General features: G+C 68.9%; 50 protein-coding genes and 4 tRNA genes (2 of these 54 only partly in view). 27 read left to right on the top strand and 27 right to left on the bottom strand.

Translation table 11 applies throughout. The features are described 5' to 3' along the window. Window positions 1–1,387, top strand: partial view of a bifunctional [glutamine synthetase] adenylyltransferase/[glutamine synthetase]-adenylyl-L-tyrosine phosphorylase gene (locus tag ACU6WY_RS07200; protein WP_483821760.1) — the final stretch only. Its footprint begins 1,604 nt before the window's first position; the window shows 1,387 of its 2,991 coding nt (coding positions 1,605–2,991); the start codon falls outside the window, past its left edge; the stop codon is at window positions 1,385–1,387. Between the two features lies 1 nt (window position 1,388). On the opposite strand, the gene ACU6WY_RS07195 is transcribed toward ACU6WY_RS07200, so the two are convergent. The 6 genes from ACU6WY_RS07195 to glnA form a co-directional block, all read right to left on the bottom strand. Next, window positions 1,389–3,083 carry a long-chain-fatty-acid--CoA ligase gene (locus ACU6WY_RS07195; protein WP_483821759.1) on the bottom strand — a complete coding sequence of 565 codons (1,695 nt, stop codon included), beginning with the start codon at window positions 3,081–3,083 and terminating at the stop codon, window positions 1,389–1,391. Between the two features lie 129 nt (window positions 3,084–3,212). Further along, window positions 3,213–3,500, bottom strand: a complete 288-nt coding sequence (locus ACU6WY_RS07190) for a hypothetical protein (protein ID WP_483821758.1) — start codon at window positions 3,498–3,500, stop codon at window positions 3,213–3,215. A 112-nt stretch (window positions 3,501–3,612) separates the two neighbouring features. After that, entirely contained in the window at window positions 3,613–4,275 is a 663-nt protein-coding gene (locus ACU6WY_RS07185) for a hypothetical protein (RefSeq protein WP_483821757.1), read from the bottom strand. Beyond that, window positions 4,272–6,236, bottom strand: a complete 1,965-nt coding sequence (locus tag ACU6WY_RS07180) for an alpha/beta hydrolase (RefSeq protein WP_483821756.1) — start codon at window positions 6,234–6,236, stop codon at window positions 4,272–4,274. Before ACU6WY_RS07180 ends, ACU6WY_RS07185 begins: the two co-directional genes overlap by 4 nt. Beyond that, window positions 6,236–6,598, bottom strand: coding sequence for a DUF6507 family protein (locus tag ACU6WY_RS07175; protein ID WP_483821755.1), 363 nt, complete (start codon window positions 6,596–6,598; stop codon window positions 6,236–6,238). Before ACU6WY_RS07175 ends, ACU6WY_RS07180 begins: the two co-directional genes overlap by 1 nt. Before the next feature lie 159 nt (window positions 6,599–6,757). Continuing rightward, window positions 6,758–8,182 carry a type I glutamate--ammonia ligase gene (glnA, locus tag ACU6WY_RS07170; protein WP_483821754.1) on the bottom strand — a complete coding sequence of 475 codons (1,425 nt, stop codon included), beginning with the start codon at window positions 8,180–8,182 and terminating at the stop codon, window positions 6,758–6,760. 101 nt (window positions 8,183–8,283) lie between these two features. Between glnA and ACU6WY_RS07165 the strand changes: the two genes are divergently transcribed. Then, window positions 8,284–8,742, top strand: a complete 459-nt coding sequence (locus tag ACU6WY_RS07165) for an RDD family protein (RefSeq protein WP_483821753.1) — start codon at window positions 8,284–8,286, stop codon at window positions 8,740–8,742. A 42-nt stretch (window positions 8,743–8,784) separates the two neighbouring features. Here the strand turns inward: ACU6WY_RS07165 and ACU6WY_RS07160 are convergent, their stop codons facing one another. After that, window positions 8,785–9,495 (bottom strand): DUF4191 domain-containing protein, encoded by a 711-nt coding sequence (locus ACU6WY_RS07160; RefSeq protein WP_483821752.1) that lies wholly within the window; start codon window positions 9,493–9,495, stop codon window positions 8,785–8,787. A 119-nt stretch (window positions 9,496–9,614) separates the two neighbouring features. On the opposite strand from ACU6WY_RS07160, the gene ACU6WY_RS07155 reads away from it, so the two are divergent. Beyond that, window positions 9,615–10,622 (top strand): hypothetical protein, encoded by a 1,008-nt coding sequence (locus tag ACU6WY_RS07155; protein WP_483821751.1) that lies wholly within the window; start codon window positions 9,615–9,617, stop codon window positions 10,620–10,622. 17 nt (window positions 10,623–10,639) lie between these two features. On the opposite strand, the gene sucB is transcribed toward ACU6WY_RS07155, so the two are convergent. The 3 genes from sucB to ACU6WY_RS07140 are packed head-to-tail and all read right to left on the bottom strand — an operon-like array spanning window position 10,640 to window position 15,258. Further along, on the bottom strand, window positions 10,640–12,367 hold the full coding sequence (gene sucB / locus ACU6WY_RS07150) for a 2-oxoglutarate dehydrogenase, E2 component, dihydrolipoamide succinyltransferase (protein ID WP_483821750.1): 1,728 nt from the start codon (window positions 12,365–12,367) through the stop codon (window positions 10,640–10,642). A gap of 54 nt (window positions 12,368–12,421) precedes the next feature. After that, entirely contained in the window at window positions 12,422–13,795 is a 1,374-nt protein-coding gene (gene lpdA / locus ACU6WY_RS07145) for a dihydrolipoyl dehydrogenase (protein ID WP_483821749.1), read from the bottom strand. Continuing rightward, window positions 13,792–15,258 carry a leucyl aminopeptidase gene (locus tag ACU6WY_RS07140; RefSeq protein ID WP_483821748.1) on the bottom strand — a complete coding sequence of 489 codons (1,467 nt, stop codon included), beginning with the start codon at window positions 15,256–15,258 and terminating at the stop codon, window positions 13,792–13,794. The genes lpdA and ACU6WY_RS07140 overlap by 4 nt, the downstream gene beginning before the upstream one ends. An 84-nt stretch (window positions 15,259–15,342) precedes the next feature. Here ACU6WY_RS07140 and ACU6WY_RS07135 point away from each other — a divergent pair, with 84 nt between their 5' ends. From ACU6WY_RS07135 to ACU6WY_RS07125, 3 genes are all read left to right on the top strand, one after another. Continuing rightward, window positions 15,343–16,269: a proteasome assembly chaperone family protein gene (locus ACU6WY_RS07135; protein WP_483821747.1), complete on the top strand. Its 927-nt coding sequence runs from the start codon at window positions 15,343–15,345 to the stop codon at window positions 16,267–16,269. Window positions 16,270–16,527: 258 nt separating this feature from the next. Further along, window positions 16,528–17,841 (top strand): RNA polymerase sigma factor, encoded by a 1,314-nt coding sequence (locus ACU6WY_RS07130; protein WP_483821746.1) that lies wholly within the window; start codon window positions 16,528–16,530, stop codon window positions 17,839–17,841. Continuing rightward, the gene (locus ACU6WY_RS07125; protein ID WP_483821745.1) at window positions 17,838–18,536 is read left to right on the top strand and encodes a coenzyme F420-0:L-glutamate ligase; all 699 of its coding nucleotides are present in this window, start codon (window positions 17,838–17,840) and stop codon (window positions 18,534–18,536) included. The genes ACU6WY_RS07130 and ACU6WY_RS07125 overlap by 4 nt, the downstream gene beginning before the upstream one ends. Window positions 18,537–18,596: 60 nt before the next feature. Here the strand turns inward: ACU6WY_RS07125 and ACU6WY_RS07120 are convergent, their stop codons facing one another. Then, window positions 18,597–19,619 (bottom strand): sugar-transfer associated ATP-grasp domain-containing protein, encoded by a 1,023-nt coding sequence (locus tag ACU6WY_RS07120; RefSeq protein ID WP_483821744.1) that lies wholly within the window; start codon window positions 19,617–19,619, stop codon window positions 18,597–18,599. A 46-nt stretch (window positions 19,620–19,665) separates the two neighbouring features. Here ACU6WY_RS07120 and ACU6WY_RS07115 point away from each other — a divergent pair, with 46 nt between their 5' ends. Continuing rightward, window positions 19,666–20,310: an alanine racemase C-terminal domain-containing protein gene (locus ACU6WY_RS07115; protein WP_483821743.1), complete on the top strand. Its 645-nt coding sequence runs from the start codon at window positions 19,666–19,668 to the stop codon at window positions 20,308–20,310. After that, on the top strand, window positions 20,307–21,365 hold the full coding sequence (locus ACU6WY_RS07110; protein ID WP_483821742.1) for an alanine racemase: 1,059 nt from the start codon (window positions 20,307–20,309) through the stop codon (window positions 21,363–21,365). The genes ACU6WY_RS07115 and ACU6WY_RS07110 overlap by 4 nt, the downstream gene beginning before the upstream one ends. 34 nt (window positions 21,366–21,399) lie before the next feature. On the opposite strand, the gene ACU6WY_RS07105 is transcribed toward ACU6WY_RS07110, so the two are convergent. Further along, entirely contained in the window at window positions 21,400–21,621 is a 222-nt protein-coding gene (locus ACU6WY_RS07105; RefSeq protein WP_483821741.1) for a DUF7455 domain-containing protein, read from the bottom strand. Between the two features lie 162 nt (window positions 21,622–21,783). Between ACU6WY_RS07105 and ACU6WY_RS07100 the strand changes: the two genes are divergently transcribed. Then, complete coding sequence (locus ACU6WY_RS07100) at window positions 21,784–23,856, top strand: DNA gyrase/topoisomerase IV subunit B (protein WP_483821869.1); 2,073 nt, start codon at window positions 21,784–21,786, stop codon at window positions 23,854–23,856. 42 nt (window positions 23,857–23,898) lie between these two features. Here ACU6WY_RS07100 and ACU6WY_RS07095 read toward each other — a convergent pair whose 3' ends face one another. After that, window positions 23,899–26,358, bottom strand: coding sequence for a DNA gyrase/topoisomerase IV subunit A (locus ACU6WY_RS07095; RefSeq protein WP_483821740.1), 2,460 nt, complete (start codon window positions 26,356–26,358; stop codon window positions 23,899–23,901). 70 nt (window positions 26,359–26,428) lie between these two features. Here ACU6WY_RS07095 and ACU6WY_RS07090 point away from each other — a divergent pair, with 70 nt between their 5' ends. Then, entirely contained in the window at window positions 26,429–27,556 is a 1,128-nt protein-coding gene (locus tag ACU6WY_RS07090) for an alkaline phosphatase family protein (protein WP_483821739.1), read from the top strand. A 21-nt stretch (window positions 27,557–27,577) separates the two neighbouring features. On the opposite strand, the gene sepH is transcribed toward ACU6WY_RS07090, so the two are convergent. Next, window positions 27,578–28,633 carry a septation protein SepH gene (sepH, locus tag ACU6WY_RS07085; protein ID WP_483821738.1) on the bottom strand — a complete coding sequence of 352 codons (1,056 nt, stop codon included), beginning with the start codon at window positions 28,631–28,633 and terminating at the stop codon, window positions 27,578–27,580. A 211-nt stretch (window positions 28,634–28,844) separates the two neighbouring features. On the opposite strand from sepH, the gene ACU6WY_RS07080 reads away from it, so the two are divergent. Then, a complete protein-coding gene (locus tag ACU6WY_RS07080) occupies window positions 28,845–29,138 on the top strand; it encodes a DUF4193 domain-containing protein (protein ID WP_483821737.1) in 294 nt (97 codons plus the stop codon). Here ACU6WY_RS07080 and ACU6WY_RS07075 read toward each other — a convergent pair. Continuing rightward, on the bottom strand, window positions 29,113–29,604 hold the full coding sequence (locus ACU6WY_RS07075; protein ID WP_483821736.1) for a DUF3093 domain-containing protein: 492 nt from the start codon (window positions 29,602–29,604) through the stop codon (window positions 29,113–29,115). The genes ACU6WY_RS07080 and ACU6WY_RS07075 overlap by 26 nt on opposite strands. A 12-nt stretch (window positions 29,605–29,616) precedes the next feature. Here ACU6WY_RS07075 and dut point away from each other — a divergent pair, with 12 nt between their 5' ends. From dut to dxs, 5 genes are all read left to right on the top strand, one after another. After that, window positions 29,617–30,072 (top strand): dUTP diphosphatase, encoded by a 456-nt coding sequence (dut, locus tag ACU6WY_RS07070; protein WP_483821735.1) that lies wholly within the window; start codon window positions 29,617–29,619, stop codon window positions 30,070–30,072. After that, a complete protein-coding gene (locus ACU6WY_RS07065; RefSeq protein ID WP_483821734.1) occupies window positions 30,069–30,677 on the top strand; it encodes a DUF3710 domain-containing protein in 609 nt (202 codons plus the stop codon). The genes dut and ACU6WY_RS07065 overlap by 4 nt, the downstream gene beginning before the upstream one ends. Further along, the gene (locus ACU6WY_RS07060) at window positions 30,674–31,423 is read left to right on the top strand and encodes a DUF3159 domain-containing protein (RefSeq protein ID WP_483821733.1); all 750 of its coding nucleotides are present in this window, start codon (window positions 30,674–30,676) and stop codon (window positions 31,421–31,423) included. The genes ACU6WY_RS07065 and ACU6WY_RS07060 overlap by 4 nt, the downstream gene beginning before the upstream one ends. A gap of 136 nt (window positions 31,424–31,559) precedes the next feature. Next, a complete protein-coding gene (locus ACU6WY_RS07055; RefSeq protein WP_483821732.1) occupies window positions 31,560–34,400 on the top strand; it encodes an aconitate hydratase in 2,841 nt (946 codons plus the stop codon). 216 nt (window positions 34,401–34,616) lie between these two features. After that, window positions 34,617–36,566, top strand: a complete 1,950-nt coding sequence (dxs, locus tag ACU6WY_RS07050; RefSeq protein ID WP_483821731.1) for a 1-deoxy-D-xylulose-5-phosphate synthase — start codon at window positions 34,617–34,619, stop codon at window positions 36,564–36,566. A 62-nt stretch (window positions 36,567–36,628) separates the two neighbouring features. Here the strand turns inward: dxs and ACU6WY_RS07045 are convergent, their stop codons facing one another. The 4 genes from ACU6WY_RS07045 to ACU6WY_RS07030 form a co-directional block, all read right to left on the bottom strand. Then, complete coding sequence (locus ACU6WY_RS07045) at window positions 36,629–38,767, bottom strand: 3-hydroxyacyl-CoA dehydrogenase NAD-binding domain-containing protein (RefSeq protein ID WP_483821730.1); 2,139 nt, start codon at window positions 38,765–38,767, stop codon at window positions 36,629–36,631. After that, entirely contained in the window at window positions 38,764–39,972 is a 1,209-nt protein-coding gene (locus ACU6WY_RS07040; protein WP_483821729.1) for a thiolase family protein, read from the bottom strand. The genes ACU6WY_RS07045 and ACU6WY_RS07040 overlap by 4 nt, the downstream gene beginning before the upstream one ends. Window positions 39,973–40,043: 71 nt before the next feature. Continuing rightward, window positions 40,044–41,240, bottom strand: coding sequence for a ribonuclease D (locus tag ACU6WY_RS07035; protein ID WP_483821728.1), 1,197 nt, complete (start codon window positions 41,238–41,240; stop codon window positions 40,044–40,046). Beyond that, window positions 41,233–41,823 (bottom strand): DUF3000 domain-containing protein, encoded by a 591-nt coding sequence (locus ACU6WY_RS07030; protein ID WP_483821727.1) that lies wholly within the window; start codon window positions 41,821–41,823, stop codon window positions 41,233–41,235. Before ACU6WY_RS07030 ends, ACU6WY_RS07035 begins: the two co-directional genes overlap by 8 nt. Window positions 41,824–41,848: 25 nt before the next feature. Between ACU6WY_RS07030 and ACU6WY_RS07025 the strand changes: the two genes are divergently transcribed. Next, window positions 41,849–43,054 carry an alpha/beta hydrolase family protein gene (locus ACU6WY_RS07025; RefSeq protein ID WP_483821726.1) on the top strand — a complete coding sequence of 402 codons (1,206 nt, stop codon included), beginning with the start codon at window positions 41,849–41,851 and terminating at the stop codon, window positions 43,052–43,054. A gap of 16 nt (window positions 43,055–43,070) precedes the next feature. On the opposite strand, the gene ACU6WY_RS07020 is transcribed toward ACU6WY_RS07025, so the two are convergent. Both ACU6WY_RS07020 and ACU6WY_RS07015 read right to left on the bottom strand, forming a co-directional pair. Then, window positions 43,071–43,511, bottom strand: a complete 441-nt coding sequence (locus ACU6WY_RS07020) for a SufE family protein (protein WP_483821725.1) — start codon at window positions 43,509–43,511, stop codon at window positions 43,071–43,073. A gap of 34 nt (window positions 43,512–43,545) precedes the next feature. Next, window positions 43,546–44,448: a sulfurtransferase gene (locus ACU6WY_RS07015; protein ID WP_483821724.1), complete on the bottom strand. Its 903-nt coding sequence runs from the start codon at window positions 44,446–44,448 to the stop codon at window positions 43,546–43,548. Between the two features lie 120 nt (window positions 44,449–44,568). On the opposite strand from ACU6WY_RS07015, the gene zapE reads away from it, so the two are divergent. The 3 genes from zapE to ACU6WY_RS07000 all read left to right on the top strand — a co-directional run bounded on the left by zapE (window position 44,569) and on the right by ACU6WY_RS07000 (window position 47,674). Beyond that, the gene (zapE, locus tag ACU6WY_RS07010) at window positions 44,569–45,606 is read left to right on the top strand and encodes a cell division protein ZapE (RefSeq protein ID WP_483821723.1); all 1,038 of its coding nucleotides are present in this window, start codon (window positions 44,569–44,571) and stop codon (window positions 45,604–45,606) included. A 168-nt stretch (window positions 45,607–45,774) separates the two neighbouring features. Next, window positions 45,775–47,049, top strand: a complete 1,275-nt coding sequence (locus ACU6WY_RS07005; RefSeq protein ID WP_483821722.1) for an ammonium transporter — start codon at window positions 45,775–45,777, stop codon at window positions 47,047–47,049. A gap of 97 nt (window positions 47,050–47,146) precedes the next feature. Next, window positions 47,147–47,674: a type II toxin-antitoxin system PemK/MazF family toxin gene (locus tag ACU6WY_RS07000; protein WP_483821721.1), complete on the top strand. Its 528-nt coding sequence runs from the start codon at window positions 47,147–47,149 to the stop codon at window positions 47,672–47,674. 45 nt (window positions 47,675–47,719) lie between these two features. Here ACU6WY_RS07000 and ACU6WY_RS06995 read toward each other — a convergent pair. After that, a tRNA-Val gene (locus ACU6WY_RS06995) sits at window positions 47,720–47,795 on the bottom strand. 152 nt (window positions 47,796–47,947) lie between these two features. Here ACU6WY_RS06995 and ACU6WY_RS06990 point away from each other — a divergent pair. From ACU6WY_RS06990 to ACU6WY_RS06980, 3 genes are all read left to right on the top strand, one after another. Beyond that, window positions 47,948–48,020 (top strand) — tRNA-Gly (locus tag ACU6WY_RS06990). A gap of 64 nt (window positions 48,021–48,084) precedes the next feature. Continuing rightward, window positions 48,085–48,155: transfer RNA gene (locus ACU6WY_RS06985), tRNA-Cys, on the top strand. 26 nt (window positions 48,156–48,181) lie between these two features. Next, window positions 48,182–48,256, top strand: a tRNA-Val gene (locus ACU6WY_RS06980). Between the two features lie 91 nt (window positions 48,257–48,347). On the opposite strand, the gene ACU6WY_RS06975 is transcribed toward ACU6WY_RS06980, so the two are convergent. Both ACU6WY_RS06975 and ACU6WY_RS06970 read right to left on the bottom strand, forming a co-directional pair. After that, complete coding sequence (locus ACU6WY_RS06975; RefSeq protein ID WP_483821868.1) at window positions 48,348–49,397, bottom strand: IS1249 family transposase; 1,050 nt, start codon at window positions 49,395–49,397, stop codon at window positions 48,348–48,350. Window positions 49,398–49,852: 455 nt separating this feature from the next. After that, window positions 49,853–50,083, bottom strand: a complete 231-nt coding sequence (locus ACU6WY_RS06970) for an alternative tryptophan synthase beta-subunit (protein WP_483821720.1) — start codon at window positions 50,081–50,083, stop codon at window positions 49,853–49,855. A 180-nt stretch (window positions 50,084–50,263) separates the two neighbouring features. Between ACU6WY_RS06970 and ACU6WY_RS06965 the strand changes: the two genes are divergently transcribed. Then, complete coding sequence (locus tag ACU6WY_RS06965; protein ID WP_483821719.1) at window positions 50,264–50,677, top strand: PPOX class F420-dependent oxidoreductase; 414 nt, start codon at window positions 50,264–50,266, stop codon at window positions 50,675–50,677. A 187-nt stretch (window positions 50,678–50,864) separates the two neighbouring features. Next, window positions 50,865–51,248: a DUF7882 family protein gene (locus ACU6WY_RS06960; RefSeq protein ID WP_483821718.1), complete on the top strand. Its 384-nt coding sequence runs from the start codon at window positions 50,865–50,867 to the stop codon at window positions 51,246–51,248. A 7-nt stretch (window positions 51,249–51,255) separates the two neighbouring features. On the opposite strand, the gene ACU6WY_RS06955 is transcribed toward ACU6WY_RS06960, so the two are convergent. Next, window positions 51,256–52,407: an SLC13 family permease gene (locus ACU6WY_RS06955; protein ID WP_483821717.1), complete on the bottom strand. Its 1,152-nt coding sequence runs from the start codon at window positions 52,405–52,407 to the stop codon at window positions 51,256–51,258. 81 nt (window positions 52,408–52,488) lie between these two features. Here ACU6WY_RS06955 and thrS point away from each other — a divergent pair, with 81 nt between their 5' ends. Together thrS and ACU6WY_RS06945 are read left to right on the top strand one after the other, a co-directional pair. Then, on the top strand, window positions 52,489–54,498 hold the full coding sequence (gene thrS, locus ACU6WY_RS06950) for a threonine--tRNA ligase (RefSeq protein ID WP_483821716.1): 2,010 nt from the start codon (window positions 52,489–52,491) through the stop codon (window positions 54,496–54,498). Then, window positions 54,495–55,058, top strand: a complete 564-nt coding sequence (locus ACU6WY_RS06945) for an HIT family protein (protein WP_483821715.1) — start codon at window positions 54,495–54,497, stop codon at window positions 55,056–55,058. The genes thrS and ACU6WY_RS06945 overlap by 4 nt, the downstream gene beginning before the upstream one ends. Before the next feature lie 61 nt (window positions 55,059–55,119). On the opposite strand, the gene pdxY is transcribed toward ACU6WY_RS06945, so the two are convergent. Continuing rightward, window positions 55,120–55,971, bottom strand: coding sequence for a pyridoxal kinase PdxY (pdxY, locus tag ACU6WY_RS06940; protein ID WP_483821714.1), 852 nt, complete (start codon window positions 55,969–55,971; stop codon window positions 55,120–55,122). Further along, window positions 55,968–56,960: the 3' portion of an aminotransferase class I/II-fold pyridoxal phosphate-dependent enzyme gene (locus ACU6WY_RS06935; protein ID WP_483821713.1), read on the bottom strand. 348 nt of this gene lie beyond the right edge of the window; the window shows 993 of its 1,341 coding nt (coding positions 349–1,341); its start codon lies beyond the right edge, outside the window; the stop codon is at window positions 55,968–55,970. The genes pdxY and ACU6WY_RS06935 overlap by 4 nt, the downstream gene beginning before the upstream one ends.

The following is a 56,960-nucleotide window of genomic DNA, read 5'->3' as shown; positions in this document are numbered from 1 at the left end:
CATCGCGGCGCTCACCAGCGGCCTCAGCCGCAAGGCGAGCATTCAGCGGCATCTGATGCCGGTCATGATCCGGTGGTTCGCCGACGGCGTCGACCCCGACTACGGCCTGCTCGTCTTCCGCCGCATCAGCGAGCGGCTCGGCAACACCCCGTGGTTCCTGCGCATGCTCCGCGACTCCGCCGGAGCCGCCGAGAGCCTCACCCGCGTGCTCTCGGGCTCCCGATACATCGGCGAGCTCATGGAGTGGATCCCCGAGTCGGTGGCCTGGCTCGACGATGACGCGCTGCTGCGCCCCCGCTCGGGTGCCGCCCTGCAAGAAGAGGCGCGCGCGATCCAGACCCGGTGGGACAACATCGACGATGCCATGCGCTCGGTGCGGTCGCTCCGTCGGCGCGAAATGCTACGCGTGGCGATGGCGGCCGTGCTCGAGGTGGTCTCTATCGAGGAGCTCTCCGACGCGCTCACCACGATCACCGAGGTCACGATCCAGGCCACGCTCCGGGCGGTTCGGCGCGAAGTCGTCCCCCCGGAAGACAACGCGCTCGACTTCTCGGTCATCGCGATGGGACGCTTCGGCGGCCGCGAAATCGGCTTCGGGTCGGATGCCGACGTCATGTACGTCTACCGCGCGAACGGCATCGACCCGCAGCGGGCGAGCAGCCTCGCGCTGAAGCTCGTCGCGGGGCTCCGGGAACACTCCGAGGACCACCGGCTTCCTCTCGACCTCGACGCGGAACTCCGACCCGAAGGGCGCAGCGGACCGCTCGCGCGGTCGCTCGACGCCTACGCCGAGTACTACCGCCGCTGGTCCCTGTCGTGGGAGGCTCAGGCACTGCTCCGCGCGCGCGGGGTCGCGGGCAGCGTGAAACTCATCAACGATTTCATGGCCCTCGCCGATGACGTCCGCTACCCCGAGAAGGCCGACCCGAACGGGCTCCGCGAGATCCGCCGGATCAAGGCGCGCGTCGAGAACGAGCGCCTGCCCCAGGGCGCCGACCCCGCCCGTCACCTCAAGCTCGGACCGGGCTCCCTCAGCGACGTCGAGTGGCTGGTACAGATCCTCCAGCTCCAGCACGCGCGCGCCGTGCCCGCGATGCGAACGACCTCCACCCTCGGCGCACTGGCCGCCGCGGTGGATGCCGGACTCGTTTCGCCGGACGCGGGCGACAAGCTCGCGGCCGCCTGGCACCTCTCCAGTCGCCTGCGATCGGCCAACACGCTGCTCTCGGGGCAGACGAGCAACGTGCTTCCCACCGACAGAACCCGCTTGGACGGAATCGGCCGGATCTTGGAGTACCCGCCGCGGTCCGCCACTCTGGTCGAAGAGGACTACTTCGCCGCGACCCGCCGCGCCCGGCGGGTGTTCGACAAGCTCTTCTACGGCTGAGTCACGACTTCATCAGGCGCTCGCGCACCTCACGACGCAGCACCTTTCCGATGAGAGATCGCGGCAGGTCGTCGACCACGACGACGCGCCGTGGCACCTTGTAGGCCGCGAGCCGCGTCTTGCAGAAGTCACGGACGGACTCCGGCTCCAGCTCGACACCTTCGCGCACCACGATCGCCGCGACGACGTCTTCGCCCCCGCGCGGCTTCGTCATCGCGACGACGGCCGCCCCCTCGATGTCGGGATGCGACACCAGGACGTCTTCCACCTCGCTCGGCGAGACGTTGAACCCCCCGGTGATGATGATCTCTTTCAGCCGATCCACGATCGTCACGAACCCGTCGGACGACACCGAGGCGATGTCCCCGGTGCGCAACCAGCCGCCGTCGATCAGCGTGGCGGCGCTGTCGGCGGGGCGATTCCAATACCCCTCGAACACCTGCGGGCCGCGCAGCAGCAACTCGCCGGTCTCGCCGAGCGGCAGGTCGGTCTCGGGATCTTCGGGGTCGACGACGCGGATGTCGGTGCTCGGGAACGGCACGCCGACCGTGCCCGGGCGCCGCGAGGGCCCGATCGGGTTTCCGACGGCGACGGGGGAGGACTCCGTCATGCCGTACCCCTCGACGAGCAAACCGCCGGTCGCGGCCTCCCACCGGTCGACGGTCGAGACCGGCAGGCTCATCGCTCCCGAGATCGCGAAGCGCACGGTCGACAGATCGAGCGTGCCGCGCGAGGCCGCCCGCGCGAGCTGGTCGTAGATCGGCGGCACGGCGGGGAGGAAGGTCGGCGGACTCTTCTTCACCGCGGATGCCACCAGGTCGAGGTCGTACTTGGGGAACAGCACGAGCTTCGCCCCGATGCTCATCGCGAACGTCAGGCAGAGGGTGAGACCGTACGCGTGGAAGAGCGGCAGAACGCCGTAGAACGTTTCTTCACCGTCACGGAGTCCGGGAACCCACGCGCGGCCCTGCATCGCATTCGCACGGAGATTGGAGTGGGTGAGGATGGCACCCTTGGGGTTCCCCGTGGTTCCGCTGGTGTACTGCAGCAGAGCGATGTCGTCGAGCTCAGGGCCATCGTGCTTGCGCGAGAGCACGCCGTGAGTCAGGAGCTTCTCCCACACGAGGGGCCGCTTCGAGCGGGGAGCGGCGGTCAACTGGGCGCGCGCCGTGCGTGCCTTCGCCACCGGCAGACGCAGGGCCAAACGCGTCTTCCACGGCATCGCCCGCGTGATGTCGACGCTGACGATGTGCTCGAGGGCCAGGTCGGAGGGGAAGTCGGCCACGAGATCCGCGATCTTGTCCCACACGATGGCGAAGCGGGCGCCGTGGTCCTCGAACTGGTGGCGCAGCTCGCGGGCCGTGTAGAGCGGATTGTGTTCGATGACGATCGCGCCCAAGCGCAGGGCTGCGTAGAAGGCGATGACGTGCTGCGGGCAGTTCGGCAGCACGAGTGCCACGCGGTCGCCCGCGGTCACTCCGAGACGGCGGAGCCCCTCGGCCGCCCGCGTGATCTGGTCGCCGAGCTCGCGGTACGTCGTCTGCGCTCCGAAGAACTCCAGGGCCGTGTTCTTGCCATACCGGCGGACGGATTCGGCGATCATCTCGGAAAGCGTCTGCGACGGCTCGTCGATCTCGTGCGGCACGCCTTCGGCGTACGAGCTCAACCACGGACGCGACGCGTAGGGGGAGGTCATAGCATCCATCATTCCGTGCCCCGGCGACCTGCCGGGGACGCGCCGCCTGTGCGGATGCCGGGAGAGTGCGGATGCCGGGCCTCGCACGCACCGGGGGAGTCGCGCGCGAGTCCGCCAGCGGCTCCGCGTTCAGTCGGTGTAACCGATGTCGAGAACGTCGGAGGTGTACGGAGCTGCACTGTCACCGTCATCGCGGGCGTCGAATTCGACGGTTCCGAGAGTGATCGTCATCTGCGTGTGGTTCGTGAAGAACACGGTGACGAGGCGATTGCCCACGACGGTGAGGTCGACGAACCCGCCGCCCGCACGAACCACCTCGACGATCCTCCGCTTCAGCTCGCTGACGCTCTCTCCCTGCGCGAGAGCGAGGACGTCGCCATTGATGGCGAGCGCGGGGCGTTCCATGGTGGGGGGCATGTCGGTGACGGTACGTCCGGTCGTCCTCGATCCGGCTGGGGGTTGCGGAGACGCCGAAGGCGGGATCGGCACGACACGCGCGACGCGGTAGGCCAAGCCGCGCCACTCAGGCTCAGCCTTCCACGAAGGGCTCGAACAGGGGAGTGGCATCCGGACTCTCCAGATCCGGGATGCCGTCGTCGTTCGGCACCGCGCTAAGCGGGCCGCGCAGCTGGTCGAGGAGCGCGCGCGCATCTCCGGGTTCGCACGTGGAGGTCGCCCGGAGTTCCAGCACATCGACAGTGCCCTCCGCCGGATCCGCCGGGATCATGTCCACATCCAGACGCGACACCTTCGCCTCCGGCTTGCCGGCCATGATCACGATGTTGTCGATGCCTCCGCCGTACGTCGGCGTCGGGGCGAGCTGCCACCCGTTCTCTGACATCCAGGTACGAAGCTGTTCCATCCTCTGCGGGCCCTGACCGTCGAACGAGAAGCCTTCGGGGAGCTTGCGTCGCAGGAAGAACTGGTAGCCGCCCTCGCACTGATCGGGAACATCGCCATACTCTCCGACACGCCAGTCCCCGTCGAAGATCTGCCTTTGTACGTCTGCGACCGCCGCCTTGAATTCGAGGTTCGCTGCTTTGGCATCGTCGAAGCCCACGGTGCTGCTGGGCGTCGCGCTCGGCGTCTCGTTCGGGGACATCTGCGGACCTCCACATCCGGTCAGAACGGTCGCGGTGACGACAGCGCTCGCGACGAGTACGGGGAGGGTTCCCCACCTGCGTTGGGTCATCGGCTCGCTCCTGTCGTGTCGAGTGCCTCGCGCAAGCCAACCACGAAGTGCTTGAACGACTCGGCGGACGGGTCGAGATACCCCGTCTGTTCGGTGGGCTCGTAGAGCGGGATGGGCGACCCATCCCAGCCCTCGTCCCATCCGACGAACTCGTCCTTCGTGCTGTTGTGGGCGTCGTGGCTGTCGGTAGATTCGCCGTACTCGCCCCGAGGCGATCCGTAGTCGGCGACGACACCGCCGTTCGACCCGAACAACTGAACCCCCGGCACGTCCCGCGGGTCTTCCGCGTGGAGGCTGCCGAGCCAGTCCTTGCGTCCCCACGCGGCGATGCTGTCGTCATCGGCGTGGGTGGCCGACACCGTCGTCTCGCCGGAGCGGATCTGCTCCGCGAGTTCGTCGCCCGTCTGCGCGGTGATACCCGCCGAACCGAAGAACCAGACATGCGAGACCAGTCCGGGATTGTCGGCGACGGCCTGACCGGTCATCGTCGTGCCGAGCGAGTGCGCGCCCGTGTTGAGCTGCGCGCCCGGGTTCACCGCGTGCAGGCCTCGGAGCGTCTCGGACAGACGCGCGGCTCCTGCATCGGGCCGATCGATCCCGCCGACGCTGGGGGCGCCGCCGGAATCCCAGTCCATGACCAGCACGACAGCCGTGGTGCTGCGCTGACCGGTTCGCTCCATCTCACTCGACAGCGCCGACTGCAGGTCCGCACTGCCGCGCGCCCACTCCGGCAGCGAACCGAGATCCGTCCGGATGCCATGCGTCAGGGTCGTCACCTGATCGGCGGTGTCGACGTCCCCGAACGCGATATTGGCGCGCGGAGACCCCTCGGTGTCGATGAAGAAGTTCAACAACGTCGGCAGGGGACCGTCATCCGAACGCTTCTCCACCACCGACCGCAGTTGCTCGAGCTTGCTCCGGGTCTCGTCGTCGAGGTCGTCCCGCGCCAGAGCGTCTGCGAGACCCGCGCGGTTGAAGATGCCGCGTTGATCGGCGGGGATGCCGTTGAGGTTCCCGACGACGAGCGGAGCCAAGGCGAGCAGCTGCCCCAGCGAACCGCTGTTCCATTCGCCGTTCGGCGACGCGGCGGAGGCGGCCGCGAGATCGGTGAACAGGTCGCCGGCGCGCTCCGGTTCGACGAAGGCGACGGACTGCACGAAGTCCGGGTGGGCGTCGAGCCACCGCCGCGCGTCGCCCGTATCGGCCGTCGAGAGCCAGTCGATGCGACGTTCGGCCGCTCGCCCGAGGTCGTACGTCAACTGCTCGGAAAGCGACCGACTGACCGCGGCAGCCGACGGTGCGCCCGGGTACGCGGACTCCGAGAACCCCCAGAACAGCTGCGCCACCCGCACGGGCTCTCCACCGGCGCCGATCACCTCCGTTCCGCCCGAGACGTTCCGTAGGCGCGATGCGAGGCGGTCCTCGGCATCCTCCACGTCACGTCGGAAGCGGTCGATATCCGAGCGAAGGGTGTCCCGTGCGCTCTCGGCGGAGTTCAGCATCGTGGAAGCGTTCAGACGTGCGAGCGACGCGTCCGCCGCGACCGAGGGCTCCACGTCCGAGCCTCGGGTCGAGCGGTACGTCGCGTTCGCCAGAACCGACGCGTCCGCAGCGGAGTCGTAGGCAGCGACGACGGAGGGGATTCGGGATGCCAGCTCCTCGCGGCGCTGGGTCAGGTCAGGGAACTCCGACGACCCGGCATCCCACAGCGCGTTACGCGCCTCGATCAGCGCCTGAGAGAAACTCTGCGCATCCGAAGCGGGGCGGTCGAGCATGCGCGGCACCGCTTCCGCCCCCGTGACATGGAAGACCTCGGTGTCGCCCAGGACACCCCAGCGGTTCTGCACGTCGGCCATCGACGTCTGCGTCGCATTCGCGACGGAGACGAGACGCTCGCCGAGACCCGTCAGCACAGCGCAGTCGACCACTCGGGGAAGATCGTCGACGCTCGGGGCGCTCATCAGTACCCCTGCGCGTAGGACACCGACGAATCGATGCCCCACTCGTCGAGGGCCCGCGACTCGGCCTCCGCCGTCGACACGGACATATCGACGTCTCCAGCGACGACGGCGTTCGTCGCCTCGCTCACGGCCGACGCGGCAGCGGCCACGACGTGGGCAAGCGTCCCGGGCACGTATCGGCGCTCATCGAGGAGGTCGCTCCAAGCGCTCGCGAGGGTGCGTCGGCCATCGGTCACGAGGCTCTGCCCCTCCAGAGCCAGATTCTCCATGTCAATGATCGCCTGCGCGATGCCCGCGCCGGCGTCATCCACCCCGGCCAGAACACCGATCACACGGTCGGGATCGACACGATAATCGCTCACGATGGCCCCTTTCATCGTCGACGACCATCGTGTCAGAGCCTCCGACCGTTGTCCGGGTACTCCACAACGAGCGTCACATCGTCTATGTTGCGCCGCGAAACGACGAAGCCCGCCCCCGCGAAACGGCGGGGACGGGCTTCGTCGTGAATGATCGGGCGATCAGACCCCGAAGTACAGCTCGTACTCGAAGGGGTGCGGGCGCTGAGCGATCGGCTGGATCTCGTTCTCGATCTTGTACTCGATCCAGGTGTCGATGAGCTCCTGCGTGAAGACGCCACCGGCGAGCAGGAACTCGTGGTCGGCGCGCAGAGCCTCGAGCGAGTCGAGCAGCGAGTTCGGAACCTGCGGGATGTTTTTGGCCTCTTCGGCGGGGAGCTCGTAGAGGTCCTTGTCGACGGGCTCGTGCGGCTCGATGCGGTTCTTGATGCCGTCGATGCCGGCCATCAGCTGCGCCGCGAACGCGAGGTACGGGTTGCCCGAGGCGTCGGGCGCGCGGAACTCGATGCGCTTGGCCTTGGGGTTCGTGCCCGTGATCGGGATACGAATGGCCGCGGAGCGGTTACCGGCCGAGTACACCAGGTTGACCGGCGCCTCGAAGCCCTTCACCAGACGGTGGTAGCTGTTGAGGGTCGGGTTCGTGAAGGCGAGGACGGCGGGGGCGTGAGCCAGGATGCCACCGATGTACCAGCGCGCGATGTCGGAGAGCCCGCCGTAGCCGGCCTCGTCGTAGAACAGCGGCTTGCCGTCGTTCCACAGCGACTGGTGCGTGTGCATGCCCGAACCGTTGTCGCCGAAGAGGGGCTTCGGCATGAAGGTCGCGACCTTGCCCCACTCGTTCGCCGTGTTCTTGACGATGTACTTGAACTTCAGGATGTCGTCGGCCGCGTGCACCATCGTGTCGAAGCGGTAGTTGATCTCGGCCTGACCGCCAGTGCCTACCTCGTGGTGCGCGCGCTCCAGGATGAGACCGGCGTCGATCAGCTTGAGGCTGATGTCGTCGCGCAAGTCGGCCTGCTTGTCGACGGGCGAGACGGGGAAGTAGCCACCCTTGTAGGGCGTCTTGTTGGCGAGGTTTCCACCCTCTTCTTCGCGGCCCGTGTTCCAGGCGCCTTCCTCGGAGTCGACCGAGTAGAAGCTCGAGTTCTGCTTCACCTCGTAGCGGACGTCGTCGAAGATGTAGAACTCCGCCTCGGGGGCGAAGAACGCGGTGTCGGCGATGCCGGTCGAGGCGAGGTACTTCTCGGCCTTCTTCGCGACCTGACGCGGGTCCTTCGAGTAGATCTCACCGTTGCGCGGGTTGTAGATGTCGAAGACCATGATGAGCGTCTTCGCCTCGCGGAACGGGTCGAGGTACGCGGTGGTCACGTCGGGGATGAGCTGCATGTCCGACTCGTGGATGTTCGCGAACCCGCGGATCGACGAGCCATCGAACAGCTGTCCGACGGTGAAGAACTCCTCGTCGACAGTCGAGGCGGGGATGTTGAAGTGCTGCTGCACACCAGGAAGGTCCGTGAAACGGATGTCGAGGAACTTGACGTCCTCGTCCTGGATGAACTTGAGCACCTCGGACGAATCTTTGAACATGAAGACTCCAGAGGTAGAACATTCGGGATCGGCCAGTCTCGGCCAGCCTCCTCGACCCTACCCAGAACCGGTGTCTCTGCGATATCTCGCATGTTTCGGGCATGTTACGCCGCCCCGATTACGCTGGAGGGGTGACCGCCCCCGTCGACAACGAATATCCGGGCCAACGGCTCGGCCTTCCCCGCGAGGGACGCGGCTCCATCGCCCGGCCGGGTCGCCGCATCGCCGCGCTCCTCATCGACGTCGCGAGCGCGGGACTCATCGGCTACGCCTTCTTCTCGACCCCGGATCCGGTCACCGGCGTGCCGTTCGCGAACCCGATCGCGACCAACCTCATCTTCTTCTTCGCCCAGATCGTCTTCATCCCGCTCATCGGCGGGAGCCCCGGGCACCGTCTCCTCGGAATGCGGCTGGAACTGGCATCCGGTGGGTGGGTCGGCCTCTGGCGACCGATCGTGCGCACGATCCTTCTGGTTCTGATCATTCCCGCCGTGGTGTGGGATGCCGATCAGCGCGGGCTCCACGACAAGGCGGTCGGCACGGTCCTCATCCGCCGCTGAAAGAAGAACGGCCCCGCGGAAGCGGGGCCGTTCTTCGTGGAATCAGCGGGGACGCGGCGCGCGCATCTTCGTGGGGTCGACTCCCTTGGGGATGGGCAGCGATGCCAGTCCCTGCGACACCGACGAGACGCGCTTGATGACCGCGGCCATGGTCGTGCGATCGACCTTCTTCGGCAGCGCCTTGATGGTGGAGGCGAGGTTCTTGATCTCGACCTCGCCCTCACCGTGTCCGACGTAGAGGACCGTCACCGGCACACCGGCGGCCACGCGCAGCACGCGAGCCTTCTCTTCGCCGATCAGACGCGACAGTCGCGTCTGCGACCCTTCACCGATGAGGACGACACCGCCGCGGCCGATGGCGCGGTACACCGCCTCCTGCGTGCGCGGGTTGACACCGATCGGCGCCTCGGACGCCTGCCAGTTACGACCGAGCGACGACGAGAGCACGTGGCCGGTAGCGCCCGGCATCCCGTCCATCTTCCGGTACATCGCACGCGTCGACAGGCGCGTCATCACGATCATCGCCACCAGGATGCCGGCGAGGAGTCCGGTGACGCCCCAGAGGATCACGCTCCAGACGGCGACGGGCGGAATGAGGAAGCCCACGAGAACACCGAGGCCGATACCCGCCAGCACGATGCCGGCCAGCGCGAAGGGAAGCCAGCGGTACTCCTTCTGGGTGAAGGTGTACAGGGTGCGAAGCTGGGAGAAGAATCCCGGACGCTTCTCGGGGGTGGAAGTGCGAGCGGCCATGGGATCGATTCTATCTTCGTGGCCGGCACCACTCCTCCCCACCCGGGCGGATCGGCGATCGGTCCCCGGAATGCGCGGCGCGGCGCTCGGGAGCGCCGGGAAAACGCCAGCATCGAGGCATGCTCACCGCTTCCCGCGACGCCGTTCTCGAGACTCTCGACGACTACCTCCACCGACGAGCGCGCAGCACTCTGCCGCTCACTCCGGGTGAGGCCGCGACCATCGCGATCGAGGTCGTGCGCGGTTGCGCCGAGACCGCCCATCGACGCATGCCGGGGGCGTGGCGGCTCACTCCGCACGGGCGCCCCGTCTTCGTGTCCGAGAGCGGTCGCGACGACGTGTTCACCGCGACGGCATCCGTCCTCGAGCGGCTGATCGTGCTCCTCGCCGACGACGAGCGCGCCCCGTTCGCGCGCGTCCGCGAGGGACTCCTCACCGAGCCGCCGCGGGCGTGGGACTCCCTGGAGCGAAGGCTCCGCTCCGCGGTCGAGCCCCGCCCGCTCATCCTCGGCCCGCTCGCTCCGTCGGTCGACGAGCAGCCGATCGCCGATCCCGCGCCACCCCCGTCCGGCACCTGGGGAGGAAGTCTCGTGGATGCCGATATCGCGTCGGCCGTAAAGCGGGCCGCGGCCGGCGTTCTCGGCGAGCATCGCCCCTCGCGGCTGCTGATCGTGGGCGCGGTGGTCGCGACCGTCGCACTCACGGCCGGGTTCTTGCTCGTCCCGACGCGAGAATCCCCCTCGCCCACCACGACGATCCCTGCCCCCGCGTCGACCCTGCTGCCGGAACCTCGGCCCACACCCTCCGCGGCGGGAGAGGTCAGCGGGAGCACCCTGGACTCCGACGCGGACGTCGACGTGGCGACCGCAGCCCCGGGCCTGTTGCGATCGCTCGCCGAATGCGCTGACGACACCTGCGTCACGTCGTTTCGCGAGGGTCCGCGAGAACTCGACGAGCCGCCCCTCCTCGACCCGGGGAGCGCCGAGCTGACCGTCGTCGAAGACTTCGGCGGTGTCGCCGTCATCCGACTTACCGAGGACGGGCAGGTGCAGCACGTCACCGTCGTCCGCGGAAACGACCGATGGCTGGTCCGCTCCGTCAGAGACGTTGCGAACCAGCCATCGTGAGCCGGTTAGGGCTGCGGTCAGATGCCGAGGTCACCCTCGAACTGGGCCGCTTCGAGGCGCGCCTTCACAGCGCCGAGGAAGCGGGCTGCGTCGGCTCCGTCGATGATGCGGTGGTCGTACGACAGGGCGAGGTACACGTACGAACGGACCGAGATCGCATCCTTGCCGTCGACCGAGACGACGCCCGGCTTCTTCACCACGGCACCGAGGCCGAGGATCGCCGACTGCGGCAGGAAGACGATCGGAGTGTCGAACAGGGCGCCACGCGAACCGGTGTTGGTCAGCGTGAAAGTGCCGCCGGCGAGCTCGTCGGGCTTCAGCTTGTTGTCACGCGTGCGGGTCGCGAGATCGGCGATCTCGCGCGCGAGCTGAGCGATGTTCTTGTCACCCGCGTCCTTGACGACCGGGGTCAGCAGTCCACGCTCGGTGTCGACCGCGATCGAGACGTTCTCGTGGGCCGGGTAGACGATCTCGTCGCCCTCGACCGTGGAGTTGATGATCGGGTAGGTCTTCAACGCCTCGACGGCCGCGAGGGCGAAGAACGGCAGGAACGAGAGCTTGTCGCCCGTCTTCTGCTGGAAGTCACCCTTCACGCGGTCGCGGAGTGCGGCGACCTTCGTGACATCGACCTCGACGACCGTGGTCAGCTGTGCCGTCGCCTGCATCGATGCCACGGCACGCTCGGCGATGACCTTACGCAGACGCGACATCTTCTGGGTGGTTCCGCGAAGCGGCGAGACCTCGGCGGGAGCGGCCGGGGCGGCAGCGGTCGCGGGTGCAGCCGCGGCGGGAGCCGCCTTGGCGGCCTCGGCGGCCTTCAGAACGTCTTCCTTGCGGATGCGCCCGCCGACGCCGCTTCCCTTGAGCGTCGACAGGTCAACGCCCTGCTGCTGCGCCAGGCGACGCACGAGCGGGGTCACGTAGGTGATCTCGTCACCGCTGGCCGCCGGAGCAGAGGCGGGGGCCTGTGCCGCGGGCTTCGGCTCCACGGCGGGAGCGGGCTGCGCAACCGGCTTCTCCTCGGCGGCAGGAGCCGCGGCCGGCTTCTCCTCCGCAGCGGGAGCCTCGGCCGGCTTCTCTTCGGCCGCGGGAGCGGCCGGCTCGTCCTGCGACGCGGCCGGGGCAGCGCCGCTGCCGATGCGCGCGAGAGCCGAACCGACGGCGACGGTCTCGTCTTCCTGGACCAGGATCTCCTGCAGCTTCCCGGCAACGGGGGAGGGGATCTCGGTGTCGACCTTGTCGGTCGAGATCTCGAGCAGCGGCTCGTCGACCTCGACGTCGTCGCCGACGGCCTTGAGCCAGCGGGTGACCGTTCCCTCGGTCACGCTCTCGCCCAGCTCGGGCAGAACGACCTCGGTCGAGTCGCCCGAAGCGGCGGGAGCGGAGGGCTGCTCGGCGGGAGCCGCGGGCTCCTCGGCGGCAGGGGCTTCCTGGGCCGGCTCGGCCGGAGCCTCGGGCTCCTCGGCGGGAGCCGCCTCGGGGGCGGCATCGGACGACGCGGCGCCCGATCCGTCACCGATCTTGGCCAGGATGGCGCCGACCTCGACGGTCTCGTCTTCCTGGACGAGGATCTCCTCGATCACGCCCGAGACGGGCGAGGGGATCTCGGTGTCGACCTTGTCGGTCGAGATCTCCAGCAGACCTTCGTCCTCCTGGACGGTGTCACCGACCTGCTTGAGCCAGCGGGTGACCGTTCCCTCGGTCACGCTCTCGCCGAGAGCGGGGAGGACGACGGAAGTGCTCATGGATATGTCTCCTTCGTACCGGATGCGGTGTCTAGCTTAGTAACGGCTGGGGGGTCAGAGTGCGTGCAGGGGCTTGCCGGCCAGGGCGAGGAACGCTTCACCCAGTGCTTCGCTCTGTGTGGGGTGGGCGTGGACGAACGGCGCGACGTCTTCGGGATGCGCCTCCCAGCCCACGACGAGTTGCGCTTCGGAGATGAGTTCACCGACGCGGTCGCCCACGAGATGCGCGCCCACGACGGGTCCGTCGACCCGGCGGACGATCTTCACGATGCCCGCGGTGCCGAGGATCTCGCTGCGTCCGTTCCCCGCGAGGTTGTACTCGTAGGCGCGAATGGACTCGGAACCGTAACGATCCTGGGCCTGCGCCTCGGTGAGCCCCACGGAGGCCACTTCCGGGTGCGAATACGCGACGCGCGGCACATCGACGTCGGGCACGAGGGCCGGCGACAGGCCCGCGATCTCCTCGGCGACGAAGATGCCCTGCTGGAAGCCGCGGTGCGCCAGTTGCAGACCGGGAACGATATCCCCGACAGCCCACACGTGCGGGGCCGCGGTCCGCAGACGCTCATCGGTGCTCACGAAACCGCGCTCCAACCGCACACCGACCTCTTCGAACCCGAGACCCGCGGTCGCGGGGCCGCGGCCGACGGCGACCAGCACGTAGTCGGCATCCAGTTCGGTGCCGTCGTCCAGGACGACGGTCACGCCGTCCTCCCGCGCGTTCACCGACGAGAACCGCCGGCCGAGGTGGAAGCCGATCCCGCGCTTGCGGAATGCCCGCTCGAGAGCCTTGCTGGAAGAGACATCCTCGGCGGGAAGAAGATGGGGGAGCGCCTCGACGATCGTCACCTCGACGCCGAACGAGCGCCAGACGCTCGCGAATTCGACACCGATGACACCGCCGCCGAGCACGACGACACGCTCCGGAACGACCTCGAGGTCGAGCGCCTGCTCGCTACCCAGAACCCGACCGCCGATCTCGAGACCGGGCAGAGTGCGACTGTACGAGCCGGTCGCGAGAATGACGTCGCCACCGCGGTACACGTCGTCGCCGACGCGTACCGACGGTCCCGCCTCGAGCACGCCGTCGCCGCGAACGACGCGGATGCCCCGGGCGGAGATGAGGCCTTCCAACCCCTTGAACTTCTTGGCGACGATTCCCTCGCGGTACGCACGGACGCGCGCCGGGTCGATGCCGTCGAACGACGCCTGCACCCCGATGTCGACCGCGCCGCGCGCGGCGTCGGCGACCTCGGCGGCGTGGAGGAGCGCCTTGGTGGGGATGCACCCGCGGTGCAGGCACGTTCCCCCGAGCTTGTCCTTCTCGACGAGCACGACGTCCTTCCCGAGCTCGGCGAGGCGCAGCGCAGCGGCATATCCGCCGCTGCCCCCGCCCAGCACGACCACGTCGGCGTCGTACTCGGTCATCGCACGGTCCCCGCGGAGATCATCTCGACGAGCGCACGCACAGTCGCGCCCGTCACACCCTTGTCGGTGTATCCGTACGGGGCGCCCTTGTTCATGCCGACACCGGCGATGTCGAGGTGCACCCAGGGAATGCGAGGGGCGTCGGCGGCGTCGGAGACGCGGCCGACGAAGTGGCGGAGGAACAACCCGGCGAACAGCGAGCCTCCGGCCGGGTCACCGATCTTGGCGTTTTGGAGGTCGGCGATGGGGGAGTCGAGGTCGTCGACCATGTGTGCCGGCAGCGGCAGCTGCCACGCGAGCTCAGAAACGCGCCCCGCGGCGGCGAGATACTCGGCGACAGCCTCGTCTTCTCCCATGACCCCCGTGTGGCGGTTGCCGAGGGCCACCGTGATCGCGCCGGTGAGTGTGGCGACATCGACGATGAGATCGGGGTTCTCGCGGCTCGCGGCGACCAGACCGTCGGCGAGGACGAGCCGACCCTCGGCGTCGGTGTTCAGCACCTCCACGGTGCTGCCGTCGAGCATGCGCAGCACGTCGCCCGGGCGGGTGGCTCGGCCCGAGGGCATGTTGTCGGCGATGCACAGCCAGGCGGACACCCGCACGGGGAGCGCCATCTCGGCGGCAGCCTTCACGACCGACAGGACCGTCGCGGCACCGCACATGTCGTACTTCATGCCGACCATGGATGCCGCGGGCTTGAGGGAGAGACCGCCGGTGTCGAACGTGATGCCCTTGCCCACGAGCGCGATGTGGCGCACGGCGTCGGCGGGCGAGTACTCCAGGCGAACCAGGCGCGGCGGGCGGTCGGAGCCCTGGCCGACGCCGAGGATCCCTCCGTAGCCCCCCTCACGGAGCGCGTTCTCATCGAGCACCTCTACCTGAACGGGGAGGTCGGCGACCGCCTCGACGGCGGCGTCAGCGAAGTCGGCGGGCCCGAGCCATTCGGCGGGAGTCGTCACCAGGTCCTTCACGAGCGCCACGGCACCCGCGACGGCGGGGACGGCGGCGAGATCGGCATCGCTGGGCGCCTCGGCCGTGTAGACCGACACACGAGAGGCTCGTGCCTTCGGCGCTTCTGTCTTGTATCCGGCGAAGCGGTAGCCGCCCAGCGCCGCCCCCTCGGCGAGCGGGCGCCAGTCGCCGGCGACCAGAGACTGAACGACGACGTGCTCGAAGCCCGTGAGCTGACGCAGGCCGGTTCCGGCCGCGTCGCGAAGGGCGGCGGCATCCGGAGTCGACCCGGCACCCGCGACGGCCACCGGCAGTTCGACGCCCGGCACATGCACGCGTTGGAACGACCCCACGGCGCCCGTGAACCCGACCGACTTCAGCGCGGCGCCGAGGCCCTCCCACCCCTGCGGGTCGGGTCCGGTCTCGTCGGACTTCGCCACGACCAGAAGAATCGCATCGGCGTCGGACTCGAGAGCGGGGACATCGGTGTGCGTCACGGAGGGAAACGGCATGACTCCATCCTAGGTTCGCGCCTGTTCGCTAGAAGCGGGACGCCCCGCCGCCGCCTCATCCGACCCGGCTCGTAGAGTGGAGGTATGCCGTATCCCGCACCGCTGTACGACCGCGCCCCCGCAGCGCCACCCGTGCCGTCGGGGCTCCCCTTGGTGATCACGCTGACCGGGTTCACCGATGCGGGCGGAGCGGTCACGCGCCTGGTCGAGTACTTCCGCGATGACCTCGAGCCGAACCCGGTGGTCGTGTTCGACAACGACACGCTGCTCGACTACCGCGCGCGTCGGCCGCTCATCACGTTCGTCGAAGATCACCTCACCGACTACCGCCCGCCGCGCCTCGAGCTGTCACTCGCGCACGACTCGGTCGGTAACCCCTTCCTCCTCCTCGCCGGCTACGAGCCGGACTTCCTGTGGGAGGCGTTCGTCGAGAGCGTGCTGGAACTCAGTGCGGGGCTGCAGGTGTCGTCGATCACGTGGGTGCACGCCATCCCGATGCCGGTCCCTCATACGCGCCCGATCGGAACCACCGTCAGCGGAACACGCAAAGACCTGGCCGAGGCCCACTCGGTTTGGCGCCCCCACACGCACGTCCCCTCCACCGTGGGCCACTTGCTCGAGTACCGCTTCGCGGAGGCGGGGGCGAAAGTCGTCGGATTCGCTCTGCTCGTCCCGCACTACCTCGGCGACACCGAGTATCCCGCCGCCGCGCTGGCCGGCCTCGACAGCCTGACGGTCGCGACGGGGCTGGTGTTCTCCGGCGAGGTGCTCCGCGAAGAGAACCGTGAATTCCTCGGAAAGGTCACGGAGCAGGTCGACGGCAGCGAAGAACTCACGCGAATGCTGCAGGGACTGGAGGAGCGCTACGACTCCTACATGGCCGGCTCGACTCAGGCGACACCGATCATCCACACCGGCGACCTGCCGAGCGCCGACGAGCTCGCCGCCGAACTGGAGCGCTTCCTGGCGACCCGCCCCGGCGACGATGACCGGCGGGGACGACTGGGCTGAGTTCCGCGCCCCACGCGGGGCCCACGGTCAGCTCACCCGCGGCCGCCACGGAATAGCGAACACCCGCTCGACGTTGTCTAGGCACAGATCCCCGGTTCGCGTCAAGTCCCGCGCTGAGGATGTGAGACAATAAAGAACCTGACCCATTGTCGGCCGATCCAGGAGCCCCGCTCCGACGATTGGACTTGACAAGGGTCTTACTAGTGTCCGAGAACGACCGGCGGCCGTGCAACGCGCGTTCCCGGTGAAAGGCGAAACGTGGCAGGCACGAACACCAAGACCCGCTCCCGCAGTGCGAAGGACACCGATCTCGACACCGCGGAGGAGACCACGACCGCGTCGACGAAGACGGCGGCGAAGAAGGCCCCGGCCAAGGCCAAGGCCTCGCCCGCCAAGGCGAAGACGAAGGCCAAGGCCGACGATGACCTCGATGAGGATGACGTCGAGGAAGACATCGACGAAGAGGTCGAAGTTGCGGATGACTCCGACGACGACAGCGACGACACGGCGAAGCCGGCGGCGAAGAAGACGGACGACGACAGCGACGACGACGACGAGACCCCGGCGACGCCCGTCGAGGCGCTCCCGACCGGCGCGATCGTCATCTCCTCGAGCGATGAAGACGACGTCCCCGTCTACTCGGCGCAGATCACCGGCGCCACCGCCGACCCGGTCAAGGACTACCTGAAGCAGATCGGCAAGGTCCCGCTCCTGAACGCGGCCGAAGAGGTCGAGCTCGCGATGCGGATCGAGGCGGGCCTGTTCGCCGAAGAGAAGCTGTCGAACATGTCGGCGGCCGAGAAGACCAGCCAGCTGGGTCTCGACCTGCAGTGGGTGGCCCGTGACGGGCAGCGCGCGAAGAGCCACCTGCTCGGCGCGAACCTCCGTCTGGTCGTCTCCCTCGCCAAGCGCTACACCGGTCGCGGGATGCAGTTCCTCGACCTCATCCAGGAAGGAAACCTGGGCCTCATCCGTGCGGTCGAGAAGTTCGACTACACCAAGGGCTTCAAGTTCTCGACCTACGCGACCTGGTGGATCCGCCAGGCGATCACGCGCGCCATGGCCGACCAGGCCCGCACCATCCGCATCCCGGTGCACATGGTCGAGGTCATCAACAAGCTCGCCCGCGTCCAGCGGCAGATGCTGCAAGACCTCGGGCGCGAACCCACCCCGGAAGAGCTCAGCCGCGAACTCGACATGACCCCCGAAAAGGTCATCGAGGTGCAGAAGTACGGTCGAGAGCCCATCTCGCTGCACACGCCCCTGGGTGAGGACGGCGACAGCGAGTTCGGCGACCTCATCGAAGACACCGAGGCAGTCGTCCCGGCAGACGCCGTGGGCTTCACGATGCTGCAGCGTCAGCTCGAGTCGCTCCTGGACTCGCTCAGCGAGCGCGAGGCCGGTGTCATCCGCATGCGCTTCGGTCTCGGCGACGGCCAGCCCAAGACGCTCGATCAGATCGGTGACACGTTCGGCGTGACGCGCGAGCGGATCCGCCAGATCGAGTCGAAGACAATGGCCAAGCTGCGCCATCCCAGCCGTTCGCAGTCCCTCCGGGACTACCTCGAATGAGCGGGCAGGCCAACGCCGGCAAGGCGCTCACCGTCACCGTCGAAGGCGCGTCGTACGCCCGCATTCCGATCCGTACGCGGGTCGTCATGCCGGGCGACGACCTCGATGCGTTCATTCTCGAGTACGCGAAGGATGCCGTGCAGCCGGGCGACCTGCTGTTCGTCACCGAGAAGATCGTCGCGATCACGCAGGGCCGCTCGTACAAGCTCGACTCGATCACGCCCCGCAAGCTCGCGCTGTTCCTGTCGAAGTACGTCACGCGCACGCCCTACGGCATCGGCCTCGGCATGCCCGAGACGATGGAGATGGCTCTGCGCGAGTGCGGGACGCCCCGCATCCTGTTCGCGGCTGCGGTCTCGGCCGTCACCAAGGCGTTCGGACGCAAGGGCGACTTCTACCGGATCGCGGGCGACAAGGCTCGCGCCATCGACGGCCCCACCAAGGGCACGATCCCGCCCTACAACCAGGCCGTGGTCCTCGGCCCGGAGCGGCCCCGCGAGGTCGCTGCGCGACTGAAGGCGCTGCTCGGCATCGACCTCCAGGTGGCTGTCGTCGACATCAACGACCTTGGCGGCAACATCCTCGGTTCCACGATGGACAAGGCTGGCGAGAAGCGCCTCGTCGCGATCCTCAAGGACAACCCGCTCGGTCAGGGCCACGAGTCGACGCCGCTCGGCATCGTGCGTCCCGCCTGACGCCGATCACACAGAAGGCCCTCTCCCGAACGGGGAGAGGGCCTTCTCGGCATCCAGACGTCAGAAACCGATGGCGGCGCGGTAGCGCGGCTTGTGACCGGTGCGGATGCCGGTGACGCTGGGCTTGTTCTCGTAGACGCCGGCGCCCCAGTTACCCTCGACGAGCACCGGGCCGTCGGGACCGACGACGATGTCCCACCCGACGTACTGCACCTGGGGGACGACCCGCGCGACGCGGTCGACGAACGCCTTCACCTCGTCGATCAGCGGAAGCTGGAAGTCGCCGATGCGGGCGCCGGAGTCGGGGTGCACCTCGTGCACGTGGCCGTGCGAGTCGTAGCCGGCGCCGAGAGCGTGGCCGTTCTCGTCGAGCATCGTGTAGAAGCCGCCGAAGGTCATCTGGTCGCTGACGGCGCCGCGGCCGAACTTCTGCGCCATCGCCAGGATGTGGGTCTTCTCGCCGTCGAAGAACGCCGTGACGCGGGTGGTGTTCACGGTGCCCGGGCAGACCGCCGCGAGGTCGTCGTGCTGGCGGATGACCTCTTCGACGAGGATCTCGCCGCGTTCGAGCAGACCGCGATGGAACTGTGCCCAGTCCTCGACCTCGGCAGCGTGGTACCGGTGCACACCGGTACCGGCCTGACCCACGGGTTCCTTCGTGACGATCGTGCCGAGACGCTCGGTGAACGCGCGCAACTCGTCGGCGTTGGTCTCGTCGACGATCATCCAGTCGCGGCGCAGGAACTCGCTGAAGCGACGGTCGAACTCGACCTTGTCCTGGAAGATGTAGCGGTAGTCGGGGTGGTCGTACTTCTGCGAGATCTGGTTCGACACCGGGTGCGTCATATAGGTGGCGCGCTCGGCGGGCGTGAGGATCGCGAAGTCGTAGTCGATGTAGTCCTGGAAGCCGACGTTCTTCACACCGGCCTGGTACAGCATGTCGGCGACCACGAGCGGCAACGCCTTCTTGTGCTGCGCCGACGCCTCTTTGGCTCGCTCGACCACCGAGCCCACGTCGATGCGGCGGGCACGTCCGGCGAGGTAGCGCAGACGGGTGACGGGGGAGAAACCCTGCTGAGGCATGCATACTCCGGGGTCGGGAACGGGGGACCCGGATAGTCTAGATGGCGTGACCTCCGCCCTTCCCGACCGCGCCGATACCGCCGGGGGAGTGGCTCCGGTGGCCGTTCTGTCGACGCAGAACCTGCGCGCCAACGCCGCTCTGGCCTCGACGGTCTCGCCCGACGACGTGCTCGCCGCCGACGGATGGGGTCATGGCGCCCAGTGGGTGGCATCCGTTCTGGCGGAGGACGGGATCGACCCGCACGGGCTCCACGCTGCCACGCTGTACGGCCTTCCCGATGGCGCGGACGGCTCGCGTCCCGTGCTGTCGCTGCGCGGCCGTGTGCTCGGCACGAAGCCGCTGCGCGCGGGCGAAGGCGTCTCGTACGGCTACACGCACCGCGCTCCCCGCGACACCGCCATCGCCCTCGTCACGGGCGGATACGCGCAGGGCGTGCTGCGCTCCCTCGGTAACCTCGCCACGGTCGGCATCGACGGACGCCGCCACCGCATCGTTGGGCGAGTGGCGATGGACGTCTGCGTCGTCGATGTGGGCGACGCCACCCCCGAGCGCGGCAGCGAGGTGGTCTTCTTCGGCGATCCTCACGCTGGACACCCCTCGCTGAGCGAGTGGACGGATGCCACCGGCTGGCGCGCGAGCGAGATCGTCGCCGCGATCGGTACGCGTGCCGTGCGGACGGTGGTCGCATGAGCGCCGAGTACCGGGTCGACCTCGACGCCTTCGCCCGCAACCTCGCCCGCGTGCGCGAGACCATCGCTCCCGCGCAGCACATGCTCGTCGTGAAAGACGACGCCTACGGGCACGGTCTCGAAGCCATCGTCCGCCGGGCGCGCGCCGAGGGCGTCGAGTGGTTCGGAGCGTTCGACGTCGCTACCGGGCGCGACGTGCGCGCGATCGCGGGGCCCGACGCCCGCATCTTCGTCTGGCTGCTCGGAGCACCCGATGACCTTGCCTCGGGGATCACCGCCGACCTCGACCTCGGGATCGGCGACGAGGCCCTCCTCGAGGATCTCGCGGCCCTCGCCCCGCAGCCGACGCCGGCGCGCGTGCACCTGAAGATCGACACGGGCCTGCACCGCAACGGCATCCGGCCCGAACGCTGGGACGCCGCACTGACGCGCACCGCCACCCTCGTGGCGACGGGCGCCGCCCGCTTCGAAGGTCTCTGGTCGCACATCGCGGAAGCCTCGGATGCCGACGACGACGAGGCCCGTGACCTGTTCCTCGCCGCGCGGGCGTCGGCCGTCGCCGCGGGGCTCACGCCGCGGTTCTCGCACCTCGCCGCCAGCGCCGCCGGTTTCGCCCGCGCGCCGTTCCGCGAAGACCTGGTGCGCGTCGGAGCGTTCTCGTACGGCATCCGACCCGCCGGAGGAGCGGGGGAGTCCACCCTGGGAATCGACCCGATCGCCGTGCTGTCGGCCACGGTGGTCGAGACCGACGGAGACGCGGTGCGTGTGGACGTCGGTCACCTGCACGGACTGCCGTCCGCGCTCGCGGGGCGCTTCGACGTGGCGACCCCCGGCGGGCCGCGCCGTGTGCGCACCATCGAGGAGACCTCGACCGTGATCGAAGGGTGGCCGGACGCGGCGCTCGGTGACGAGGTCGCGGTGTTCGGGGCGGGCGCGGTGTCGACGGCGACCGACCTGGCCGAGGCGATCGACACCATCGGCGAAGAGATCGCCCTCCGCGTGTCGCCGATCATTCCCCGCCACTACACGTCGAACGGGCCCCGTTCCGCTCGGTGAGGAGCGGCGCGGAGCCCGTTCGAACGAAGGCGCGTCAGTCGGCGGCGGTGAGACGAGCGGTCTCGTCGTGCCACGACGTCGCGATGCTGCGCAGCTTCTCTTCGTACTTGCGTCCGTGGTGCGCGCAGAACAGCAGTTCGCTGCCGTTGACCTCGGCGGCGATGTACGCCTGCGCTCCACAGGAGTCGCAGCGATCTGCCGCCGTCAGGCGGTGGTCGAGGACGACGGTCGCGTCGGGTGCGGTCGTGGTGTTCATGTCTGTTGCCCTCCTCGGTGGTCGTTGGGCGAGTCTGTCAATAGAACCACGGGGATGTTTCCCCTATGCCCCTGGGGCCTGACATTTCGCTGTGCGCGTACGTCGCCCCGCCGGCTCCGTGTGGCTGCAGAGCGATGTCGGAGGCCCCGATTACGCTGGGAGATTGTGACGTCCGAGTATTCCGCCCATCATCTCCAGGTTCTCGAGGGCCTCGAGGCGGTGCGCAAGCGCCCGGGCATGTACATCGGCTCCACCGACTCCCGCGGTCTCATGCACTGCCTGTGGGAGATCATCGACAACTCCGTCGATGAGGCCCTCGCCGGCCACGGCTCCCGTATCGAGATCGTGCTCCACCGCGACGGCAGCGTCGAGGTGCGCGACCGGGCACGCGGCATCCCCGTCGATGTCGAACCGCGCACGGGCCTCTCCGGAGTCGAGGTCGTCTTCACCAAGCTGCACGCCGGCGGCAAGTTCGGCGGTGGCTCGTACGCTGCGTCGGGCGGTCTGCACGGCGTGGGCGCCTCGGTGGTCAACGCCCTGTCCGAGCGCCTCGACGTCGAGGTCGACCGCGCGAGCAAGACCTACGCAATGTCGTTCCACCGCGGCGAGCCCGGCCTTTTCGCCGGCGACGGCCCCGATTCGACCTTCACCCCGTTCGAGCGCAGCAGCGAACTGCGGGTGGTCGGAAAGGCTCCCCGCGGGGTCACCGGTACGCGCATCCGCTACTGGGCCGATCGGCAGATCTTCACGAAAGATGCGGCGTTCGGCCTCGACGAGTTGGTGCAGCGCGCGCGTCAGACGGCGTTCCTCGTTCCCGGTCTCGAGATCGTCATCACCGACGAGCGCGGTGACGAGCCCGTCGAAACGAGCTACCGCTTCGACGGCGGCATCTCGGAGTTCGCCGAGTTCCTCGCCCCCGACGCGGCGATCACCGACACGTGGCGGCTCACGGGATCGGGCACGTTCACCGAGACGGTGCCCGTGCTCCAGCCCGGTGGATCGATGATCCCCACCGAGGTCGAGCGCGTGTGCGAGGTCGACATCGCGGTGCGATGGGGAACGGGGTACGACACCACCACCCGCTCGTTCGTCAACATCATCTCCACGCCCAAGGGCGGAACCCATCAGCAGGGCTTCGAGCAGGGCCTCATGAAGATTTTGCGGGCGCAGGTCGAGCAGAACTCCCGCAAGCTCAAGGTGGGCAACGACAAGATCGAGAAAGACGACATCCTCGCCGGCCTCACGGCGGTGCTCACCGTCCGCCTGCCCGAGCCGCAGTTCGAGGGGCAGACCAAAGAGGTGCTCGGCACCCCGGCGGTCCGCCAGATCGTCGCTCAGGTCGTCGGCACAGAGCTCGCGGCGCGGTTCGCCTCGCCCAAGCGCGACGACAAGGCGCAGACCGCGCAGCTTCTCGAGAAGATCGTCTCCGAGATGAAGGCGCGCATCTCTGCGCGCACCCACAAAGAGACGCAGCGCCGAAAGAACGCCCTCGAGTCCTCGTCGCTGCCATCCAAGCTCGTGGACTGCCGAACCAACGACGTCGCCGACTCCGAGCTGTTCATCGTCGAGGGAAACTCCGCCCTCGGCACTGCTCGCGACGCGCGCAACAGCGCGTACCAGGCACTGCTGCCGATTCGCGGCAAGATCCTCAACACGCAGAAGGCGTCGATCAGCGACATGCTGTCCAACGCCGAGTGCGCCTCGATCATCCAGGTGATCGGTGCCGGCTCCGGGCGCTCCTTCGATCTCGACGCGGCCCGCTACGGCAAGGTCATCCTGATGAGCGACGCCGACGTGGACGGGGCGCACATCCGCACCCTGCTGCTGACGCTCTTCTTCCGCTACATGCGCCCGCTCGTCGAGGCCGGCCGGGTGTTCGCCGCCGTCCCGCCGCTGCACCGGGTCATCGTGATCAACCACGGATCCAAGCCCAACGAGACCATCTACACCTACAGCGAGCAAGAGTTGCACGCCCTGCTCACGAAGCTGCGAAAGGCCAACAAGCGCTGGCAGGAGCCGATCCAGCGCTACAAGGGCCTCGGCGAAATGGATGCCGACCAGCTCGCGACCACCACGATGGACCGCGCCGGTCGCATGCTCCGGCGCGTCCAGGTGCGCGACATGGAAGCCGCGTCGCAGGTGTTCGATCTGCTGATGGGCAGCGAGGTCGCTCCCCGCCGCGAGTTCATCGTCGACTCCAGTGACCGGCTGGCCCGCGAGCGCATCGACGTCTGACCCCCGGCATCCCGGCCGGGGCCACGGGGGCTGAGCCCCGACTCAGCGGATGGTCGTGCCGATGGCGCCGACCGCCGCGTCGAGGGGGGTTCCCGAGGCGTCGCGTTTCGCTCCCGGCTCGGGGAGCGTACGCGTGGAGCCGTCGGTCCCCACCGCCCGCGGGTCGGATCCGACCCAGGCCAGCACGAGGGCGTCTTCGCCGCGCAGCAGGCGCTGCGCCCGCACACCCCCGGTGGCACGCCCCTTCGCGGGGAACTCGGTGAAGGCCGAGACCTTGGCGCTTCCGGCATCCGTTCCCGCCAAAGCCGAAGAGGAGCCGGCGACGGTGACGACGACCGCGTCGAACGCCGAGCCGCCGACGACCGCGAAAGCGATGACGTGCGCGCCGTCGGACAGACGGATGCCACTCATGCCACCGGCCGAGCGACCCTGCGGCCGCACCGACGAGGCGTCGAAGCGCAGGAGCTGGGCGTCGCTGGCCACGAAGACGAGCTCCGCCGCGTCGGACGCCGTCGCGGCCCCGACGACCCGGTCGCCGTCGCGGAGCGCGATGATCTCGATCTCGGGCTTGGTGCCGAGCTCGGACGCGGACACGCGCTTGACGACACCGTGGGCGGTGCCAAGGGCGATCGGAGGGGCGTCGGCGAGCGGCACGAGAGCCACGACCTCCTCGCCCTTGGCGAGGGTGAGGTACTGCTCCACCTTCGTTCCCGCCGCCAAATGCACGGAGTTGCCCGGCACGGAGGGAAGGTCGACGGGGGAGAAGCGCACGAGGCGCCCGGCCGAGGTGACCGCGCCGATGTCGCCGCGCGTCGTGGTGTCGACGGACGAGCGCACCGCGTCGTGCTTCGCGCGGCGTGAGGGCGGAACCACCCCTCCGCCGGGGGCGTCGGCGGTGAGCTCGGCGCGCACCATCCGCCCGGTGGCCGAGAGGAAGACGCGGCACGGGGCGTCGGCGATCTGGAGGTCGGCGATGACCGCCGCCTTCGCCGACCGCGGCTGCACGGGGCCGCCGTTGAGCAGCATCGTCCGGCGCGGCGTCCCGTAGGCCTCGGCTGCGGCGTCGAGTTCGCTGGAGACCTGGCCCCGCAGCAGGACGTCGCTGCTGAGGAGTTCGACCAGCTGATCGATCTCGGCCTGGAGCTGATCGCGCTCGGCCTCGAGCTCGATGCGCGAGAACTTCGTCAGGCGCCGCAAGCGCAGCTCGAGGATGTACTCGGCCTGGGGGTGGGAGAGGTCGAAGACCTCCTGCAGGCGCGTGCGGGCCTCCTCCCCGTCGTCGGAGGAACGGATGACCTGGATGACCTCGTCGATGTCGAGGATCGCGATGAGAAGGCCCTCGACGAGGTGCAGGCGTTCGCGCTTGCGAGCCAACCGGTATTCGCTCCGCCGGGTGACGACACGGATGCGGTGGTCGAGGTACACCCGCAGCATTTCGCGCAGCCCGAGGGTCTGGGGCTGCCCGTCGACGAGGGCGACGTTGTTGATGCCGAAGGAATCCTCCAGCGGCGTGAGCCGGTAGAGGTGCTCGAGCACCGCCTTCGGGTCGAAGCCCGTCTTGATGCCGATGACCAGCCGAAGCCCGTGCTGACGGTCGCTGAGGTCGGTGACGTCGGCGATACCGGTGAGCTTCTTGGCCTGCACGGCGTCTTTGATCTTCTCGATCACCCGCTCCGGCCCCACCAGGTAGGGGAGCTCGGTGATGACGATGCCCGTGCGACGCGGGCCCAGCGACTCGATCGATGACTTGGCGCGGGTGCGGAAGGAACCACGGCCGTTCGTGTAGGCGTCCTTGATCCCGTCGAGTCCGACGATGATCCCCCCCGAGGGGAGGTCGGGACCCGGGACGAACTCCATGAGCTCCTCGACCGTGGCATCCGGGTTCTGCAGCAGGTGCCGAGCGGCGCCGACGACCTCGATGAGGTTGTGCGGGGCCATGTTCGTCGCCATGCCGACCGCGATGCCGGTGGCGCCGTTGACGAGCAGGTTCGGGAAAGCCGCGGGCAGCACGTCGGGCTGCTGGAACTGGCCGTCGTAGTTGGGCACGAAATCCACGACGTCTTCGTCGAGGTTCTCTGTGAGCGCGAGCGCGGGGGGCGCGAGCCGCGCCTCGGTGTAACGCGGGGCCGCGGGGCCGTCGTCGAGGGACCCGAAGTTGCCGTGCCCGTCGATCAGCGGCACGCGCAGCGAGAAGTGCTGCGCCAGGCGCACGAGGGCGTCGTAGATCGGCGCGTCGCCGTGGGGGTGGAGCTTTCCCATCACCTCACCGACGACGCGGGCGCTCTTGACGTGTCCGCGGTCGGGACGCAGGCCCATCTCTGCCATCTGGTACAGGATGCGGCGCTGCACGGGCTTCAGACCGTCGCGCGCATCCGGCAGCGCGCGCGAGTAGATGACCGAGTAGGCGTACTCGAGGAACGACCCCTGCATCTCGGCGGAGACATCGACGTCTTCGATGCGCTCGGCGATGGGGGAAGCGGAGGAGGAACGGGAATCGGGCATAGGTGCGGCCTCGGGTCGGGCGGGCGTCGATCTCGACGGGGGCGGAGAGTCGTATGGAAGACTGGCCCCGATGTCCCTCAGCCTACCGGCGGCCCCGCCGCGCGCCCGGAGCCTCACCGGTGTGGTGACCGAGGCGATCGCCGCCCTGTCGCGGGAGTCGACGTGGCTCGCCCCGGCCCGCAGCGCCATCGTGTTCGTGGTCGACGGACTGGGCACGCACAATCTGGCCGCCCGTCGCGGACACGCTCGCTTCCTCGGGTCGGCCGGCTCTCGCCGCGATGTCGCGTGGACGGTCTTCCCCTCGACCACCGCCTCTGCCCTGACGAGCCTGCTCACCGGCACCGAGCCCGGCACCCACGGCATCGTCGGCTACCGCGCGCGCATCCCCGGCACACGGACGGCCCCGAACCAACTGCACGGCTGGGAGACCGACGGTCTCGACCCGCACACCTGGCAGCGCAGCCGACCGCTCTTCGAGGTCGAAGCCGAGCACGGTCGTCCGTGCTTCGTCGTATCGCGTCCCGACTACACCGGCACCGGCTTCACCGCCGCGACTCTGCGCGGCGCCCAGTTCGTCTCCGCTGCCGATGTGGGGGAGCGCGCCGCCATCGCCGCCGACCTGGCGGCGCGGCATCCCGGGGCTCTCGTGTACCTGTACGCGCCCGACCTCGATAGCGCGGGCCACCGCGACGGGTGGGAGTCCGATCGCTGGACCGACGCCCTCGAACGCGTCGACGCCGCCGCGCGCGACCTCGCCGCCGCGATCGATCCACGCACCGGGGTGATCGTCACCGCCGACCACGGCATGGTCGATGTACCCGCGCACAAGCACGTCCTTCTGCGCCAGGGCGCCGACCTGCTGGAGGGCGTGGAGCTCATCGGCGGCGAGCCCCGCATGCTGCACGTGTACGCCACCCCCGGACACGCGGATGCCGTGGCCGCGCGGTGGCGCGAGCGGGAGCACGCGCGGGCCTGGGTGCTCACCCGCGATGACGCGATCACCGCCGGGCTGTTCGGGCCCGTCGCCGACGAGGTGCGCGAACGGATCGGCGACGTGCTCGTCGCGGCGCGCGGCCGCTACGCGTACTACGACGACCGCGAGGCCGACAAGCGCCCGCAACGGATGATCGGACAGCACGGCTCACTCACCGAAGAGGAGCGCACCGTTCCGCTGCTGCGGCTCGGCGCGTTCGCCTGAGCGACTGGCGACGCCGGCCGTTCAGCTCTCGTCGGTCCGTGCGCCGAAGACGATCTCGTCCCACGAGGGCATGGACGGCCGCCCCTTCGTCCGACGGCCCGAATCGGCGGATGCCGAGGGAGAGGGCGCACGGTCGGGCTCGGGGGAGGGCGCCGGATCGGTCTCGTCGGAACGGTAGCCCGGCTCGAGGGCGTCGAAGAGAGCCACGGGTGCTCCCACCGGTCGCGGCTCGGGCTCGCGCACCTCGGCGGCCCCGGGAAGCGGTTCGCGCTGCCCCCGGCGGCGCCGGAGCGCCTCGAGCAGATCGGCGGTCTCGGAAGAGGCCACGGGGGCGTCCGGAGAGCGCTTGATCGCCGCCGTCTGAGCCGCAGAAGCCACGGGGCCCGTCGCCTCGACGCCGGGTTCGTCCTCGATGTCGAGCCGTCTCGGGCCGAACGCGCCGCTGTCGAAGCGCGTGTCGTCCTTGGGCAGCGGGGTGTCCAGCGCCCGCAGCCGCGGGATCAGCCCCTCGGGAAGCGAGCCCTGTCGCGACAGCTGGATCGCGTCGGAGTTCTGCGGCGAGAGGCTGCTGCGGCGCGGGTCGAACCCCCACCGAGCGTCGTGGTCGATGCCGTTGGCGGTGAATTCGAGCTTGATCATCCAGCCCGACGGGTCTTTCCAGCTCGTCCACCGCTCCGCGGAGGCGCCGGCATCGGCGAGCTTGGCGCGGACCGCCGCCCCGAAGGTGATGGCCGTGTCCTGCTCGAGGGCACCGCCGAGCAAGACGGGCACGGCAAGAGCCTGAGCCACGACGTGCTCGCGCTCGGCCAGCACCGGCCCCTCGAACCGCTCGACGTCCTCGACGCGGGCGTTCAGCAATGTCGCGACCTCGCGTGCGGAAAGGCCCGCGCGAATGTGCGCCTGCACTTCTCGTGGGCTCGGACGGGGCGCGCGGTCGTCGTCGTGCTCGCGCCCACGGCGCGCACGGCGCGCCTCCGCGCGCAGAACCTCGTCCAGCGGCAGGGCGAAACGTTCGCCCGATTCGGTCGCGACGACGAGGACGTCATCCTCGGTTCCGATGACTTTGAGCTGTTCCATGCGAAACACCCCTCCGATCTGCGGTCGACGCCCATGCTGGCACGGCCTCCGGGTCTCAGCCGGGAATATCGCGGGCGCGCCGCGAGTTTGACGCGTCGCAGCCCGCGCAACCCCCCGCGATCGCATTTGCTTATCGGGGGCGGGTCATGCAAACTATGGCCGCCCGTTCGGGCGACGCACCACAGGAAACCGGAAGTAGAGACCCGCACGCATGGCCACCGATTACGACGCACCGCGCAAGACCGAGGACGACAGCGAGTCGATCGAGGCCCTCAAGGAGCGCGTGCCCGACAAAACGTCGGGGTCGATCGACAGCGAGGATGCCGACAACCCCTCGGGCTTCGAGCTGCCCGGCGCCGACCTGTCGGACATCGAGCTCGACGTCGTGGTGCTCCCGCCCCAGGAAGACGAGTTCACCTGCATGAACTGCTTCCTGGTCAAGCACCGCTCCCAGATCGCCGAGGAAAGCGGACCCGGCTTCATTTGCCGGGAATGCGCAGCCTGACCTGAGCGCGCTGGATCGCCGCGACAAGGCGATCCGGCGTCCGGGTGGACACCACCCACATCGGAGTCGGATCGTCGGGATCGTTCACGGGAACCGTGACGATCCCGTCGATCCCGCCCCGGATCGCATGCCAGGCCCGCCGGTCGAGACCACTCCCGCGGGCCGTTCGCGCCTCATCCGCAACGCTTCCCCGGGGCTCTCCGAGGAGGTCGACGGGGATATGCGCGCGTCCAGCGCGGAGTTCGCCGTTGCGCACTTCTACGACGGGCGACAGGACGACCAGCAGCACGACGACCGCCACCGCCACGACGAGCCCCACGACCATCGCGAGGGTGGTGTCGATGGGGGAGAAGACCAGGGCAGCCATGGGCCCGCAGATCGCCGCCGCCCCAAGCGCCCACAGCGACGGGCTCAGGCGTTCGCGGTACTCGATTCCAGTGCGGATGCCGCACCCCCTCTTCTGCATTACCCTCGTGGGGTGACCGAAACGGTGGACGTCCTCATTGTCGCATCCGAGCCCCCGGTCTTCGCCCACCCCGGCGACGCCGGAGCCGACCTGACCTCCGCCGAGGCCCTGCGGCTGGAGCCCGGACGGCGCGCCCTCGTCTCGACGGGTGTGCGCATCGCTCTCCCCGAGGGATATGCCGCGTTCGTCGTGCCGCGCAGCGGCCTCGCCGCCAAGCACGGCATCACGATCGTGAACTCGCCCGGAACGATCGACGCCGGATACCGCGGCGAGATCAAAGTCGCCCTGCTCAACACCGATCTCGACCAGCCCTACGACATCGCCGTCGGCGACCGCATCGCACAGCTGATCGTCATGCCCGTTCCGACCGTGCGCTTCGTGCCCGTCGACGAACTCCCCGCCAGCGTGCGCGGCGAGGGCGGCTTCGGATCCAGCGGATACCAGACCCTCCAAGGGAGCACCCGATGACCGACGACTCCGAGCAGCAGATCGAGACCACCCCACCCGCCAAGAGCGGCCCGGCGGATCGCGAGACCGCGGGCCCCTTCGACGAGGCGGAGGCCAACGCCGTCCGTCCCTACATCGACCTCGGGGGAATCAAAATCCTCCCGCGCGAGGGCCTGAACCTCCGCCTCGAGGTCGAAGAGCAGACCAAGCGCATCGTCGCCGTCGGCCTCGACTACGCCGATTCCACCCTTCAGGTGCAGCCCTTCGCTGCCCCGCGCACGAGCGGCCTGTGGGAAGAGACCCGCGACCAGATCCGCCAGCAGGTCAAGCAGCAGGGCGGACGCGTCGAGGAGCGCGAGGGCCCTCTCGGTCCGGAACTGCTCGCCGAGGTGCCCGTCGTGGCCGGCGCCGACGGCGCCGCCAAGCGCCTTGCCCGGTTCATCGGCGTCGACGGCCCCCGCTGGTTCCTCCGCGGCGTCGTCGGCGGCGCCGCGACCTCCGACGTCGAGGCCGCAGCAGCGGTCGAAGACCTTTTCCGTTCGATCGTCGTCGTCCGCGGCGGATCCCCCATGCCGCCGCGCGATCTGATCCCGCTGCGGATGCCGGGCACCCCCGGCGCGGCATGAACGACGCCTCTCGCCCCGACGGCGACGACCGCGTTCCCCTCGAGCCGCCGTCGGCGGCCGACAGTGTCTCGGCGGCTCTCGGGAGCGCCGCGCGCCGCGCCGGCCTCGATCCCGCGGCACACGCCTCCACCGGCGCTGCCGTGTGGTCGGCGATGGGCGGGTGGCGCGGCATCCTGGAATCCGTCCTGCCGTCACTGGCGTTCGTCGTGCTGTTCACGATCACGACCGATCCCGAGACACGCCAGGGCAACCTCCTGCTGAGCCTCGGGGTCTCGGTGGGGCTGGCGGTCGTCTTCACGATTGCGCGACTGGTCGCCAAGTCGCCGCCGAGCGCCGCGATCGGCGGACTCGTTGCCACGGTGGCCGCCGCGCTGCTCGCCCTGTTCACCGGACGCGGGCAGGACAACTTCGTCTTCGGCTTCTTCACCAACGGCGCCTACGGCACCGCGTTCCTCGTCTCGGTGCTCGTGGGCTGGCCGCTCATCGGCCTCGCCGCCGGGTACCTCCTGGGTCAGGGCACCACCTGGCGCGCCGACAAGCGCCAGCGCCGGGTGTACTCGCTGCTCTCCCTGGCCTGGGCGGCGCTGTTCGCGGCACGGTTGATCGTGCAGCTCCCGCTGTACTTCGCCGGCGACGTCACCGCGCTCGGAACTCTCAAGATCATCATGGGCCTGCCGCTGTTCGCGCCCCTGCTCGCGGTCACGTGGCTCGCCGTGCGTGCGCTGTCCGCACGCCGCGAGGCCTGATATATTTATCTCGATATCAAGATAAATCTCCCCCCGCTCTCGGTTAGGTCGGCCTTCCTGGCATCGTCTGCACCGCGAGGGGAAAATGGGAGAGGGCGGGCCGACGCCTGCGCATTCGCCGACGAAGGAGACGATCGTGTCCACGGTTGACAGCTTCGGTGCCAAGAGCACCCTGACGGTCGGCAGCACCGACTACGAGATCTTCCGTATCGACACCGTCGCCGGGTACGAGAAGCTCCCGTTCAGCCTCAAGGTGCTGCTCGAGAACCTTCTCCGCACCGAAGACGGAGCCAACGTCACCGAGGAGCAGATTCGCGCCCTCGGCTCGTGGGATCCGACCGCCGAGCCCGACACCGAGATCCAGTTCACGCCCGCCCGCGTCGTGATGCAGGACTTCACCGGTGTCCCCTGCATCGTCGACCTCGCCACCATGCGCGAAGCGGTCACGGCCCTCGGCGGCGACCCGAACAAGATCAACCCGCTCTCGCCCGCCGAGATGGTCATCGACCACTCGGTCATCGCCGATCTCTTCGGCAGCGAGAACGCCCTCGAGCGCAACGTCGAGATCGAGTACGAGCGCAACGGGGAGCGCTACCAGTTCCTGCGCTGGGGCCAGACGGCCTTCGACGACTTCAAGGTCGTTCCCCCGGGCACCGGCATCGTGCACCAGGTCAACATCGAGCACCTGGCCAAGGTCGTCTACGACCGCACCGTCGACGGTGTTCTGCGTGCGTACCCCGACACCTGTGTCGGCACCGACTCGCACACCACCATGGTCAACGGCCTGGGCGTGCTGGGCTGGGGCGTCGGCGGCATCGAGGCCGAGGCCGCCATGCTCGGTCAGCCCGTGTCCATGCTGATCCCGCGCGTGGTGGGCTTCAAGCTCAACGGCGAGATCCCCGCGGGTGTCACCGCGACCGACGTCGTGCTCACCATCACCGACATGCTCCGCAAGCACGGCGTCGTGGGCAAGTTCGTCGAGTTCTACGGTGAGGGCGTGGCATCCGTGCCGCTGGCCAACCGCGCCACCATCGGCAACATGAGCCCCGAGTTCGGCTCCACCGCGGCGATGTTCCCGATCGACGACGTCACGCTCGAGTACCTGCGCCTCACCGGCCGCGACGAGCAGACCGTCGCCCTCGTCGAGGCGTACGCCAAGGAGCAGAAGCTCTGGCACGACCCGGCCCGCGAGCTCGTCTTCAGCGAGTTCATGGAGCTCGACCTCTCGACCGTCGTCCCCTCGATCGCCGGCCCGAAGCGTCCGCAGGACCGCATCCTTCTGTCCGAGGCGAAGTCGCAGTTCGAGAAGGACATCGTCAACTACGCCGCGGCCTCCTCGTCGGACTCGGTCGTCGACCTCGAGGTCGACGGCAGCTTCCCCGCCTCCGACCCGGGCTCGGTGCCCGGCGAGGAAGAGGACGACGTCATCGAGAACGAGGTCCTGATCTCGTCGGGTCACCCCGTGAACGCGTCCAAGCCGGTCAAGGTCACCACGCCCGAGGGCCAGTCCTACCTGCTCGACAACGGTGCGGTCACCCTCGCGGCGATCACGTCGTGCACGAACACGTCGAACCCCTCGGTCATGATCGCGGCCGGCCTGCTCGCCAAGAACGCCGTCGACAAGGGTCTGAAGCGCAAGCCGTGGGTCAAGACGACGCTCGGCCCGGGCTCGAAGGTCGTGACCGACTACTACGAGAAGTCGGGTCTCGACAAGGCGCTCGAGGGTCTGGACTTCTACACCGTCGGCTACGGCTGCACGATCTGCATCGGTAACTCCGGGCCGCTCATCGAAGAGGTCTCCGAGGCCATCAACGAGAACGACCTCGCCGTGACGGCGGTCCTCTCGGGCAACCGCAACTTCGAGGGCCGCATCAGCCCCGACGTGAAGATGAACTACCTCGCCTCGCCGCCCCTCGTCGTGGCCTACGCGCTGGCCGGCTCGATGAACTTCGACTTCGAGACCGACGCGCTCGGCAAGGACCAGAACGGCGACGACGTCTTCCTGAAAGACATCTGGCCCGCCCCCGACCAGGTGCAGTCGATCATCGACGCGTCGATCTCGCGCGAGCAGTTCATCCAGCAGTACGCCACCGTCTTCGAGGGTGACGAGCGCTGGAAGAACCTGCCGACCCCGACCGGTCCGGTCTTCGAGTGGGATGCCGACTCCACCTACGTGCGCAAGGCTCCCTACTTCGACGGCATGACCATGGAGCCCGACGCGGTCCGCGACATCACCGGTGCCCGCGTCATGGCGACGCTCGGCGACTCGGTGACCACCGACCACATCAGCCCGGCCGGCAACATCAAGGCCGGCACGCCGGCCGCTCAGTACCTGACCGAGCACGGCGTCTCGCAGAAGGACTTCAACTCCTACGGCTCGCGCCGTGGCAACCACGAGGTCATGATCCGCGGCACGTTCGCCAACATCCGCCTGAAGAACGAGATGGTCGCGGCCGTCAACGACGGCAAGGTCGTCGAGGGTGGCTACACCCGCGACTTCACGCAGCCGGGCGGACCGCAGTCGTTCATCTACGACGCGAGCCAGAACTACCAGGCTCAGGGTACGCCGCTGGTCATCTTCGGCGGCAAGGAGTACGGCTCCGGCTCGTCGCGCGACTGGGCAGCCAAGGGCACGAACCTCCTGGGCGTCAAAGCCGTCATCACCGAGAGCTTCGAGCGCATCCACCGCTCGAACCTCATCGGCATGGGCGTCGTCCCGCTGCAGTTCCCCGTGGGCCAGAGCTGGGCGTCGCTGGGCCTGGACGGCACCGAGATCGTCTCGATCGAGGGTCTCGAGCAGCTCAACGAGGGCGTCACGCCCAAGACGGTGAAGGTCACCGCCGAGCCGAGCGAGTTCTCGCCCGAGGGCAAGCAGACCGTGACGTTCGACGCCGTGGTCCGCATCGACACCCCCGGTGAGGCCGACTACTACCGCAACGGCGGCATCCTGCAGTACGTGCTGCGTTCGCTCGTCTGACGCCACCGCACCGCGCCCCGGGAGCTTCGGCCCCCGGGGCGCGGTCGCGTTTCCCCGCGTGAGTCGCCAGGATTTGTCGCCTCGCCGAGGGCGGAGGCGACAAATCCTGGCGACTCACGCATTGGGGGCGCAAGCCGTTGCCGGGCCGGTCTCGCTTGCCGACACTAGAATCGACAGACGCGCAGACCTCTACGCGCACCGCACGAGAGGAGTCACATGGCTCTCCTACCCGGCATCCACGGTCCCCGTGATCTCGACGACCTCACTCCCGACCAGCTGCGCCAGCTGGCGGCCGAGGTCCGCTCGTTCCTCGTCGAGAACGTCGCCCGCACCGGCGGCCACCTCGGACCGAACCTCGGCGTCGTCGAGCTGACGATCGCCCTCCACCGCGTCTTCGACTCTCCGGCCGACCCGATCATCTTCGACACCGGGCACCAGTCCTACGTCCACAAGATGCTCACCGGCCGCCAAGACTTCGCCAAGCTTCGCTCCCGCGGCGGGCTCGCGGGCTACCCGCAGCGCTCCGAGAGCGAGCACGACATCGTCGAGTCCTCGCACGCGTCGAGCTCGCTCAGCTGGGCCGACGGCGTCTCGCGCGCTTTCTCCCGTACCGGTCGCACCGACCGGCACGTCGTCGCGGTCGTGGGTGACGGCGCCCTCACCGGCGGGATGACGTGGGAGGCGCTGAACAACATCAGCGACGACAATGACCGCAACCTCGTCATCGTCGTCAACGACAACGGACGCTCCTACGCCCCGACAATCGGGGGAATGGCGCGTTACCTCAACCGTGTGCGCACGAATGAGGCCTACCGTCACCTCCACCAGAGCTCGGCCACCCTCTTCCGGCGTCTCGGGCCCGCTGCCCGCGCGGTCTACCGCGGCGTGCGCGGCGGCACGCACGGCTTCCTGTCGCGCTTCACCAACAACGAGGCGCTGTACAGCAACCTCGACATCAAGTACCTCGGCCCGATCGACGGCCACGACTTCGAGTCGCTCATTGAGACGCTCGAGCTCGCGAAGTCGTACGGCGCCCCCGTGATCGTGCACGCCATCACCGACAAGGGCAGCGGATACGCGCCCGCGCTCAGCGACACGGCCGACCAGTTCCACGCCGTCGGCAAGATCGACCCGATCACCGGCGAGGCCCTCGGATCGGGGAGCGGGCAGCAGTGGACCGACGTCTTCGCCGACGAGCTGACCGCGGTGGGGGCCGAACGCGACGACGTCATCGCGATGACCGCGGCGATGCTGCGCCCCACGGGGCTGCAGTCGTTCGCTGAGCGCTTCCCCGAGCGCGTGTACGACGTCGGGATCGCCGAGCAGCACGCGGTGGCCTCCGCCGCCGGCCTCGCCTTCGGTGGCCTGCACCCGGTCGTGGCGATCTACGCCACCTTCATGAACCGCGCGTTCGACCAGGTGATGATGGATGTCGCCCTGCACAAAGCCGGCGTCACGTTCGTGCTCGACCGCGCCGGCGTCACCGGTCCCGACGGCCCGAGCCACCACGGCATCTGGGACCTCGCGATGCTGCAGCTCGTCCCCGGCATCCGGATCGCCGCTCCGCGCGATGCCGCGCGTCTGCGCGAAGAGTTCCGCGAGGCGGTCGCCGTCGGCGATGCCCCCACGGTGGTGCGCTACCCCAAGGGCGGTGTGCCGGCCGATCTCGAAGCGATCGAGCGTCTCGACGATGGAGTCGACGTGCTCGCCCGCGGCACCTCCGACGACGTTCTCCTCATCGGCATCGGACCGATGGTGCACCTCGCCATGGAGGTCGCCGAGCGCCTGCGCGCGCAGGGCATCGGCGCGACCGTGATCGACCCGCGCTGGGCGATCCCGGTGCAGCCCTCGATCGTGGACCTCGCACGCGAGCACCGCCTGGTCATCACGATCGAAGACGGCATCCGGGTGGGAGGGGTCGGAACCCGCGTGCGCCAGGTGCTGCGCGAGGCCGGTGTCGATACGGCCGTCGACGAGCTCGGCATCCCCGACGAGTTCATCGATCACGCCACGCGCGAGCAGATTCTCGAGGATGCCGGTCTCACGGCGTCCAAGATTGCGCACGACGTGGTGGCCCAGGTGCTGGGCACCCGCATCCCGGTGGCCCGGCAGACCGAGCCCGTGTGGCTGCCCGAGGCCCGTCTGCGCGACGACGTCGAGCGCTGAGACACGGCCCGACGACAGCGGCGCCGCCCCCACGGGACGGCGCCGCTTGTCTGTGTGAGGGATCAGCCCCCGATGCCGCGAATGGGCGGGTGGTGGAACGTGTCGCCGAAGGCGCGCTCCGACGCTCCCTCTCGATCGAGGTACGGTGACGCCCCTCCGTCGATGAAGGGCCAGCCGGCGCCGAGGATCAGGCACAGGTCGATGTCCTGCACCTCGGGGACCACGCCCTCGTCGAGCATGATCTTGATCTCCTGCGCGAGGCCGTCCTGCACGCGCGCGAGGATCGTCTCGGGGGCGACGGGTGTCTTCCCGGTGACGAGCACCTTCTGCGCGGCCTTCGTCCAGCCGGTCACACGACCGCCCTTGTCCTTCTCGACGACCTCGGGCAGGGCGGCGAGTTCGTGGAAGTTCTCCGACGCGAAGAAGCGCTCGGGGAAGGCATGGGTCATGGTGTCCTGCACGTGCGCGGCGACCTTCCAGCCGACGAGGTCGATGAGCTGGAACGGTCCCATCGGCAGGCCGAGCGGCGCGAACGCCTTCTCGACGACGGTGATCGGGGTGCCCTCGTACACCGCGCGCGCGGCTTCGCCCATGACCTTCGCCAGGAGCCGGTTCACCACGAAGCCCGGGGCATCCGCGGTCAGCACCGCGTTCTTTCCCAGGCCCTTCGCCACGACGAACGCCGTCGAGAGTGCGGCGTCGCTCGTGGCATCCGTCGTCACGACCTCGATGAGCGGCATGACCGCCACGGGGTTGAAGAAGTGGAAGCCGACGAGACGCTCGGGGTGCGTCAGCGCCGAACCGATCTCGGCGACCGACAGCGACGACGTGTTGGTCGCGAGGATCGTGTCGTCGGCGACGATCTTCTCGATCGCGGCGAACACCTCCTGCTTGACCCCCACCTCCTCGAACACGGCCTCGATGACGAAGTCGCAGTCGGCGAACTCGCCCCGGTCGGTCGTGCCGTGAACGAGAGCGCGCAGCTGATTCGCGGTGTCGGCGTCGAGGCGGCCCTTGGCCTCGAGCTTCCCGATCTCGTCGCGGATGGAGGCCACTCCCTTGTCGACGCGCCCCTGGTCGAGGTCGGTGATCACCACCGGAACACGCAGCTTGCGCACGAACAGCAGCGCGAACTGCGAGGCCATGAGGCCCGCACCGATGACCCCGACCTTCGTGACCTTCTTCGCCAGCGCCTTGTCGGGCGCGCCGACGGGCCGCTTCGCGCGCTTCTGCACGAGATCGAAGGCGTACATGGATGCCGCGAACTGGTCGCCCGTGATCAGGTCGGCCAGCGCCTCGTCCTCGCGGGCGAATCCCTCGGCCTTCGTGCCGCTCTTGGCCTTGTCGAGCAGGTCGAGCGCGACGTAGGGGGAGCGGGGAACGGTGCCGATCTTGCTCTCAAGCATGCCGCGGGCCATCTTGATGGTGATGGGCCACTTGGTCAGGCGCTCGAGCTTGCCGGGCTCGTTCTTGCGCTCGACCCTGACCCGCCCGGTGAGGACGCCGTCGGCCCAGCGGAGCGAATCCTCGAGGTAGGAGGCCGCGGGGAAGATGGCATCCATGATCCCCAGGTCGAACGCCTGCTGGGGCTTGAGCATGCGGTTCTGCTTGAGCGGGTTAGACACCACGACCTCGAGCGCGTTCTCGATGCCGATGAGGTTCGGCAGCAGGTACGCCCCACCCCAGCCCGGGATGATGCCCAGGAACACCTCGGGCAGCGCGACCGCCGCGGCCGAGGCGTCGACCGTGCGGTACGTCGAGTTCAACGCGATCTCGAGACCGCCGCCGAGAGCCAAGCCGTTGACGAAGGCAAAGGTCGGGACGCCGAGCTCCGAGAGCGAGCCGAGCACCTGGTGTCCGCGCTGCGCGATGAGCCGGGCGACCTCTTTCGAGGGGAGCTTCGCGACGTCGGACAGGTCGGCGCCGGCGGCGAGAATGTACTGCTTGCCGGTGACCGCCACCGCGTGGATCTCACCCGCCGCCGCGCGCTGCTTCAGCGTCTCGAGGGTGCGCCCGAGCTCGGCGAGCGTCGCCGGCCCGAGGGTGTTGGGCCGCGTGTGGTCGCGGCCGTTGTCGAGCGTGACGAGCGCGAGCACGTTGCCCGAGGGCAGGCGCACGTCGCGGACGGGGGAGTGCGTGACGACCTCGTCGCCGGTGAGGGCGTCGAGGGGCGAGAAATCGATCATCGAGTAGTCGGTCACTTGCGCTTCTTCTTTCCGTCGAAGAACGGGTTCTCCCAGATCACCGAGCCGCCCTGGCCGAGACCCACGCACATGGCGGTGAGGCCATAGCGCACGTCGGGGCGCTCGGCGAAGTGCGCGGCGAGCTGGATCATGAGACGCACACCGGATGCCGCGAGCGGGTGGCCGAGCGCGATCGCGCCGCCCCACGGGTTCACGCGCGGGTCGTCGTCAGCGATGCCGAAGTGATCGAGGAGCGAGATCACCTGGATCGCGAACGCCTCGTTCAGCTCGAACAGGCCGATGTCGTCGATCGTGAGACCGGCCTTCTTGAGCGCCTTCTCGGTCGAGGGAATCGGGCCGATGCCCATGATCTCGGGCTGGACACCGGCGAACGCGAACGAGACCATCCGCATCTTGGGCTGAAGCCCCAGCTCCTTCACCGCGTCGGAACCGGCGAGGAGACTGATGGTCGCACCGTCGGTCAGCGGCGAGGACGTTCCGGCGGTGACGCGTCCGTGCGGACGGAACGGCGTCTTGAGGGATGCCAGGCCCTCGAGGGTCGTCTCGGGGCGGCGCCCCTCATCCTCGGTGGCCAGGCCCCAGGCCCCCGCGGCATCCTTCACCGCGACGGGGACGAGGTCGCGCTGGAACCGGCCAGCCTCGTACGCGGCCTGGGCCTTGTGCTGGCTGGCCATACCGAAGCGGTCGGCACGCTCCTTCGTCAGGTGCGGGAAGCGATCGTGGATGCGCTCGGCGGTCACCCCCATGTTCAGGGCGCCCGGGTCGACGAGCTTCTCGGCGACGAACCGAGGGTTGGGGTCGGCGTTGCCGCCGATGGGGTGGTGGCCCATGTGCTCGACACCGCCCGCGAGGGCGAGGTCGTACATGCCGACGCCGATCGAGGCGCCCATCGTGGTGACGCTCGTCATCGCTCCCGCGCACATGCGCTCGATCGCGAGTCCGGGCACCGTCATCGGCAGACCCGCCAGAATCGCGGCGGTCCGGCCGAGGGTCAATCCCTGATCACCGGTCTGCGACGTCGCGGCGATCGCCACGTCGTCGATCCGGTCTTTCGGCACGTCGCCGTTGCGCTCCATCAACCCGATGATCGCCTTGACGACGAGGTCGTCCGCGCGGGTGTTCCAGTACATGCCCTTCTCGCCGGCGCGCCCGAACGGGGTTCGCACACCATCGACGAAGAAGACGTCCGACATCTCGGCCACTCTGCCTCCATTGTTTGGAATGCAGCCAGCCTAGGAAACCCGCCTCGGCGACGGGAATCGGTTGTCCGAACCTACGAAGTCGCTTCGTCGGGGTCGGGATCACCGTTGACGGAAGCTACAAAGCTATCCGCGATCACCTGTGCAGTCTGCTCAATCTGCCACGCGCGCGCTCCGAGCCCGGCCAGCGCATCGGCGATGGCCTCCGGCGTCGGCTCCGCCGGGGGCGTCCACGCCACGCGGCGCAGCGTTTCGGGGGTGAGGAGATTCTCGGTCGGCATCCGGAGCTCTTCGGCGCGCGCCTCGACCGCCGGCCGCGCCGTCTTCAGCCGGCGGTCGGCCTCGGGGTTGCGGTCGACCCACGCGCGCGGCGGCGGCAGCGTGTCGCTGGGGACGCGGTCGGGCGGAAGGTCGGTCGCCTCGCGACCGGCGACGATCGCATTCCACCAGCGGTCGATCTGGGTCCGGCTGGCGCGGCCGGTGAAGTCCTTCACCGCGGCGAGGGCCTGCTTGCTGGCGGGATCGGCGATCACGGCGGCCACGAGAGCGCGGTCGGGCACCAGGCGCCCGGGCGCCACGTCTTGCTCGCGTGCGTAATCCTCGCGCGCCTGCCACAGCGAACGGGCCACCGCGAGCGAGCGGCGACCGCGCACGGTGTGCAGTCCGCTCAGGCGGCGCCAGGGATCGTCGCGCGGCGGCTTGGGCAGCCGTTCGAGCACCGCCTGGAACTCCTGCCGGGCGAACTCCGTCTTTCCCTGTTCGTCCAGCTCGCCCGCGAGAGCGTCACGCACATCGACGAGGTGTTCCACGTCGAGCGCGGCGTACTCGAGCCAGGACTCCGGGAGCGGGCGGGTCGACCAGTCCGCGGCGGAGTGAGCCTTGGCCAGGGTGATGCCGAGGGTGTGCTCGACGACGGCGCCGAGTCCGACGCGTTCGTGTCCGAGCAAGCGGGAGCCGAGTTCGGTGTCGAAGATCTCGCGCGGTTCGAGACCCCGCTCGCGCAGCGACGGGAGGTCTTGGCTCGCCGCGTGGAAGACCCACTCGACGTCTCCGATGGCCTCCTGCAGGGGCGTGAAGTCCTCGATCGTCGACGGGTCGAACAGGAACACCCCGGCACCGCGCCGGAAGACCTGAATGAGGTAGGCCCGCTGCGAATAGCGGAAACCCGACGCCCGTTCGACGTCGACGGCGACCGGACCGATTCCGGATGCCAGGGAACGGGAGGCGTCGCCGAGACCGGCGGCGTCCTCGATGACGGTGTACTCAACCACGCGGGGGCCTCCGGGCTCCAAGAACCGCAACGCCCTCCGATCCCGGAGGGAGACCGGCGAGCATGCAGACAAGCTCCGCCCACGCATCGAGGTGGGGGCGGATGGGACCGCGCGGCGACCATGACGCGCGAAGTTCGATCTGTGACCCCTCGCCCTGCGCGGCGAGGGCGCCGAAGCCCGTGGACAGCGTCTTCGTCGCCGTCCCGGATTCGGAGTGCCGCTCAGCCCCGCGGGAGTCGAGAGCGTCGATCAGCCACGACCACGCAACCTCGGCCAGGAGCGGGTCGATCCCGATCTCTGGTTCGAGGGGCGCCTGCGCGAAGCACACCACGCGCCACGCGCCGCCCCACTGCTCGGGCTCGTCGGGGTCGTGCAGAAGAATGAACCGCCCGGTGCCGAAAGGGGAGTCGGTCGCGTGCTCCTGCGGGCGCACATCGCCCGCCAGCGCGAGGGAGTGCGGGGCCAGACCCGAGGGCGAAGGGATCTCCCGCACCACGAAGTCATCGCGGAACGTCGTCGCGCGCAACTCGTCGGCCGCCCGGCCGAAGGGGGTCGCCGCCTCGGGAGAGCGGGGATCGGTCACGGCCACAGACTAGAGTGAGGCCTCGATGAACGCTCCCAGGCGCGCCGCGAGGCGCGGTGCCTCGCGCCGCACGGCGGCCGTGCTTCGCGTGGCGGTCTCGGCCCTGACCGGGGCGCTGGCACTGAGCGCCACCGCGCTCGCGGCGGTCTCGTTGCGCATGGCCCGCACCGTGGTCACTCCCGCGGGCCGCGTGCCCGATGTGCGGCTGCTCTCGCTCGACGCGGCGGCGCAGACGATCACCCTGCCGCGCACACCCGACACGGCACTGCCGGGTCGTTACGGCCTGTTCACGACCGGGACCACGGAGTACCTCCGGCTCGGCTCCGTCGTGAAAGAAGACGAGACGACCGTCACCCGGAAGCTCCTGACGCACGTGCCGACCGACGGGCAGCTCGCCCCGCTCGCCGCGTTCAGCGGCTGGTATTTCGACGCTCCGGAGCAGCTCCAGCTGCCGTTCCGCAACGCCCTCATCGGGACCCCCGTCGGTCCCTGTCCGGCGTGGGAGTTCCCCGCCGCCGACGACAGCGACGTCTGGGTGATCCAGGTCCACGGCCGGGGCACCACCCGAGCCGAGACGCTCCGGGCCGTCCCGGTCTTTCACGCCCTCGGGATCACGAACCTCGTCGTGTCGTACCGCAACGACGGCGAAGCCCCCCGGAGCCGCACCGGCACCTACGCGCTCGGGGCCACCGAGTGGCGCGACGTCGACGCCGCCATCGGCTATGCCCGGCGCCAGGGCGCGCGGCAGGTCATTCTGATGGGGTGGTCGATGGGCGGGGCGATCTCCCTGCAGACCGAACTCTCGTCGCCCCACCGCGACGTGATCGCCGGGCTCGTGCTGGAGTCGCCCGTGGCCGATTGGCGTACGGTCCTGCGCTACCAGGGACGCCTCCTCCACCTTCCCGCGCCCGTGCTGGCGTTCGCAGAGCACATCCTCCAGTCGGACTGGGGCGCCGTCCTCACGCGGACGGGATCTGGCATCCCGCTCGACCGGCTCGACGCCGTCGCGCGCGCCGAGGAACTTCGGCATCCCGTTCTTCTGCTGCACAGCGACGATGACGGGTTCGTCCCGAGCGACGCCTCGCACGCCCTGGCGGCCGCACGCCCCGACCTGGTCACGATGGAGACCTTCGCCGTCGCGCGCCACACGAAACTGTGGAACTACGACGAGGTGCGATGGACGCGCGCCATCGAGGACTGGGTACGCGCACACGGTCTCGCCCGCGCGTAGGAACGGATGCCGCGCGTCAGGCGCCGCTCTTGACGCGCACCTGACGCTTCGCGCGCATGAGCATGCCCGTCATGCCCGCGATGCGCAGCGGACTCACCGCGCGGGTCAAGCCGATGCTCTGCGGGAAGTCGTCGGGGACGGCGAGAACCTCGGCGCTCGACAGCCCGGTGAGCCCCTGGGCGAGGATGCTGGCGAACCCGCGGGTCGTGGGGGCCTCGGCCGGAGCGGTCGCGTGCATGGCGACACGGCCATCGGCCTCGACATCGACCACGATGTACACCGGCGACTGGCACTCGGCGACGCGCTCCTGCATCTCGGGATGATCGGCGTACTTGGCCGGCACCTCGGGGAGTTCGCGAGAGAACTCCAGCAACAGCTGCAACCGATCGGGCTCGTCGAGTTCGAGGAACTCGTCGCGGATCTCGGCGAGGCGGGCGGGGAGAGTGGGCTCGGACATCCCCGTCATCCTCCCACGCCCACGAGTCCCGGGCTCAGCGGCCGGGGATCTCGCCGGGCTCGGCGCCCGCCACGATCGGCACGCGCACGGCGCTTCCCCACTCGGTCCACGAACCGTCGTAGTTGCGCACGTCCTCGAACCCGAGCAGGTGCTTCAGGACGAACCACGTGTGGCTGGACCGCTCGCCGATGCGGCAATACGCCACGATCTTGTCGCCGTCCTTCAGTCCCGCACCGGCGCGGTAGATGGCATCCAGTTCTTCGCGCGTCTTGAAGCCGCCGTCTTCCGCGACGGCCTTGCCCCACGGGACGCTCTGGGCGCTCGGGATGTGGCCGGCGCGCAGCGCCCCCTCGTCGGGGTAGGCCGGGGCGGTCGTCCGCTCGCCGGAGTACTCCTCGGGGGAGCGCACGTCGATGAGCGGGTTGCCCAGGTGCGCAAGCACGTCGTCTTTATAGGCGCGGATGAGCGCGTCGTCGCGCTCGACGACGGGGTACTCGCTGGCCTCGCGCACGGTTGCGTCCGTGGTGAGCGGGCGCTCTTCGGCAATCCACTTGTCGCGGCCCCCATCGAGAAGGCGCACATCCTCGTGGCCGAAAAGCGAGAACACCCACAGCGCGTACGCGGCCCACCAGTTGTTCTTGTCGCCGTAGATGACGACGGTGTCGTCGCGCGAGATTCCCTTGCGGCTGAGGAGCTCTGCAAATCCCGCACCGTCGACGTAGTCGCGCACCACGGGGTCGTTGAGCTCGGTGTGCCAGTCGACCTTCACGGCGCCGGGGATGTGCCCCGTCTCGTAGAGGAGCACGTCTTCGTCGGACTCGACCACCACGAGACCGGGCTGCCCCAGCCGCTCCTCGAGCCACTCGCCGGTGACGAGGCGCCCGGGCTCGGAGTAGTCGGCGAACTTGGGGGAGGTGGTGTCGAAGTCGACGGTCACGGAGATCTCCTCGGACGGGACGGGGATGGGGCGGCGTAGGGTGGACACCGCCCCTTCGAGCCTAGGTCCGCCCCGCGGGGCGCGCACCCCTCTCCCGTAAGACTGCGACACAGGACGGCCATGACCTCAACGCCCGCGACGACCGGCGTCATCCACCTCATCGATCGCGAGCCGGCCATCTCGGGCCCCGAGATGGTGAGCGCCCTCGTGCCGCCGCCCCAGTTCGACGGTGCGACGTTCGAGTCTTATCGGGCGGATGCCGCCTACCCGTCGCAGCAGGAGGCGAAGGAGCTGCTGCAGACCTTCGCGGCCGGCTCGTCCGCTCCCGCGAAGAAGACGGGATTCTTCCGCCGCGCCGAGAAGACCCCGCCGGTGAAACCCGGCGTCTACCTCGACGGCGGATTCGGTGTGGGAAAGACGCACCTCCTTGCGGCGGTTTACCACGCGATGCCCGCTCGCCGGAAGTACTTCGGCTCCTTCATCGAGTACACCGCGCTCGTCGGCGTCCTGGGGTACGCCAAGGCTGTCGAGCTGTTCCGCGGCTCCGACCTCCTCTGCATCGACGAGTTCGAGCTCGACGACCCGGGCGACACGATGGTGATGACGAGACTCCTCGGCGAGCTCGTGGCATCCGGAACGCGCCTGGCGACGACGTCGAACACGCCGCCGAACGCGCTGGGGGAGGGGCGCTTCGCCGCGCAGGACTTCCTACGAGAGATCCAGTCGATGGCCGACAGCTTCCGCACGATCCGGATCGACGGCACGGACTTCCGGCAGCGCGCGATCGATGGCGAGGCCCGCGTGCTCTCGGATGCCGAGTACGCCGACGCCACCCAGGCGGCCGGTGCGCAGGGTGTCGTCACGGATGACACCTTTGCCGACCTTGTCGCGCACCTCGCCCGCGTGCACCCGTCGCGGTTCATCCGACTCATCGACGGAGTCGACACGATCGGTCTCCGCGACGTACAGGTGCTCCACGACCAGTCCGCGGCCCTGCGACTCGTTGCCTTCGTCGACCGCGCCTACGACGCGCAGATCCCCATCCGCGCTACCGGGGTGCCTTTGAACACCGTCTTCGGAGACGAAATGCTCGCGGGCGGATACCGCAAGAAATACCTGCGCGCCGTTTCGCGTCTGGTTGCTCTGACGCACTCCTGATCCACCGGTTTCAGCGCGGCTTTTCGGCCTCGCGAAACGCGATGTTTACACAAGCGCCGCGGCTGTAACGCGCTGGAAACACCAGTCGAACGCCGATGGAACCCGGGCTAGCGACACTGAGGGGACCCGACGCTACACCTGCGTCCCTGCAGAGAGGTTCTCTTCGAGATGGATCAAGGCAACACCGCATTCATCCTGATAGCAGCGGCACTCGTGCTGCTCATGACGCCAGGACTCGCGTTCTTCTACGGCGGACTCGTCAAGGCCAAGAGCGTCATCAGCATGATGATGATGAGCTTCGGCGCCATGGGACTCATGGGAGTCCTCTGGGTGCTGTACGGCTACGCGATCGCCTTCCCGGCCACGGAGGAGGGCACCACCCAGGCTCCCTGGATGCTCGACTTCAATGAGCTCGGCCTCGCCAGCGTGCTCGAGACCCCCGAGGGTGCCGCGTACCCGCCGCTGGCCTTCGTCGCCTTCCAGGCAACGTTCGCCATCATCACGGTCGCGCTCGTCTCGGGCGCTATCGCTGACCGCGCCAAGTTCGGCGCATGGATGGTCTTCGCCACCATCTGGGCGACGGTCGTGTACTTCCCGGTTGCCAGCTGGGTCTTCAACTTCGGCCTCGCCGAGGACGGTTCCTTCGCGTACGGCGGCTGGATCACCCACGGTCTGCAGAGCGTCTTCGGCGTCGGCGCCATCGACTTCGCCGGTGGTACCGCGGTGCACATTAACGCCGGTGCCGCAGCCCTCGCCCTGGCCCTCGTGCTCGGCAAGCGTGTCGGCTTCCAGAAGGGCGCGCACGTCCCCCACAACCCGCCGTTCGTCCTCCTCGGCGCTGGGCTCCTGTGGTTCGGCTGGTTCGGCTTCAACGCCGGTTCGGAGCTCGCCGCTGACGGCACTGCCGCTCTCGCGTTCGTCAACACGATCGCCGCTCCCGCCGCGGCCCTGCTCGCGTGGCTCGTGGTCGAGAAGTTCAAGGACGGCAAGCCCACGTCCGTCGGCGCCGCCTCGGGTGCCGTTGCCGGTCTGGTCGCCATCACCCCGGCCTGCGCGTCCGTGACGCCGTTCTGGGCGATCGTGCTCGGCCTCGTCGCCGGCGCCGTGTGCGCCCTGGCGATCGAGCTGAAGTTCAAGCTCGGCTTCGACGACTCGCTCGACGTGGTCGGCATCCACCTCGTCGGTGGTCTGATCGGAACCCTGTACCTCGGCATCTTCGCCAACGGCACGGGCCTGATCTACAGCGGCTCGCTCACGCAGCTGCTCGTTCAGGCGATCGCCGCCCTCGCGGTGCTGGTCTACTCCTTCGTGCTCGCCTACATCATCGGCTTCGCGATCGAGAAGACGATGGGCTTCCGCGTGAAGAACGAGGACGAGGTCGCCGGTATCGACACCGTCGTGCACGGCGAAGAGGGCTACGTCCTCAGCGACACGCGAGGCTGACACCACGCACCCGCTCAACGGGGCGTCACGGATTCGTCCGTGGCGCCCCGTTCGTCGTGTGTCCGAGGTGTCCGGGCGTCGTGTCTAGGGTGTGCGTATGGGAACCGCCTCGCGCCTCGTCTCCGCCTTCCTCCGGGCGATCCGGCCCTCGACACCCACGAAGCGCACAGCGACGCCGTCACGGGGCGCACGGGCCCCGCAGGCGACGGTCGGCGCGCAAGGCAGCGAGACGGTCGAGGTCACCCCGCCGCGGCGTCTCACGCTGTCCTACGCCCCGGCGCGCGACGGGGCCCCTGACGGCGGTGAGATCGTCTGGACGTGGGTGCCCTACGACGAACGCGACGGACGCGGAAAGGACCGCCCGGTGCTCATCATCGGCCGAGCGGATGCCACCCGCTCCTACGCCGTGCGCCTGACCAGCAAGCCGCACGCCGGCGACCGCGACTACCTGGCGCTGGGCGCGGGGGAGTGGGACCCGCAGCGACGCCCGTCGTGGGTCGACATCGAACAGATCTACATCGTGCACGACGCCGGCATGCGGCGAGAGGCCGCGGCGCTGGACCGGCGCCGGTTCGACGCCGTGGCATCCGCCCTCCACGCCCGGTACGGGTGGGCGCAGGGCTGAGCTCAGGTGAAACGACGAAGCCCCCGGCGGGACCGGGGGCTTCTGTGGTGGGCGATACCAGACTCGAACTGATGACCTCTTCCGTGTGAAGGAAGCGCGCTACCAACTGCGCCAATCGCCCGTCGTCCCGAACGGGACTCGACTACCTTACCCGATCCGCGAGGGCGATTCAGACCAGGACGGAGGACACGCGCGGGCCGCACCTGGTTTTGCGCACACGCCAGGATCGGGTAATGTCTTACGAGTGCTCGGGGCAAGCCCCGGGAACGAAATGCGGATGTAGCGCAGTTGGTAGCGCATAACCTTGCCAAGGTTAGGGTCGCGAGTTCGAGTCTCGTCATCCGCTCGAGTGTGAAGATCGTCGTCAGGTTGATGACAGATGATCACGACACGTGGGTCGAACCACACACGGTGGCGTGGCCGAGCGGCTAGGCACCGGCCTGCAAAGCCGTTTACACGGGTTCGAATCCCGTCGCCACCTCGACGACAACTGAACAGCCTGTATAGGCGCGATTGGCGCAGCGGTAGCGCGCTTCCCTGACACGGAAGAGGTCACTGGTTCGATCCCAGTATCGCGCACCACCTGAATCCCCCGGTAAATCGGGGGATTTTTTCGTGGATCGCGGGGTTATCGGGGGGTTATCGGCCAAAAAGTGTGTATGGGTCGGGCGTGTTAGCCGCGTCCTGCCCATCCGGTTCGGGTCCAGAGGCCTTCCTCGGGGTTGAGGGCGGTGTCGTAGAGGGCGGGCCCGAGGGGTTCGTCGACGTGCGCTGCGGGGATGGGGGTCTCGGTGGGGCGTGCGAGGTCGAGGGCGTGCTCGAGGGGAAGTTCTCGGAGGGTGAGGAACCATTCGACTGCGCGGCGGCGGTGCTGTTCGCTCATTCCGCGGTGTCGGCGCAGCAGGTCGCGGATTTGGGCGTTGAGGCTCTCTAACGCGGAGGTCGTGCGCGGGGTGCCGTAGACGATGTGAGTGAACAGGGTCTGACGGCGTGTGACCAGGCGCATCAGTAGCCAGGCTTTGCGGAGGCGGTCGTGGGTGAAGCCCCACTGTCCGTTGCGGAACATGGTGCGTTCCCGGGTGAGGTGACCGAAGGCCTGCCACCATTGCTCGAGGCGAAGCTGCCACTCGATCGCGGCGGTTTCGTCGCGGACGGCGCTGAGGTCCATCACCAGGCGTCGTAACGCTTTGCCGGCGGTAGTTCGCGGGTGTCGCGTCAGATGGCGGGTGATGTTCATTTGCAGGTGGAAGATGCAGCGTTGATGCGCGGTCTCTGGCCAGCATCGTCTGAGCGCGCTGGGTAGACCGGAGCCGCCGTCGGAGACGAGGACGGCGGGCGCGGGAACCTGTTCCACCAACGCAGCCCACGCGGCGGTCGATTCGCGGGCGCACCACTGCCAGGCCAGGACGCGTCCGGTGTCGCTGAGAGCGATCAGTAGGCACCACGTTCCTACCCAGACACCGTCGACGAGGACGGCGTGGTGGACCGTCTCGACTTTCCCGAGATCGGGAACCAGCTCCCAACACCACGCAGACCGGCGGCGGAAGGATCGTCCCGACGCCGTCCCATCTGTTTCGGCTTGGGTGCTCTTGCCTACGATCCAGTTCACGAACCGGCGGAGCTGTTCTCGACGCGCGACGTCGGGACGGCGCCTGGTCGACGATGCTCCGCACGACGGGCACCGCCACCGCTGCGTCCCTGCCGACGTCCGCCCGTTCTTCACCAGCAGCGACCCGCATACCAGACAAGTCGTCGAGTTCGTCGGAAGGTCCACGACTAAGGGTCGCGGACCATACCGATCCCCGATTCACCGCGAAATCACGCGGCTAAACGACCATCCCATACACACTTTTTGGCCTATAACCCGTATCTGACCACACCTCTTCCCTGGCCGCCCTCGGACGTGCCGGCGGTCACGCTCACCCTCCCGTTCCCGGTAGCCGCGCACCGATCGGCGACAGCACGCGCAGCGCAGGCGCAGGAACGGCGGAGCTGTGCACGTGCACAGCTCCGCCGTTCCTCGCGTCAAGGGGAAATCGTCACAGTCCGAGAGAGGGCGCCGCAAGGCAGCCGATCACTCGCGGAATCGAAAGTCACACCGGCGAATCATCGCCAAGCGATCCGGTGACGGCTCGACCCCCCGAGCCGCGTGACAGGGTGCGCCACTGGCGCACTGATCTAGGAGCTGCGCCGCTGGCGCAAGATCTCGACGCCCCCGATCGGGCGACGCTCGGCGTACCAGCTCAACGGGAGTTCCCGCGAGCCGAACAGGCCCCGTCGTGAGCGCACCATGGTGAAGCCCTGGGCGCGCAGCTCAGCGACGTGCTCGGCGGTCAGTCGCTTACGAGCGACCCGCACCCAGCCCTGCTGAGAATCGTAGGCATGGGTGGCAGTGTGCTGGCGAGGCATGCAGTCCTTCTTCGGGTTAAGAGTGGCATAGCTCATGTCGCGTCAGGTGGCGCGAAGTGTTCCATTTACATGAATAGTGCGCAAGGGCGTTGCACGCAACTTTTCGGGCTCTTTCCACATGAATCGGTGGCCGCCCGCGCACCCGCCCGGGCTCCGCACGCGCCGGGGTACGGTGGCCCCATGACCGTTCCCGATACCCTCTGGCGCGAAATCGCCGCGTCGCCGTTCGTCTCGCTCGGCACGTTCCGCCGCAACGGCGCCGAAGTGTCCACGCCGGTGTGGATCGCACGAGACGGCGACGACCTGGTCGTCACCACGGAGCGCGCAACCGGGAAGGTCAAACGTGTGCGCAACGACGGGCGCGTGACTCTCCGCCCCTGCTCGCGCATGGGGGCCGTCGAGCCGGATGCCATCACCCTCGAGGCCCAGGCGCGCATCGCCGGCCCGGCCATCGACGATCCGGGAGCCACCGCGGCCCTTCGTGGGAAATACGGCTGGGAGTACCGAGCGATCATCGGCTTCGAGGCGCTGTTGCGCCGCGTGCAGCGTCGGCCCGGCGACCGCGTCATCCTGCGCATCTCTCGCGATATCTGACCCGCACCACCCTGGCCGTTCCACGCCGCGGCATACCCCCAAACCGCAGTGGGGGCAAGAGGGCTTGTATCGCCGACCAAATCGCGAGAGCTTGCCATGAGAGAACGGTTGGCATCCCCCGGCATCCGTCTTCGACATTTCTGACTGGGAATGCGCGGTCCTCGGGGTGCCTGCTACGAGGGGCGACGTGGGCAAATTCATCTACGACAGCAACATCAAGGTCGAATTCGAGGATCGTCTGCTCGCGCATATTCAGGCGGTCATCATGGCCAAGGTGCGCCGCGGGGAGAGCTTCCCCTTCACGTGGAAAGACGACATCAGCGTCGGTGGGGGCCGAACGACGGTCTACATCCACCCGCACGTCTCGCTGGTGTTCAAATTCCACGGCAGCCGCACCCCGCAACTCAGTTCCGCATGGCTGCACGCGCTGACCTACAACGCCAACTCCGGTCGCGGACTCTATGTGATCCCCGAGCCCGACGAGGCCACCGCTCCCCGCGAAGCCGCACCACGCGAAGAGATGGTGTTCCGCGAGGTACCGAACCCCAACCACCCGCTCCAGAACGCGTGACGCGAGGCTAGAGAGCGAGGGGGAGAACGGCCAGCAGCAGAATCAGCGGGGCGATCACCGCACCCAGCACGATGAACCTGCTCCATCGCACGCGCACACCGGCGGCGACCAGGCGATCGTGCCACAGCAACGTCGCCAGAGACGCCCACGGGGTGACGAGGGGACCGGCGTTCACCCCGACCAGCAGAGCCGCGAGCCGCGCGGGGGAGTCGGCCACCGATTCCAGCGCCAGGTAGGCCGGCAGGTTATTGATCCCGTTCGCCGCGAGGGCCCCGACCCCGGCCAGCTGCCAGAGCGACACGACATCGTCTCCGGTGCCCGCGAGCACAGACGTGACCCGCCCGGCCCCGAGGGCTTCCACGGCACCTACGGCCAGGAAGAGCCCGCCCGCGAACAGCAGCAGTGACCAGGGAACCAGGCGGATGCCGAGGGCCCGGGGCGCGCGCACGGCATACACGGCGACGAGCACGACCGCGGCCGCGAGCGCCGGCATCCACGGGGGCACCCCGATCACGAGGAGCGGCAACAGGGCGATGGTGACGACCGCCGAGACGCGCAACAGCAGCGGATCCGCGACCGTGGGGGCCGCGGCATACGGGTAGGTCTTCGGCAGGCGGGGGAGGAAGACGATCGTCAGCACGCCCACCGATACCGCGATCGCGATGAGGGCCGAGGGCCCGAGGAGCGCGAGGAAGGGGAGCGGATCGTGTCCGCCGCCCAGCGCGTCGGAGGCGAGCAGGTTCGTCAGGTTCGACACCGGGAGCACGAGCGAGGCGGTATTGGCCAGCACGACCGTGACGAAAGCGAACGGCAGCGGGTCGAGCCGACGCGCCACCGCCATGGCCACCACCACCGGGGTCAGCAGGACCGCGGTCGTGTCCAGCGATAGGAACGCCGTCGCCACGACGGCCAAGGCCACCACCCACACCCACAGCCACACCGTGCGACCCCGCGCGAGCCGTGCCAGTCGCGCGGCGACGACATCGAACAGCCCCGCCCGGGATGCCAGCTCCGCCACCACCGTGACGGCCACCACGAACAGCAGGATGGGCCACACGCGGTCGGCCACGGCAAGGGCATCGTCGGCGGGGAGCACCCCGGTGAAGAGGGCGAGGAGGCCGACGATCCACAGCGCGCCGCCGATGAGGGCCAGAGTCACCGCTCCACTATGCGGCACGGCGCGTGCCAACGAGTCCACGCCCGGCGGGTAGCCTGGAATCGACCCATCCAGGAGACCGCCTTGACTGATGCCGCCCTGCCGTCGGAGCAGACCTACCCCGCCGACGGCTTCGCCCTCTTCCCCGACCGTTCGGTCGTCGCCCTGCGCGTGAACGGTGAGCTGAAAGACCTCGCCACGACCGTCACGGCCGATGACGAGGTCGAGCCGGTCACGATCGACAGCCCCGAGGGACTCTCGATCCTGCGGCACTCCACGGCGCACGTGCTCGCCCAGGCGGTGCAGCGCGTCAAGCCCCAGGCCAACCTCGGGATCGGCCCGCCCGTCACCGACGGTTTCTACTACGACTTTCAGGTCGATGAGCCCTTCACTCCCGATGACCTCAAGGTCATCAAGAAAGAGATGGAGCGCATCGTCCGCGAGAACCAGCGGTTCGTCCGCCGCGTCGTCACCGACGATGAGGCGCGCGCCGAGCTGGTCGACGAGCCGTTCAAGCTCGAGCTCATCGGGCTCAAGGGCGGCTCGGCCGAGGCCGCCGAGGGCGCGAGCGTCGAAGTGGGCGCCGGCGAACTGACGATCTACGACAACGTCTCCCGTGACGGCGAGACCGTGTGGAAAGACCTCTGCCGCGGACCGCACGTGCCCGGCACGCGCCTGATCGGCAACGGCTGGGACCTCACCCGCATCGCCGGTGCCTACTGGCGCGGCAGCGAGAAGAACCCGCAGCTCCAGCGCATCTACGGCACCGCATGGGCCTCCAAAGACGACCTGCGCGCCTACCAGCACCGCCTCGAAGAGGCCGCCAAGCGCGACCATCGCAAGCTCGGGAAAGACCTCGACCTCTTCTCGTTCCCCGAGGAGATCGGGCCGGGGCTCAGCGTGTTCCACCCCAAGGGCGGAATCATCCGGTACGAGATCGAGCGCTACATGCGCGAGCGCCTCCTCGCCAGCGGCTACCAGGTCGTGAACACCCCCCACATCACCAAGGGCGACCTGTTCATGACCAGCGGCCACCTGCAGTGGTACGCCGACGGCATGTACCCCCCGATGGTGCTCGACGAGGTCGTGGATGCCGACGGACATGTGTCGCGCGAGGGCCAGGAGTACTACCTCAAGCCCATGAACTGCCCGTTCCACAACCTGATCTTCCGCTCGCGCGGACGCAGCTATCGCGAGCTGCCGCTGCGCCTGAGCGAGTTCGGGTCGGTCTACCGGTACGAGAAGAGCGGCACGCTCGCCGGTCTCACGCGCGTGCGCGGCATGACCCAGGACGACACCCACATCTACGTCACGGCCGACCAGGTCAAGGGCGAGCTGACCCACAGCCTCGACTTCGTGCTGCAGACCCTGCGCGATTACGGCCTGCACGACTTCTACCTCGAGCTGTCGACGAAGGAGGAGGGCAACCCCAAGTTCATCGGCGACGACGCGCTGTGGACCGAGGCGACCGAGACCCTTCGCGAGGTCGCCGAGGCATCCGGCCTCGAACTCGTGCCCGACCCGGGTGGCGCCGCGTTCTACGGCCCCAAGATCTCGGTGCAGGCGCGCGACGCGATCGGCCGCACGTGGCAGATGTCGACGATCCAGCTCGACTTCAATCAGCCCGAGCGCTTCGAGCTCGAGTACACGGGCCCCGACGGCGAGAAGCACCGCCCCGTCATGATCCACCGTGCCCTATTCGGCTCGGTCGAGCGCTTCTTCGCGATCCTGCTCGAGCACTACGCCGGCGCTTTCCCGGTGTGGCTCTCGCCCGTGCAGGTCGTGGCGGTGCCCGTCGCGGCCGAGTACGGCGACTACCTCGAGCAGATCGTCACCGACCTGCGCGCGCAGGGCGTGCGCGCCGAGGCCGACCACAGCGACGACCGCATGCAGAAGAAGATCCGCACGCACACGACGCAGAAGGTGCCGCTCATGCTCATCGCCGGCGAGCAGGACCGCTCCAACGGAACGGTCTCGTTCCGCTTCCGCGACGGCACGCAGCTCAACGGCATCCCCGTCGAAGAGGCCGTGGCCCGCATCACCGGCGCGATCACGGCACGCACGCTCGTCGATACGGCCGAGGACCTCGCGTGACGACCCCGGATGCCGCCGCGGCCGGCGACGAGGCTCTCGTCGCCGCCGCGGAGCTTCCGGGGGTCCCCGACGAGTTCCAGCGCCTGTGGACGCCGCACCGGATGGCCTACATCCAGGCCGGCCGCGAGCCGATGGAACACACCTGCCCGTTCTGCGCGGCGCCGGAGAAGTCCGACGAAGACGGGCTCATCGTCGCGCGCGGGAAGAGCGCCTACGTGCTGCTCAATCTGTTCCCCTACAACTCCGGACACCTGCTCGTCTGCCCGTACCGCCACATCGCGACGTACGATCAGGCCACCGACGAGGAGGTCGCCGAGATCGGCGCGCTGACGCAGCGCGGCATGCGCGTGCTGCGCGCGGTGTCGCGCTGCGACGGCTTCAACCTGGGAATGAACCAGGGCGCGATCGCCGGCGCCGGAGTCGACGGGCACCTGCACCAGCACATCGTTCCGCGGTGGGCGTCAGACGCCAATTTCTTCCCGATCATCGCGAAGACCAAGGCCCTGCCCCAGCTGCTCGGAGACGTGCGGCGCACGGTCGCCGAGGCCTGGGGCGACTGAGCGTCGACCGGCACGCGCACCACGCCTGGTGACACGCCAAGGATGCGCCGCCTCCGACGGGTCAGCGCACCTGGCGCACGGCGAACTGCATCTGCGGGTGGGCGTAGGCCTCTTGCGACTCGATGAGCCGCAGTTCTCGCGACCCCGCCTCGTACGTGTTGCGGAGCAGGTCGAACACGCTCGACGCGGTGCGCGCGAGCGCGTCGGCCGCGTCGCCCGTCCGGCGGTAGTGTGCCGTGAACAGGGCCGCGGTGACGTCGCCTGAGCCGTTCGCCTTCATCGGGATGAGCGGGGTCTGGACGATCCAGGCGCCGGCGTCATCGACGACCATCATCTCGATCGTGTCGGGCTCGCGGTCGGGCCGCTCGACACTGGTCACCAGGACGGTGCGGGGCCCGCGGGCGCGGGCAAGGTCGGCGGACTCGAGCGTCGAGTCGATGCTCCCGGGCTCGGTGCCGGTGAGGAAGCCGAGCTCGAACTGGTTCGGCGTGATGATGTCGGCCACCGGCACGACACGCTCCCGCAGCAGGTCGGGGATCGCCGGGGCCACGAAGCAGCCGGACTTGGCGTTGCCCATGACCGGGTCGCACGCGTAGATGGCATCCGGGTTCGCCTTCTTCACCCGGGCGACCGCGTCGATGATGACGTCGGCGATGCCCTCGCCGCCCTGGTAGCCCGAGAGCACGACGTCGATCTCGCCGAACACCCCGCGTTCCTCGATGCCGGTGATGACGGCGGCGACGTCGTCGGGGGAGATGAGCGGACCGCGCCACGCGCCGTAGCCGGTGTGGTTGGAGAAGTTCACCGTGTACACCGGCAGCACCTCGACCCCGATGCGCTGCAGCGGAAAGACGGCGGCGGAGTTTCCGACGTGACCGTAGGCGACGGCGGACTGGATCGAGAGGACCTTCATCCCTCGATCCTCCCACTTCGCGACGCCGGCCGGATCGCGGCGACAGCAGCTGCGAGGTCGTCGGCAAGGGCGCCGGCTTCGGCGTCATCGAGCTGGTGGACCGTCAGTCGCAGGTAGTCGCCGGCGGCGTCGGGGGAGAGGAAGAAGTGATCCCCGTCTCGGACGAGCCACCCGCGGCGCATGAGGTCTTCCCGGACGCGCGCCGCGGGCGCCGGGAGCGGCACCCACAGGTTCAGGCCGTCGCCGAGCGTCACGGGGAGACCGCGGTCGGACAGCGTGGCGGCAAAGGCCGCGTTGCGTTCGGCGTAGTGGGTCGCGGCGCGGTCGATCCCGTCCCGCACGTCGGGGTCGGTCACGAGCGCGAGAGTGAGGCGCTGCAGGATGTGACTCACCCACGTGGTGCCGGGCGTGAGACGCAGCGCCAGGCGGTCGGCGGTCTCGTCATCGGATGCCACGACCGCCAGGCACATGTCGGGTCCGAGGAACTTCGACACCGAGCGGATCCGCGCCCACCGTTGCTGGCTCGCACCGATCACGGAATGCAGCGCGGCACGCGAGAGGAGGGAGAAGTGGTCGTCCTCGATGACGAGGACGTAGGGGTACTCCGCGAGCACCGCCCGCAGGGCGGCCGCGCGTTCGGCCGAGAGGCTCGCGCCGGTCGGGTTGTGCGCGCGGGGCGTGCAGATGACGGCGCGCACGCCGTCGGCCAGCGCGGCACGCAGACCTTCGACCGTCATTCCCTCGGCATCCACCGCCACCGGCACCGCGCGATATCCACCCTGCCGCACCGTGTGCAGCGCCGAGAGGAAGCAGGGGTCTTCGAGGGCGACGGCGTCGTCGCGCTGCAGCGCTTGCGCGAGCAGACGCTCGATCGCGTCGCTGGCTCCGCTGGTGACGGTGATCCGGGGCGCGGCGTCGGGGAGCCCCTCGGCCATCCACTCACGCGCCCAGGCTTCGAGGCCCGGGTCGACGACCGGCTCGCCGTAGAG

It is taken from the genome of Microbacterium sp. ZW3a, assembly GCF_057167165.1.
The sequence above is the reverse complement of the archived record's forward strand: the minus strand, read 5'-3'. Positions and strand labels throughout refer to the sequence as shown.

Excerpts from the sequence above, each read along its gene's own strand:
- ACU6WY_RS07065 (WP_483821734.1), top strand. The coding sequence starts at position 30,069 with ATGACCGACGACTCCGAGCAGCAGATCGAGACCACCCCACCCGCCAAG.
- ACU6WY_RS07005 (WP_483821722.1), top strand. The coding sequence starts at position 45,775 with ATGGATCAAGGCAACACCGCATTCATCCTGATAGCAGCGGCACTCGTG.
- ACU6WY_RS07120 (WP_483821744.1), bottom strand. The coding sequence starts at position 19,619 with ATGCCTCAGCAGGGTTTCTCCCCCGTCACCCGTCTGCGCTACCTCGCC.
- ACU6WY_RS07060 (WP_483821733.1), top strand. The coding sequence starts at position 30,674 with ATGAACGACGCCTCTCGCCCCGACGGCGACGACCGCGTTCCCCTCGAG.
- ACU6WY_RS07080 (WP_483821737.1), top strand. The coding sequence starts at position 28,845 with ATGGCCACCGATTACGACGCACCGCGCAAGACCGAGGACGACAGCGAG.
- ACU6WY_RS07180 (WP_483821756.1), bottom strand. The coding sequence starts at position 6,236 with ATGAGCGCCCCGAGCGTCGACGATCTTCCCCGAGTGGTCGACTGCGCT.
- ACU6WY_RS07020 (WP_483821725.1), bottom strand. The coding sequence starts at position 43,511 with ATGTCCGAGCCCACTCTCCCCGCCCGCCTCGCCGAGATCCGCGACGAG.
- ACU6WY_RS07075 (WP_483821736.1), bottom strand. The coding sequence starts at position 29,604 with ATGCAGAAGAGGGGGTGCGGCATCCGCACTGGAATCGAGTACCGCGAA.
- dxs (WP_483821731.1), top strand. The coding sequence starts at position 34,617 with ATGGCTCTCCTACCCGGCATCCACGGTCCCCGTGATCTCGACGACCTC.
- glnA (WP_483821754.1), bottom strand. The coding sequence starts at position 8,182 with ATGTTCAAAGATTCGTCCGAGGTGCTCAAGTTCATCCAGGACGAGGAC.
- ACU6WY_RS07165 (WP_483821753.1), top strand. The coding sequence starts at position 8,284 with ATGTTACGCCGCCCCGATTACGCTGGAGGGGTGACCGCCCCCGTCGAC.
- ACU6WY_RS07140 (WP_483821748.1), bottom strand. The coding sequence starts at position 15,258 with ATGCCGTTTCCCTCCGTGACGCACACCGATGTCCCCGCTCTCGAGTCC.
- pdxY (WP_483821714.1), bottom strand. The coding sequence starts at position 55,971 with ATGAAGGTCCTCTCGATCCAGTCCGCCGTCGCCTACGGTCACGTCGGA.
- ACU6WY_RS07025 (WP_483821726.1), top strand. The coding sequence starts at position 41,849 with ATGAACGCTCCCAGGCGCGCCGCGAGGCGCGGTGCCTCGCGCCGCACG.
- ACU6WY_RS07190 (WP_483821758.1), bottom strand. The coding sequence starts at position 3,500 with ATGCCCCCCACCATGGAACGCCCCGCGCTCGCCATCAATGGCGACGTC.
- ACU6WY_RS07195 (WP_483821759.1), bottom strand. The coding sequence starts at position 3,083 with ATGACCTCCCCCTACGCGTCGCGTCCGTGGTTGAGCTCGTACGCCGAA.
- ACU6WY_RS07095 (WP_483821740.1), bottom strand. The coding sequence starts at position 26,358 with ATGCCCGATTCCCGTTCCTCCTCCGCTTCCCCCATCGCCGAGCGCATC.
- ACU6WY_RS07090 (WP_483821739.1), top strand. The coding sequence starts at position 26,429 with ATGTCCCTCAGCCTACCGGCGGCCCCGCCGCGCGCCCGGAGCCTCACC.
- zapE (WP_483821723.1), top strand. The coding sequence starts at position 44,569 with ATGACCTCAACGCCCGCGACGACCGGCGTCATCCACCTCATCGATCGC.
- ACU6WY_RS07185 (WP_483821757.1), bottom strand. The coding sequence starts at position 4,275 with ATGACCCAACGCAGGTGGGGAACCCTCCCCGTACTCGTCGCGAGCGCT.
- ACU6WY_RS06965 (WP_483821719.1), top strand. The coding sequence starts at position 50,264 with ATGACCGTTCCCGATACCCTCTGGCGCGAAATCGCCGCGTCGCCGTTC.
- ACU6WY_RS07000 (WP_483821721.1), top strand. The coding sequence starts at position 47,147 with ATGGGAACCGCCTCGCGCCTCGTCTCCGCCTTCCTCCGGGCGATCCGG.
- ACU6WY_RS07155 (WP_483821751.1), top strand. The coding sequence starts at position 9,615 with ATGCTCACCGCTTCCCGCGACGCCGTTCTCGAGACTCTCGACGACTAC.
- ACU6WY_RS07160 (WP_483821752.1), bottom strand. The coding sequence starts at position 9,495 with ATGGCCGCTCGCACTTCCACCCCCGAGAAGCGTCCGGGATTCTTCTCC.
- sucB (WP_483821750.1), bottom strand. The coding sequence starts at position 12,367 with ATGAGCACTTCCGTCGTCCTCCCCGCTCTCGGCGAGAGCGTGACCGAG.
- ACU6WY_RS07125 (WP_483821745.1), top strand. The coding sequence starts at position 17,838 with ATGAGCGGGCAGGCCAACGCCGGCAAGGCGCTCACCGTCACCGTCGAA.
- ACU6WY_RS07110 (WP_483821742.1), top strand. The coding sequence starts at position 20,307 with ATGAGCGCCGAGTACCGGGTCGACCTCGACGCCTTCGCCCGCAACCTC.
- lpdA (WP_483821749.1), bottom strand. The coding sequence starts at position 13,795 with ATGACCGAGTACGACGCCGACGTGGTCGTGCTGGGCGGGGGCAGCGGC.
- sepH (WP_483821738.1), bottom strand. The coding sequence starts at position 28,633 with ATGGAACAGCTCAAAGTCATCGGAACCGAGGATGACGTCCTCGTCGTC.
- ACU6WY_RS07105 (WP_483821741.1), bottom strand. The coding sequence starts at position 21,621 with ATGAACACCACGACCGCACCCGACGCGACCGTCGTCCTCGACCACCGC.
- ACU6WY_RS06970 (WP_483821720.1), bottom strand. The coding sequence starts at position 50,083 with ATGCCTCGCCAGCACACTGCCACCCATGCCTACGATTCTCAGCAGGGC.
- ACU6WY_RS07135 (WP_483821747.1), top strand. The coding sequence starts at position 15,343 with ATGCCGTATCCCGCACCGCTGTACGACCGCGCCCCCGCAGCGCCACCC.